This window comes from Klebsiella sp. ZJOU C1 (assembly GCF_035620215.1).
Classification (GTDB): domain Bacteria; phylum Pseudomonadota; class Gammaproteobacteria; order Enterobacterales; family Enterobacteriaceae; genus Klebsiella; species Klebsiella variicola.
Genome location: NZ_CP141644.1, coordinates 5,420,895 through 5,478,565 on the forward strand (window position 1 = coordinate 5,420,895; position 57,671 = coordinate 5,478,565).

Annotated in this window: 48 protein-coding genes, 1 tRNA gene and 3 rRNA genes (2 of these 52 cut by a window edge); 22 read left to right on the forward strand and 30 right to left on the reverse strand. The window is 54.4% G+C overall.

Features of this window, described 5'->3' with window-relative positions; translation table 11 throughout:
- The 18 genes from pstA to asnC all read right to left on the reverse strand — a co-directional run.
- On the reverse strand, positions 1-339 hold the start of the coding sequence (gene pstA, locus SPE70_RS26025; protein WP_008806730.1) for a phosphate ABC transporter permease PstA. It extends 552 nt beyond the left edge of the window; the window shows 339 of its 891 coding nt (coding positions 1-339); the start codon lies at positions 337-339; its stop codon lies off the left edge, out of view.
- Positions 339-1,298, reverse strand: a complete 960-nt coding sequence (gene pstC / locus SPE70_RS26030; protein WP_004145004.1) for a phosphate ABC transporter permease PstC — start codon at positions 1,296-1,298, stop codon at positions 339-341. The genes pstA and pstC overlap by 1 nt, the downstream gene beginning before the upstream one ends.
- A 128-nt stretch (positions 1,299-1,426) precedes the next feature.
- Positions 1,427-2,467 carry a phosphate ABC transporter substrate-binding protein PstS gene (gene pstS, locus SPE70_RS26035; RefSeq protein ID WP_012543307.1) on the reverse strand — a complete coding sequence of 347 codons (1,041 nt, stop codon included), beginning with the start codon at positions 2,465-2,467 and terminating at the stop codon, positions 1,427-1,429.
- A 337-nt stretch (positions 2,468-2,804) separates the two neighbouring features.
- The gene (gene glmS / locus SPE70_RS26040; protein ID WP_008806727.1) at positions 2,805-4,634 is read right to left on the reverse strand and encodes a glutamine--fructose-6-phosphate transaminase (isomerizing); all 1,830 of its coding nucleotides are present in this window, start codon (positions 4,632-4,634) and stop codon (positions 2,805-2,807) included.
- Positions 4,635-4,817: 183 nt separating this feature from the next.
- The gene (gene glmU, locus SPE70_RS26045) at positions 4,818-6,188 is read right to left on the reverse strand and encodes a bifunctional UDP-N-acetylglucosamine diphosphorylase/glucosamine-1-phosphate N-acetyltransferase GlmU (protein WP_016162025.1); all 1,371 of its coding nucleotides are present in this window, start codon (positions 6,186-6,188) and stop codon (positions 4,818-4,820) included.
- A 693-nt stretch (positions 6,189-6,881) separates the two neighbouring features.
- On the reverse strand, positions 6,882-7,301 hold the full coding sequence (locus tag SPE70_RS26050) for a F0F1 ATP synthase subunit epsilon (protein WP_008806724.1): 420 nt from the start codon (positions 7,299-7,301) through the stop codon (positions 6,882-6,884).
- Positions 7,302-7,321: 20 nt separating this feature from the next.
- Positions 7,322-8,704, reverse strand: coding sequence for a F0F1 ATP synthase subunit beta (gene atpD, locus SPE70_RS26055; protein WP_008806723.1), 1,383 nt, complete (start codon positions 8,702-8,704; stop codon positions 7,322-7,324).
- A 26-nt stretch (positions 8,705-8,730) separates the two neighbouring features.
- The gene (atpG, locus tag SPE70_RS26060; protein WP_008806722.1) at positions 8,731-9,594 is read right to left on the reverse strand and encodes a F0F1 ATP synthase subunit gamma; all 864 of its coding nucleotides are present in this window, start codon (positions 9,592-9,594) and stop codon (positions 8,731-8,733) included.
- A gap of 50 nt (positions 9,595-9,644) precedes the next feature.
- On the reverse strand, positions 9,645-11,186 hold the full coding sequence (gene atpA / locus SPE70_RS26065) for a F0F1 ATP synthase subunit alpha (RefSeq protein ID WP_012543303.1): 1,542 nt from the start codon (positions 11,184-11,186) through the stop codon (positions 9,645-9,647).
- Positions 11,187-11,198: 12 nt separating this feature from the next.
- Positions 11,199-11,732, reverse strand: a complete 534-nt coding sequence (gene atpH / locus SPE70_RS26070) for a F0F1 ATP synthase subunit delta (protein ID WP_004202307.1) — start codon at positions 11,730-11,732, stop codon at positions 11,199-11,201.
- 14 nt (positions 11,733-11,746) lie between these two features.
- A complete protein-coding gene (atpF, locus tag SPE70_RS26075; protein WP_004107293.1) occupies positions 11,747-12,217 on the reverse strand; it encodes a F0F1 ATP synthase subunit B in 471 nt (156 codons plus the stop codon).
- A gap of 50 nt (positions 12,218-12,267) precedes the next feature.
- Entirely contained in the window at positions 12,268-12,507 is a 240-nt protein-coding gene (gene atpE / locus SPE70_RS26080) for a F0F1 ATP synthase subunit C (RefSeq protein WP_000429386.1), read from the reverse strand.
- A gap of 48 nt (positions 12,508-12,555) precedes the next feature.
- Positions 12,556-13,371: a F0F1 ATP synthase subunit A gene (gene atpB / locus SPE70_RS26085; protein WP_012969241.1), complete on the reverse strand. Its 816-nt coding sequence runs from the start codon at positions 13,369-13,371 to the stop codon at positions 12,556-12,558.
- 8 nt (positions 13,372-13,379) lie between these two features.
- Complete coding sequence (gene atpI, locus SPE70_RS26090; RefSeq protein WP_008806719.1) at positions 13,380-13,760, reverse strand: F0F1 ATP synthase subunit I; 381 nt, start codon at positions 13,758-13,760, stop codon at positions 13,380-13,382.
- A gap of 616 nt (positions 13,761-14,376) precedes the next feature.
- Positions 14,377-15,000, reverse strand: coding sequence for a 16S rRNA (guanine(527)-N(7))-methyltransferase RsmG (gene rsmG / locus SPE70_RS26095; RefSeq protein WP_008806718.1), 624 nt, complete (start codon positions 14,998-15,000; stop codon positions 14,377-14,379).
- Positions 15,001-15,116: 116 nt separating this feature from the next.
- Complete coding sequence (mnmG, locus tag SPE70_RS26100; RefSeq protein ID WP_008806717.1) at positions 15,117-17,006, reverse strand: tRNA uridine-5-carboxymethylaminomethyl(34) synthesis enzyme MnmG; 1,890 nt, start codon at positions 17,004-17,006, stop codon at positions 15,117-15,119.
- A 381-nt stretch (positions 17,007-17,387) separates the two neighbouring features.
- Complete coding sequence (gene mioC, locus SPE70_RS26105) at positions 17,388-17,828, reverse strand: FMN-binding protein MioC (RefSeq protein ID WP_008806716.1); 441 nt, start codon at positions 17,826-17,828, stop codon at positions 17,388-17,390.
- A gap of 98 nt (positions 17,829-17,926) precedes the next feature.
- Complete coding sequence (asnC, locus tag SPE70_RS26110; RefSeq protein ID WP_002882510.1) at positions 17,927-18,385, reverse strand: transcriptional regulator AsnC; 459 nt, start codon at positions 18,383-18,385, stop codon at positions 17,927-17,929.
- 151 nt (positions 18,386-18,536) lie between these two features.
- Here asnC and asnA point away from each other — a divergent pair, with 151 nt between their 5' ends.
- The gene (gene asnA, locus SPE70_RS26115) at positions 18,537-19,529 is read left to right on the forward strand and encodes an aspartate--ammonia ligase (RefSeq protein ID WP_008806715.1); all 993 of its coding nucleotides are present in this window, start codon (positions 18,537-18,539) and stop codon (positions 19,527-19,529) included.
- A gap of 4 nt (positions 19,530-19,533) precedes the next feature.
- On the opposite strand, the gene viaA is transcribed toward asnA, so the two are convergent.
- Positions 19,534-20,982, reverse strand: coding sequence for an ATPase RavA stimulator ViaA (gene viaA / locus SPE70_RS26120; protein ID WP_008806714.1), 1,449 nt, complete (start codon positions 20,980-20,982; stop codon positions 19,534-19,536).
- A complete protein-coding gene (gene ravA / locus SPE70_RS26125; RefSeq protein ID WP_016162028.1) occupies positions 20,979-22,478 on the reverse strand; it encodes an ATPase RavA in 1,500 nt (499 codons plus the stop codon). Before ravA ends, viaA begins: the two co-directional genes overlap by 4 nt.
- 217 nt (positions 22,479-22,695) lie before the next feature.
- On the opposite strand from ravA, the gene kup reads away from it, so the two are divergent.
- From kup to rbsR, 7 genes are all read left to right on the forward strand, one after another.
- Positions 22,696-24,564 carry a low affinity potassium transporter Kup gene (gene kup, locus SPE70_RS26130; RefSeq protein WP_008806712.1) on the forward strand — a complete coding sequence of 623 codons (1,869 nt, stop codon included), beginning with the start codon at positions 22,696-22,698 and terminating at the stop codon, positions 24,562-24,564.
- Between the two features lie 184 nt (positions 24,565-24,748).
- Positions 24,749-25,168 (forward strand): D-ribose pyranase, encoded by a 420-nt coding sequence (gene rbsD / locus SPE70_RS26135; protein WP_002882527.1) that lies wholly within the window; start codon positions 24,749-24,751, stop codon positions 25,166-25,168.
- A 10-nt stretch (positions 25,169-25,178) separates the two neighbouring features.
- Positions 25,179-26,684: a ribose ABC transporter ATP-binding protein RbsA gene (rbsA, locus tag SPE70_RS26140; protein WP_012543297.1), complete on the forward strand. Its 1,506-nt coding sequence runs from the start codon at positions 25,179-25,181 to the stop codon at positions 26,682-26,684.
- 5 nt (positions 26,685-26,689) lie between these two features.
- Positions 26,690-27,655, forward strand: coding sequence for a ribose ABC transporter permease (gene rbsC, locus SPE70_RS26145; protein ID WP_008806709.1), 966 nt, complete (start codon positions 26,690-26,692; stop codon positions 27,653-27,655).
- Between the two features lie 27 nt (positions 27,656-27,682).
- On the forward strand, positions 27,683-28,573 hold the full coding sequence (gene rbsB, locus SPE70_RS26150; protein ID WP_012969238.1) for a ribose ABC transporter substrate-binding protein RbsB: 891 nt from the start codon (positions 27,683-27,685) through the stop codon (positions 28,571-28,573).
- 100 nt (positions 28,574-28,673) lie between these two features.
- A complete protein-coding gene (gene rbsK, locus SPE70_RS26155; RefSeq protein ID WP_023340863.1) occupies positions 28,674-29,606 on the forward strand; it encodes a ribokinase in 933 nt (310 codons plus the stop codon).
- Between the two features lie 3 nt (positions 29,607-29,609).
- The gene (gene rbsR, locus SPE70_RS26160) at positions 29,610-30,602 is read left to right on the forward strand and encodes a ribose operon transcriptional repressor RbsR (protein WP_012543295.1); all 993 of its coding nucleotides are present in this window, start codon (positions 29,610-29,612) and stop codon (positions 30,600-30,602) included.
- Here the strand turns inward: rbsR and mdtD are convergent.
- Both mdtD and SPE70_RS26170 read right to left on the reverse strand, forming a co-directional pair.
- Positions 30,599-31,996 carry a multidrug transporter subunit MdtD gene (gene mdtD, locus SPE70_RS26165; RefSeq protein WP_008806705.1) on the reverse strand — a complete coding sequence of 466 codons (1,398 nt, stop codon included), beginning with the start codon at positions 31,994-31,996 and terminating at the stop codon, positions 30,599-30,601. The two genes, rbsR and mdtD, sit on opposite strands and share 4 nt — an antisense overlap.
- 12 nt (positions 31,997-32,008) lie before the next feature.
- Positions 32,009-32,710, reverse strand: a complete 702-nt coding sequence (locus tag SPE70_RS26170) for a FadR/GntR family transcriptional regulator (RefSeq protein WP_023340864.1) — start codon at positions 32,708-32,710, stop codon at positions 32,009-32,011.
- A 477-nt stretch (positions 32,711-33,187) separates the two neighbouring features.
- Here SPE70_RS26170 and SPE70_RS26175 point away from each other — a divergent pair.
- From SPE70_RS26175 to rrf, 4 genes are all read left to right on the forward strand, one after another.
- Positions 33,188-34,727, forward strand: a 16S ribosomal RNA gene (locus SPE70_RS26175).
- 85 nt (positions 34,728-34,812) lie between these two features.
- Positions 34,813-34,888, forward strand: a tRNA-Glu gene (locus tag SPE70_RS26180).
- 178 nt (positions 34,889-35,066) lie between these two features.
- A 23S ribosomal RNA gene (locus tag SPE70_RS26185) occupies positions 35,067-37,970 on the forward strand.
- Positions 37,971-38,066: 96 nt separating this feature from the next.
- Positions 38,067-38,182: ribosomal RNA gene (gene rrf / locus SPE70_RS26190) — 5S ribosomal RNA — on the forward strand.
- Together the 16S, 23S and 5S rRNA genes with 1 tRNA gene alongside form the textbook arrangement of a ribosomal RNA operon.
- Before the next feature lie 267 nt (positions 38,183-38,449).
- Here the strand turns inward: rrf and mobB are convergent.
- Both mobB and mobA read right to left on the reverse strand, forming a co-directional pair.
- The gene (gene mobB / locus SPE70_RS26195; protein ID WP_008807921.1) at positions 38,450-38,956 is read right to left on the reverse strand and encodes a molybdopterin-guanine dinucleotide biosynthesis protein MobB; all 507 of its coding nucleotides are present in this window, start codon (positions 38,954-38,956) and stop codon (positions 38,450-38,452) included.
- Positions 38,953-39,534, reverse strand: coding sequence for a molybdenum cofactor guanylyltransferase MobA (gene mobA / locus SPE70_RS26200; protein WP_016162032.1), 582 nt, complete (start codon positions 39,532-39,534; stop codon positions 38,953-38,955). The genes mobB and mobA overlap by 4 nt, the downstream gene beginning before the upstream one ends.
- A 71-nt stretch (positions 39,535-39,605) precedes the next feature.
- Here mobA and SPE70_RS26205 point away from each other — a divergent pair, with 71 nt between their 5' ends.
- From SPE70_RS26205 to dsbA, 3 genes are all read left to right on the forward strand, one after another.
- Positions 39,606-39,875 carry a YihD family protein gene (locus tag SPE70_RS26205; protein ID WP_064170662.1) on the forward strand — a complete coding sequence of 90 codons (270 nt, stop codon included), beginning with the start codon at positions 39,606-39,608 and terminating at the stop codon, positions 39,873-39,875.
- 75 nt (positions 39,876-39,950) lie between these two features.
- Positions 39,951-40,937 carry a serine/threonine protein kinase gene (locus SPE70_RS26210; protein ID WP_032733986.1) on the forward strand — a complete coding sequence of 329 codons (987 nt, stop codon included), beginning with the start codon at positions 39,951-39,953 and terminating at the stop codon, positions 40,935-40,937.
- 27 nt (positions 40,938-40,964) lie between these two features.
- The gene (dsbA, locus tag SPE70_RS26215; protein ID WP_008807917.1) at positions 40,965-41,588 is read left to right on the forward strand and encodes a thiol:disulfide interchange protein DsbA; all 624 of its coding nucleotides are present in this window, start codon (positions 40,965-40,967) and stop codon (positions 41,586-41,588) included.
- A gap of 49 nt (positions 41,589-41,637) precedes the next feature.
- Here the strand turns inward: dsbA and SPE70_RS26220 are convergent, their stop codons facing one another.
- Positions 41,638-42,537, reverse strand: a complete 900-nt coding sequence (locus SPE70_RS26220; protein WP_008807916.1) for an acyltransferase — start codon at positions 42,535-42,537, stop codon at positions 41,638-41,640.
- A 396-nt stretch (positions 42,538-42,933) separates the two neighbouring features.
- Here SPE70_RS26220 and polA point away from each other — a divergent pair, with 396 nt between their 5' ends.
- On the forward strand, positions 42,934-45,726 hold the full coding sequence (gene polA, locus SPE70_RS26225; protein ID WP_032756506.1) for a DNA polymerase I: 2,793 nt from the start codon (positions 42,934-42,936) through the stop codon (positions 45,724-45,726).
- 347 nt (positions 45,727-46,073) lie between these two features.
- Here the strand turns inward: polA and yihA are convergent, their stop codons facing one another.
- Complete coding sequence (gene yihA, locus SPE70_RS26230) at positions 46,074-46,706, reverse strand: ribosome biogenesis GTP-binding protein YihA/YsxC (protein ID WP_008807914.1); 633 nt, start codon at positions 46,704-46,706, stop codon at positions 46,074-46,076.
- A gap of 584 nt (positions 46,707-47,290) precedes the next feature.
- Here yihA and yihI point away from each other — a divergent pair.
- Both yihI and hemN read left to right on the forward strand, forming a co-directional pair.
- Positions 47,291-47,797, forward strand: a complete 507-nt coding sequence (yihI, locus tag SPE70_RS26235; RefSeq protein ID WP_008807913.1) for a Der GTPase-activating protein YihI — start codon at positions 47,291-47,293, stop codon at positions 47,795-47,797.
- A gap of 188 nt (positions 47,798-47,985) precedes the next feature.
- Positions 47,986-49,359, forward strand: coding sequence for an oxygen-independent coproporphyrinogen III oxidase (gene hemN, locus SPE70_RS26240; protein ID WP_012969236.1), 1,374 nt, complete (start codon positions 47,986-47,988; stop codon positions 49,357-49,359).
- Between the two features lie 39 nt (positions 49,360-49,398).
- Here the strand turns inward: hemN and SPE70_RS26245 are convergent, their stop codons facing one another.
- The 4 genes from SPE70_RS26245 to glnA form a co-directional block, all read right to left on the reverse strand.
- Entirely contained in the window at positions 49,399-49,509 is a 111-nt protein-coding gene (locus SPE70_RS26245; protein WP_004152951.1) for a YshB family small membrane protein, read from the reverse strand.
- Positions 49,510-49,619: 110 nt separating this feature from the next.
- A complete protein-coding gene (gene glnG / locus SPE70_RS26250; RefSeq protein WP_008807911.1) occupies positions 49,620-51,029 on the reverse strand; it encodes a nitrogen regulation protein NR(I) in 1,410 nt (469 codons plus the stop codon).
- Positions 51,030-51,037: 8 nt separating this feature from the next.
- Complete coding sequence (glnL, locus tag SPE70_RS26255; protein ID WP_008807910.1) at positions 51,038-52,087, reverse strand: nitrogen regulation protein NR(II); 1,050 nt, start codon at positions 52,085-52,087, stop codon at positions 51,038-51,040.
- Positions 52,088-52,275: 188 nt separating this feature from the next.
- The gene (gene glnA / locus SPE70_RS26260; protein ID WP_004203622.1) at positions 52,276-53,685 is read right to left on the reverse strand and encodes a glutamate--ammonia ligase; all 1,410 of its coding nucleotides are present in this window, start codon (positions 53,683-53,685) and stop codon (positions 52,276-52,278) included.
- Between the two features lie 378 nt (positions 53,686-54,063).
- On the opposite strand from glnA, the gene typA reads away from it, so the two are divergent.
- The 4 genes from typA to dtd all read left to right on the forward strand — a co-directional run.
- Complete coding sequence (typA, locus tag SPE70_RS26265) at positions 54,064-55,887, forward strand: ribosome-dependent GTPase TypA (protein ID WP_008807909.1); 1,824 nt, start codon at positions 54,064-54,066, stop codon at positions 55,885-55,887.
- Between the two features lie 134 nt (positions 55,888-56,021).
- On the forward strand, positions 56,022-56,621 hold the full coding sequence (gene yihX / locus SPE70_RS26270; protein WP_136047524.1) for a glucose-1-phosphatase: 600 nt from the start codon (positions 56,022-56,024) through the stop codon (positions 56,619-56,621).
- Positions 56,615-57,475, forward strand: a complete 861-nt coding sequence (locus tag SPE70_RS26275) for a virulence factor BrkB family protein (protein ID WP_008807907.1) — start codon at positions 56,615-56,617, stop codon at positions 57,473-57,475. The genes yihX and SPE70_RS26275 overlap by 7 nt, the downstream gene beginning before the upstream one ends.
- Positions 57,472-57,671, forward strand: the 5' portion of a protein-coding gene (gene dtd / locus SPE70_RS26280; RefSeq protein WP_012543288.1) for a D-aminoacyl-tRNA deacylase. It continues 238 nt past the right edge of the window; 200 of the gene's 438 nt are visible here — the first part of the coding sequence; it begins with the start codon at positions 57,472-57,474; its stop codon lies off the right edge, out of view. The genes SPE70_RS26275 and dtd overlap by 4 nt, the downstream gene beginning before the upstream one ends.

Below are 57,671 nucleotides of genomic sequence, written 5' to 3' on the forward strand. Positions count from 1 at the left end.
GCGGCCATACTCCGCCAGATAAATTCCGGCGAGGATGCCCAGCGGCGTACCAAAGACGGTTGCCCACAGGATCAGCAGGCCGCTGCCGGCGAGGGCGTTAGCCAGGCCACCGCCCGCCGTATTCGGCGGCGGCGTCATTTCGGTGAAGAGCGCCAGACTCATGCCATCGAAACCGCGGGTTATCGTCGCCATCAGGATCCAGATAAGCCAGAACAAACCAAACGCCATGGTCGCCATCGACAGCGCCAGAGCGATACGGTTCTTCATACGGCGTTTGGCCTGCATCTTGCGACGGGACTCCGCCAGCTCGGTAGAGGTTTGCAATTCAATGGTCGCCATTAGCGTGCCCCCTCATTCTTCGCGAGGCGCATAATCATGAACTTAGACGCGGCCAGAACGATAAAGGTGATAACGAACAGGATCAGGCCCAGCTCCATCAGCGCCGCCACGTGCAGGCCGGTTTCCGCTTCGGCGAACTCATTAGCCAGCGCGGAGGTAATACTATTCCCTGGCATATACAACGAGATGCTGTCGAGCTGGTAGGTGTTGCCGATGATAAAAGTGACCGCCATGGTTTCACCCAGCGCGCGGCCCAGACCGAGCATCACCCCGCCGATCACCCCATTCTTGGTGAACGGTAAGACAATGCGCCAGATCACCTCCCAGGTGGTGCAGCCGATGCCATAGGCCGACTCTTTCATCATCACCGGCGTCTGTTCGAAAACATCACGCATGACCGCGGCGATATAAGGGATGATCATGATGGCCAGAATGACGCCAGCGGCGAGAATACCGATACCAAACGCCGGGCCGGCAAACAGCGCGCCGACGAACGGGATGGTCGACAGAACGTTACCGACCGGCTCCTGGAAGTAAGTCGCAAACAGCGGGGCGAAAATAAACAGGCCCCACATGCCGTACACGATACTCGGGATTGCCGCCAGCAGCTCAATCGCAATGCCCAGCGGACGCTTGAGCCAGGCGGGGGACAGTTCGGTCAGAAACAGCGCGATGCCAAAGCTCACCGGGACGGCGATCAGCAGCGCGATAAAGGAGGTCACCAGGGTTCCGTAAATCGGTACCAGCGCGCCGAAGATTTCGTTGGGCGCATCCCACTCTTTGGTCCACAAAAAAGCAAAGCCAAACTTTTGAATGCTCGGCCAGGAAGAGATGATCAGGGAAACGATGATGCCGCCCAGCATCAATAGCACAATCAGCGCAGCCAGTTTTACCAGCGCACTGAAAATCATGTCACCCTTTTTCCCCGGAGGGGTAAATGCAGGCTTGGTTGCAGCCATAGATTACTCTTTACGTATTAAAACTTGTTCGAATAAATGCCCGGTGGCGTTCGCTTCCGGGCCTACAGTCTGAACCGTAGGGCGGGCAGCGCCTGAACGCCCCCGCCATCTTCGTCAAAAATCTACTGTTAGTACAGCGCTTTACCGCTGCTGTCTTTGACGTTGGTTTTCCATGCCGCGCGAACCTGCTCTACCACGCTTTCCGGCAGCGTCGCGTAATCCAGCGCATTCGCTTCTTTCCCGCCGTTTTTATACGCCCAGTCGAAGAACTTCAGCACTTCAGCGGTCTGTTCCGGCTTGTTGGTCGCCTTATGCACCAGGATGAAGGTGGTTGAGGTGATCGGCCATGCATTTTCGCCTTTCTGGTTGGTCAGGTCCTGAGCGAAAGACTTGCTCCAGTCAACGCCTTTTGCGGCGTTAGCGAAGTTGTCTTCAGTCGGGCTAACCGGCTTGCCGTCGGCAGAGACCAGCTTGGTATACGCGAGGTTGTTTTGCTTGGCGTAAGCGTATTCAACGTAACCAATCGAGCCCGGCAGACGCTGAACAAAGGCGGCGATACCGTCGTTGCCTTTACCGCCCAGGCCGGTTGGCCAGTTAACGGTAGAGCCGGCGCCGATTTTCGATTTCCACTCTTCATTCACTTTGGACAGGTAGCTGGTGAAGACGAAGGAGGTACCGGAACCATCGGCGCGGCGGACCACGGCGATGTTCTGCGACGGCAGCTTCAGGCCCGGGTTGAGTTTAGCGATCGCTGCGTCATCCCATTTTTTAATTTTACCCAGGTAGATATCACCGAGGGTTTTGCCATCCAGCACCAGTTCGCCGGATTTCACGCCAGGCAGGTTAACCGCCAGTACCACGCCGCCAATCACGGTCGGGAACTGGAACAGACCTTCCTGGGTCAGTTTGTCATCAGCCAGCGGAGCATCAGAAGCACCGAAATCAACGGTGTTGGCAATAATCTGCTTAACTCCACCAGAGGAACCAATACCCTGGTAGTTCACTTTATTGCCGGTTTCTTTCTGATAGGTGTCAGCCCATTTGGCATACACCGGCGCAGGGAAAGTTGCGCCTGCGCCAGTCAGGCTTGCTGCTGCGAAGGCAGAGAAAGCGCTCATCGATAAGGTCGCGGCGACAACTGTTGCGACGGTGGTACGCATAACGTTCATAATGTCTCCTGCTGGGATTCGTAAATCATTGTTTCGAGGCTATGGTGAGCAAAATAGGTCAAAGAGGTGACAGTAAAATGTACGAATTATGACAGTTTTATGACAGGCCGAAAGAAGGGATTTTACAGCAAATAATAAATATATAACTCAGATAGTTATCTGTAATCATGACCGTGCAATGACAGAATAATTTTCTTTTTATGACAGCGAAATCGGACCGCAAAACGTTCGTTTGTCACCTACCGCCAGCCAAAATATTTCGCGCAAGTTCGGTAATAAACAGCAGGTGAAAATAAAAAGGGCCGCCGCCGGCAGCCCTTTGCAAGTAATGATGGTTTTACTCAACCGTTACCGATTTCGCCAGGTTACGCGGCTGGTCAACGTCAGTGCCTTTGATCAGCGCGACGTGATAAGCCAACAGCTGCAGCGGTACCGTATAGAAGATAGGGGCGATCGTCTCTTCGACATGCGGCATCTCGATGATGTGCATGTTGTCGCTACCGTTGAAGCCGGCTTCACCGTCGGCGAAGACATACAGCTCACCGCCGCGGGCACGAACCTCTTCGATGTTGGATTTCAGTTTTTCCAGCAACTCGTTGTTCGGCGCCACCACAATCACCGGCATTTCCGCATCAATCAGCGCCAGCGGGCCGTGCTTAAGCTCGCCCGCCGCATAGGCTTCCGCGTGAATGTAGGAGATCTCTTTCAGCTTCAGCGCCCCTTCCATGGCGATCGGGTACTGATCGCCGCGGCCAAGGAACAGCGCATGGTGCTTATCAGAGAAACGCTCCGCCAGCTGCTCAATACGCTTGTCCTGGGAGAGCATCTGCTCGATACGGTTCGGCAGGGCCTGAAGGCCGTGCACGATATCATGCTCGATAGACGCATCCTGACCTTTCAGTCGCGCCAGCTTCGCCACCAGCATCAACAGCACGGTTAGCTGAGTGGTAAAGGCTTTGGTCGAGGCCACGCCGATTTCCGTTCCGGCTTTGGTCATCAGCGCCAGATCGGACTCACGCACCAGTGACGAGCCCGGTACGTTGCAGATAGCCAGCGAGCCGAGATAGCCCAGCTCTTTCGACAGACGCAGCGCCGCCAGGGTATCGGCGGTTTCACCCGACTGGGAGAGGGTGATCATCAGGCTATTGCGACGCACCGCGGACTTGCGATAGCGGAATTCCGAGGCGATTTCTACATCGCATGGGACGCCGGCTAATGCTTCGAACCAGTAACGGGAGACCATCCCGGAGTTATAGGAAGTCCCGCAGGCAACAATCTGAATATGTTCAACCTGAGCCAGCATTTCATTGGCGTTCGGCCCCAGCTCGCTGAGATCCACTTCGCCATGGCTGATGCGCCCGGTCAGGGTGTTCTTAATCGCGTTCGGCTGCTCGAAAATCTCTTTCTGCATATAGTGGCGGTAGATACCTTTATCGCCAGCGTCATACTGCAGATTGGATTCGATCTCCTGGCGTTTCACTTCCGCGCCAGATTTATCGAAAATCACCACCGAGCGGCGAGTGACTTCGGCAATATCGCCCTCTTCGAGGAAGATAAAGCGGCGGGTCACTGGCAGCAATGCCAGCTGGTCGGAAGCGATAAAGTTTTCGCCCATTCCCAGGCCAATCACCAGCGGGCTACCGGAGCGAGCCGCCAGCAGGGTTCCCGGGTCACGGGTATCCATGATCACCGTACCGTAGGCGCCGCGCAGCTGCGGAATAGCGCGCAGCACGGCTTCACGCAAGGTACCACCTTGTTCCAGCTCCCAGTGCACCAGATGGGCGATAACTTCGGTATCGGTCTCGGTGACGAAGACATAACCACGAGACTGCAGCAGGGCACGCAGCGGCTCATGGTTCTCAATGATCCCGTTATGGACCACCACAATGTGTTCAGAAACATGCGGATGCGCATTGCTCTCGGACGGTTCGCCGTGCGTCGCCCAGCGAGTATGGGCGATCCCGGTACCACCATGTAACGGCTGCTCTTCTACCGCCTGAGCCAGCATCTGAACTTTACCCAGGCGACGCACGCGGGTCATATGACCTTCGCTGTCGACCACCGCCAGACCGGCAGAGTCATACCCACGGTATTCCAGACGACGTAAACCTTCGAGAAGGATTTCAGCAATATCACGCTGCGCGACTGCGCCAACAATTCCACACATAGTTAAATTTCCTGATAATGGCGATATGCCATGCGTTGTCGCTGACCTGTATTTGCCCGTTTTCCGGGCGCCCCGAGCCTTGTAGAGAGTGGGGTTATTGTTATGGTACTGCCTGCGGACGGGGGTCTATATTGACCCTCTCATCCTGGTTCGCCGGGCATATTTCCCCGGCGATAATCCAAATTATTTCTTCTTCACCGGACGCTGCCAGCCCTGCTTGTGGACCTGCGGTACGCGGCTCAACACCAGTTCGTTATCGGCGATATTGCGCGTGACGGTGGTCCCGGCGGCGATAGTGACGCCGTTGCCTACCGTGACGGGCGCCACCAGCTGGGTATCCGAGCCGACAAAGACATCATCGCCAATAATCGTTTTGTGTTTATTCGCGCCATCGTAGTTGCAGGTGATGGTGCCGGCGCCGATATTGACGTTATCACCGATCTCCGCATCGCCCAGATAGGTCAGATGACCTGCCTTGGAGCCTTTCCCGAGACGCGCTTTTTTCATTTCCACGAAGTTGCCAACGTGGGCGCCTTCCAGCAGTTCGGCACCCGGGCGCAGACGGGCAAATGGGCCGATGGTGCAGGCAGCCTGCAGCTGGGCATCTTCCACCACGCTATAGGGGCTGATTTCGCAGTCATCGCCGATGGTGCTGTTTTTAATCACGCAGCCGGCGCCGATTTTCACACGATCGCCCAGCACTACATTGCCTTCCAGAATAACGTTAGTATCGATCTCCACATCGCGCCCGTGCTGCAGCGTACCGCGCAGATCGAAACGCGCCGGATCGCGCAGCATCACGCCCGCCAGCAGTAATTTTTCTGCCTGCTCAGCCTGGTAGACGCGCTCCAGGCGCGCAAGCTGCAGGCGATTGTTGACGCCTTCGACTTCGCTCAGGCGCTGCGGATGCACCGCGACGATCTCGCGCCCTTCCTGATACGCCATGGCGATGATATCGGTGATGTAGTATTCGCCCTGAGCGTTGTTATTGGTGAGCTTCGCCAGCCAGCGCTTGAGGTCTGCTCCGCCGGCGATCAGGATCCCGGTGTTGATTTCCTGGATCTGGCGCTGGGCCTCGCTGGCATCTTTGTGCTCAACGATGCCCGTCACCTGGTCATTTTCACGGGTAATGCGGCCGTAGCCCGTTGGGTCATCCAGCTTCACCGTCAGCAGACCAATGCCACCCAGTGGTTTCGCGGCGCGCAGGCGCTGTAGCGTCTCAACCGAGATCAGCGGCACGTCGCCATAGAGCATCAGAATGTCTTCATCATCATTGAAGAAGGGTGCCGCCTGCTGCATAGCGTGTCCGGTTCCGAGCTGCTCAGCCTGCAGCACCCAGTTCAGGTTGTCTTCATGGAGGGTCTGACGCAGCAGATCGCCACCGTGACCGTACACCAGATGCACCGCACATGCGCCTAAATCGTTAGCGGCATCAATGACATGCTGCACCATTGGCTTCCCGGCCAGGGTATGCAGCACCTTAGGAAGATCGGAATACATGCGGGTCCCTTTGCCTGCGGCAAGGATAACCACGCTCATCGCACTATTTGACATACTCATCCTGACGGTAGTTAGAACGGAAAGTAAAAGCCTTTCACGTTGAAATTTCTACATATTTTTCATCATAAAACGAGACGTGGAGAAAACGCCCAAGCCCGCGGTTATACACCATTTTATGACGCTATTTTTAACCACTGCAAATCAGTTTAACGCTGAAAAAGGGGGGTGGGGAGGGTAATCATTGACTATCTCACTGCTTTTGCTGTTTTTTCGCCACCTGAATAAAGCGGCAGAGCGCGGCCCTATTGGCGGAGATCAACAGGAGATGAGCCGACTGAGTGTAAATCAGCCGCAGGCAGGGAAGAGCTGAAGTGATTGGTGGCATCAATAAAATACAAAAGGCCACCGTCAGGTGACCTTCATTTACCGGTTGCACATCGCCAGTGTTGTCGTTTTGATGGGCGATACGTCGTGCAAGCCGGGGAATAGCGCGTGGCTTAGAAGCTCAGTACGCTGAATTTGGCGATGATTTTATGGAACAGTTTCATGATGATTTCCTGACGCAGGTGCAGTTTGATAACGCTCTTTATGTGACATACATCACAAAAATAGAGTCTACGCCTCATCATTTAACTAATCAATAACAATTAAGGGTGGATCCTGTTTTCACTTTATCCGCTCGCCAGCCGCTGGCCATAAAAAAAGCCAGCCTGGAAACCAGACTGGCTTTTTACGTTCAAGCCGGTGTTACATCGCTTTTTTGGTCAACTCGATAACGCGCAGTTTAGCGATCGCTTTGGCCAGTTCCGCAGACGCCTGAGCGTAATCCACATCGCCATGGGAGCTCTTAATGTGCTCTTCGGCTTTGCGTTTCGCTTCCAGCGCTCGCGCTTCGTCGAGGTCCTGACCGCGAATTGCGGTATCCGCCAGAACGGTCACGCTGCCAGGCTGCACTTCAAGAATGCCGCCAGACAGATAGATAAACTCTTCATGACCGTGCTGTTTAACGATGCGAATCATACCAGGCTTAATGGCGGTGAGCAGCGGCGCGTGTCCCGGGTAAATACCCAGTTCACCTTCGCTACCCGTTACCTGGATTTTTTCGACCAGACCAGAGAACATTTGTAACTCTGCGCTGACGACGTCCAGGTGGTAAGTCATTGCCATATCACCCTCCGATTAAGGCGTTAAAGTTTTTTGGCTTTTTCCACGGCTTCGTCGATGGAACCGACCATGTAGAACGCCTGCTCTGGCAGGTGATCGTATTCGCCTTCCATGATGCCTTTAAAGCCACGGATCGTGTCTTTCAGCGCCACGTATTTGCCCGGAGAACCGGTAAAGACTTCTGCTACGAAGAACGGCTGGGACAGGAAGCGCTGGATCTTACGTGCGCGAGCTACCACCAGTTTGTCTTCTTCAGACAGTTCGTCCATACCGAGGATGGCGATGATATCTTTCAGTTCCTGATAACGCTGCAGGATGGACTGAACGCCACGCGCGGTGTCGTAGTGTTCCTGACCAACAACCAGCGGATCCAGCTGACGGCTGGTGGAGTCCAGCGGGTCAACGGCCGGGTAAATACCCAGGGAAGCGATCTGACGGCTCAGTACTACGGTTGCATCTAAGTGAGCAAAGGTAGTGGCTGGGGATGGGTCAGTTAAGTCATCCGCCGGTACGTATACCGCCTGTACGGAGGTGATAGAACCGGTTTTGGTGGAGGTGATACGTTCCTGCAGAACGCCCATCTCTTCCGCCAGAGTCGGCTGATAACCTACCGCTGAAGGCATACGACCCAGCAGTGCGGATACTTCAGTACCGGCCAGGGTGTAACGATAGATGTTATCGACGAACAGCAGAACGTCACGACCTTCGTCACGGAATTTCTCAGCCATGGTCAGGCCGGTCAGCGCAACGCGCAGACGGTTTCCCGGCGGCTCGTTCATCTGGCCGTACACCAGGGATACTTTATCGATAACGTTGGAGTCGGTCATTTCGTGGTAGAAGTCGTTACCCTCACGAGTACGCTCACCGACGCCCGCAAACACAGAGTAACCGGAGTGCTCGATCGCGATGTTACGGATCAGCTCCATCATGTTTACGGTTTTACCTACACCCGCACCACCGAACAGACCAACTTTACCGCCCTTCGCGAACGGACACATCAGGTCGATAACTTTGATACCGGTTTCCAGCAGTTCCTGAGAGCTGGACAGCTCTTCATAGGAAGGTGCTGCGCGGTGGATAGCCCAACGCTCTTCTTCACCGATGTCGCCTTTCATGTCGACCGGCTGACCCAGTACGTTCATGATACGACCCAGTGTTGCTTTACCTACCGGGACTTCGATTGGGTGCTCGAGGTCTTTTACTTCCAGACCGCGGCGAAGACCATCGGAAGACCCCATGGCGATGGTACGAACGATACCGCCGCCGAGCTGCTGCTGAACTTCCAGCACCAGAACTTCTTTACCATTCTGCACCTCAAGAGCTTCGTACACGCGCGGTACGGCATCCTGAGGGAATTCGACGTCAACTACGGCGCCGATTACCTGGACAATTTTTCCAGTAGCCATCTTGAATCCTCTACGAATTAACCTGGTTATACCGCGGATGCACCACCGACGATCTCGGTGAGTTCCTGAGTAATGCTGGCCTGTCGAGCTTTGTTGTATACCAACTGCAGCTCTTTAATCAGGCTGCCGCCATTGTCGGTCGCGGCTTTCATCGCCACCATACGTGCGGCCTGCTCGCTGGCCAGGTTTTCTACCACGCCCTGATAGACCTGAGATTCGACATAACGACGCAGGAGGGTATCCAGCAGCGCTTTCGGATCAGGTTCGTACAGGTAATCCCAGGATTTACGTTTCAGATCAGCGTCTTCTGATGCCGGTAACGGCAGCAGCTGAGTGATCGTCGGAACCTGAGACATGGTGTTAATAAATTTGTTGCTGACAACGTACAGCTTGTCCAGACGGCCTTCATCATAGGCCTGCAACATCACTTTTACCGGGCCGATCAGTTCGGACAGGGAGGGGTTATCCCCCATACCGGTCACCTGTGCAACCACGTTACCGCCAACGGCGTTAAAGAAAGAGACGCCCTTAGAGCCGATCATTGCGAGGTCGCACTGAACGCCTTTATCGGACCATGCTTTCATTTCCGCCAGCAGTTTCTTGAACAGGTTAATGTTCAAGCCGCCGCACAGACCACGGTCGGTCGACACCACCAGGTAGCCCACGCGCTTAACGTCGCGTTCTTCCAGGTAAGGGTGCTTATATTCCAGATTACCGTTCGCAAGGTGACCAATCACTTTGCGCATAGTATCTGCGTAAGGACGGCTGGCCGCCATACGCTCCTGCGATTTACGCATTTTGGAAGCGGCGACCATCTCCATCGCTTTAGTGATCTTTTGCGTGTTCTGGACGCTTGCGATCTTACTACGTATCTCTTTTGCGCCGGCCATGAGCTTCTCCTCAATGCCTTGCGGCCTGCCCTAAGACAGACCGCCAGACGTTACCAGGACTGGGTTGCTTTGAAGGAATCGAGGATGCCTTTCAGCTTGCCTTCGATTTCGTCGTTATAGCCACCGGACTGGTTAATCTCTTGCATCAGCGGAGCGTGATCACGGTCGACGTAAGCCAGCAGAGCGGCTTCGAAGCTACCGATTTTCGCCAGTTCTACATCAGCCAGGTAACCACGTTCTGCTGCGAACAGAACCAGAGACTGCTGCGCGACGGACATCGGCGCATACTGTTTCTGTTTCAGCAGCTCGGTCACTTTCTGACCGTGGTCCAGCTGTTTGCGGGTTGCATCGTCAAGGTCGGATGCAAACTGGGAGAACGCTGCCAGTTCACGATACTGCGCCAGTGCGGTACGGATACCACCGGACAGTTTCTTCATGATCTTGGTCTGCGCTGCACCACCAACACGGGATACGGAGATACCCGGGTTAACCGCAGGACGAATACCGGCGTTAAACAGGTTGGTTTCCAGGAAGATCTGACCATCGGTAATGGAGATTACGTTGGTCGGAACGAATGCGGAAACGTCACCCGCCTGCGTTTCGATAATCGGCAGTGCGGTCAGAGAACCGGTTTTCCCTTTCACTTCACCTTTGGTGAAAGCTTCAACGTATTCGGCGTTAACACGCGCAGCACGCTCCAGCAGACGAGAGTGGAGGTAGAATACGTCGCCCGGGAAGGCTTCACGTCCTGGCGGACGACGGAGCAGCAGGGAGATCTGACGATAAGCAACAGCCTGTTTAGACAGGTCATCGTAAATGATCAGCGCATCTTCACCGCGGTCGCGGAAGTATTCGCCCATTGCGCAACCCGCGTATGGCGCCAGGTATTGCAGTGCAGCAGATTCGGATGCAGTCGCTACCACCACAATGGTGTTAGCCAGCGCGCCGTGCTCTTCCAGTTTACGCACCACGTTAGAGATGGTGGACGCTTTCTGGCCGATAGCAACATAGACGCACTTGATACCGGAATCACGCTGGTTGATGATGGCATCGATAGCCAGCGCAGTTTTACCGGTCTGACGGTCGCCGATGATCAGTTCACGCTGACCACGACCGATTGGGATCATGGCGTCAACGGATTTATAACCGGTCTGTACCGGCTGATCGACGGACTGACGTTCGATGACGCCCGGTGCGATCGCTTCTACGGCGGAGAAACCGTCGTTTTCCAGCGGACCTTTACCATCAATTGGCGCGCCCAGGGTGTTAACCACACGGCCCAGCAGGCCACGGCCAACCGGAACTTCCAGGATACGGCCAGTACATTTAACCTTCATGCCTTCGGCGAGGTCAGCATACGGACCCATCACCACGGCACCAACGGAGTCACGCTCCAGGTTCAATGCGATAGCGTAACGGTTACCCGGCAGGGAGATCATCTCACCCTGCATACATTCGGCAAGGCCGTGGATGCGGATAACACCGTCACTTACAGAAACAATAGTACCTTCGTTATGAGCTTCGCTCACAACATTGAACTGAGCAATGCGCTGCTTGATCAGTTCGCTGATTTCGGTGGAATTCAGTTGCATGCTCCAGTCCCCTTAAGACTGCAAGACGTCTGCAAGGCGATCAAGACGGCCGCGTACGCTGCCATCAATGACCATATCACCCGCACGGATGATAATACCTGCCATAACAGACTTATCGATTTTGCAATTCAGCTTAACTTTGCGTGACAGACGTTTTTCCATCGCGCTGACGATCCTGGCAAGCTGTTCATCACTCAGTTGGTTGGCAGATATTACTTCTACCTCTGCGATGGCCTCACTGGCCGCGCGCAGGTGAATGAATTGCTCAAGAACGTCCGGGAGCACCTTCAGACGATTGTTTTCCGCCATTACCTTAATCAGGTTCTGGCCGTTTTCGTCGAGTTGCTCACCGCAGATAGCGATAAACGCTTCTGAGAGCGTTTCCGGCGCCAAAGCACCGGAGAGAAGCTCTGCCATTTGGTCGTTTTTGGTCACTTCGGCGGCAAACGCCAGCATATCCTGCCAGCGTTCAACACTGTTGTGTTCGACGGCAAAGTCAAAAGCTGCTTTGGCGTAGGGGCGAGCTACCGTTACAAATTCAGACATCAGCCCCTCCCTCCTTACAGTTCAGCGACAAGTTTATCCACGATGTCGCTGTTAGCAGCTTCATCCACGGAACGTTCGATGATCTTCTCGGCGCCAGCAACAGCCAGGATAGCGACCTGCTTACGCAGCTCCTCACGTGCACGTTTACGCTCAGCATCAATTTCAGCCTGCGCTTGTGCAACGATTTTGGTGCGTTCCTGTTCTGCTTCAGCTTTAGCTTCGTCCAGAATCTGAGAGCGACGCTTGTTCGCCTGCTCAATGATTACCTGGGCTTCCGCTTTCGCTTTTTTCAGCTGGTCGGTCGCGTTGGCCTGTGCAAGGTCCAAATCTTTCTTAGCGCGTTCTGCAGAAGCTAAACCGTCAGAAATCTCTTTCTGGCGTTTTTCGATGGCAGCCATTAAAGGCGGCCATACGTACTTCATGCAGAACCATACGAAGATAACAAACGCGATGGCCTGGCCGAGGATTGTTGCGTTCATGTTCACAGCACAATACCTCTTTAATTAACTCTGTGGCTTAGGTTTCTAACAACTTACTACGCGACGGCGAACATCACGTACAGACCCAGACCTACAGCGATCATCGGGATAGCATCCACCAGACCCATAACGATAAAGAACTGAGTACGCAGCAGAGGAATCAGATCCGGTTGACGCGCTGCGCCTTCCAGGAATTTACCTCCGAGGATGCCGATACCGATCGCAGCACCGATTGCCGCCAGACCCATCATCACAGCGGCAGCCATGTACAGCAGATCCATATTCAGGTTTTCCATGACAGTCTCCAGTTTGTTTCAGTTAAAACGTAGTAGTGTTGGTAAAAATCAATGCTCTTCAGACGCCATCGACAGATAGACAATCGTCAGAACCATGAAGATGAAGGCTTGCAGCGTAATAATCAGGATGTGGAAAATGGCCCAAGGCACATTCAGAACCCACTGTGACCACCACGGCAACAGACCAGCAATCAGAATGAAAATCAGCTCACCGGCATACATGTTGCCGAACAGTCGCAGACCGAGAGAAACCGGTTTGGACAGCAGGCTTACCCCTTCAAGGATTAAGTTGACAGGAATGAACGCCCAGTGATTGAACGGCTGCATGGTCAGTTCTTTAACGAACCCACCTACGCCTTTCATTTTGATGCTGTAGAAAATAATCAGGATGAACACGCCAAGCGCCATCGACAGGGTGATGTTCACGTCGGCAGACGGAACCACGCGCAGTGCAGGCAGGCCGAAAATGTGTTCGCCGATATAAGGAATCAGGTCGATTGGCAGCAGGTCCATCAGGTTCATCAGGAAGACCCAGACGAACACGGTCAGCGCCAGCGGCGCGATAACCTTGCTCTTACCATGGTACATGTCTTTGACGCTGCCATGGACGAAGCCGATGATCATTTCGATGAAGGTCTGGAATTTCCCTGGTACGCCGCTGGTCGCTTTCTTAGCAACGCTACGGAACATGGCCAGGAACAGCAGACCGAGAACCACCGAGAAGAACATGGAGTCAATGTTGAGCGTCCAGAAGGTGGCCGGGGGGTTGTGCGGATCCACCAGCGAGAAAGTACGCAAGTCAATCTGAAGGTTGTTCAGATGGTGACTTATGTATTCCTGCGGCGTCATATTTTCTGAAGCCATGATGCCTTTTACCCTTTGTTGTTGATTACAGCTGGCGCCAGAACTTGTACCACCAGCACCAAAACCCACGTCACGATCAGCGGCATAAATACCACTTTTAAAACAGCCAGCGCCATCGCCAGAAGGGCGAAGGTCAGCAACACCTTGAAGGCTTCACCGAAGGCGAAGGTCCAGGCCACACGGCCTTTTGCTGGTGTATGCGCCTGATGACGCCAGGCAAAAATCATAAACATCAGGTTCGGCAAAACCACCGCCAAACCGCCGCATACTGCGGAAATGCCCCAGAAGGGGTCTTTGAGGCTGAACAGCAGTCCACTTGCTATTACTGCCAGTAACTGAATAAACAGAAGCTTGCGAGCAACGTTTCGACTCAAGAGCGACACTGACATCACGTTTTTACTCCTGCTCCCTTTGAGGTATGTCGCGTGTCGTATAAAACGTCCTTTAAGACGAAGAGTCAAGCATCAAAAAGCGGACAAATTATACGGTGACGCCCCGTGATTTCAAACAATAAGTAGCAAAATAGTGAATAAATGTTTAATTATTTTCCAACGGACAACTTTCCGTGCATTTCAGCGTTCTGTGAGCAGTCATACAAAACTGCAAATAACGTGGAAACACGGCAATTAAAGCGTGCATTAGATCACATAATAAACATTTCAAGCGCCCTTTAATGAATCAAGGACATAAAACACTATTTTTCATGCTTTTGATATTCAAGATAAAAAGTGAGGACATTATCTAAAACAACCTCACATACAATAAAAACCTTTTATTGACATTTATAATAAAAATTTAACATCACTATGCTGTTTATCCGTGTCGATTTTTAGCACCCTGATATTTTCAAAGTTGACTATTTTGTCAGTGAATCACTTATGCTAAGTTAACCGCAGGAAAAGCCATAGTAAAAACATGGTTAAATGCAGCCCGATAATATCGCGGAGTGACCTTTATTTTTGTAACATCCGCGGGCGACATTTTTTCCACATTTTTTGATAAAAATTAACGCGATTTTGGTTGAATCACCACCAGGTGCCGCTCCCCTTCCAGCTGAGGAACATGCAGCTCAATCACCTCGGCAATACCATACCCTTCCGGCAGGTTTTCCATTTCGTCTTTTTGCGCTAACCCTTTGAGTGCATAGAAGTGACCGTTCGCTGCCGGCAGATGATGGCACCAGCTCACCATATCATTGAGCGATGCGAAGGCGCGGCTTATCACACCGTCAAACGGCGGTTCGGCCGGGAAGGCTTCCACGCGGCTCTGCACCGGGGTGACATTATCCAGCTTCAGCTCATGCTGCACCTGACGCAGGAAGCGCACGCGCTTGCCGAGACTGTCGAGCAGGGTGAAATGCGACTCCGGACGCACGATGGCCAGTGGAATGCCAGGGAGCCCCGGTCCGGTCCCGACATCGATAAAGCGCGAGCCCTGCAGATAAGGCGCCACGATGATGCTGTCGAGGATATGACGCACCAGCATCTCATTCGGATCGCGAACGGAGGTCAGGTTATAGGCTTTGTTCCACTTATCGAGCAGCCCGACGTAGGCCACCAGCTGGTTTTTCTGGTGATCGGTGAGCGAAATACCCGCTTCATCCAGCAGACGAGAAAGTTTGTTGAGCACAGTCTGTACCTTCAAAAAATAATGAGCCCGGAGGCGCTAACGCTTACCGGGCTATGAATGATAAAGGCGAACGCTGATTATGCAACAGTGAAATCAGCGCAGGCAGGCGGCCGCAATCAGGCGCTGCGGCGCAGCATCCCCTGCTTTTTCAGCCAAACCAACAAAATAGAGATCGCCGCCGGCGTGATCCCGGAAATGCGTGACGCCTGCCCTATCGACGACGGCTTATGGTCGTTCAGTTTGGCGATCACTTCGTTAGACAGCCCGGTGACCTGGCGGTAATCGAGCGTCGCCGGCAGCACGGTATTCTCATTACGCTGCTGTTTCTCGATCTCATCCTGCTGGCGAGCGATGTAACCTTCATACTTCACCTGGATCTCTACCTGCTCGGCCGCTTGTTGATCTTCCAGTCCCGGTGCGAACGGCGACAGCTGAATCAGTTGCTCGTAGGTCATTTCCGGACGACGCAGTAGATCTTCACCACTCGCTTCACGCGACAGCGGCGCCGTCAGGTGAGCATTCACTTCGGCGGCGCTCTCTGCCTGCGGATTCACCCAGGTCGATTTCAGACGCTGACGTTCACGTTCAATGCTTTCCAGCTTTTCGTTGTACCGCGCCCAGCGTTCATCGTCCACCAGACCCAGCTCACGCCCCTGTTCGGTCAGGCGCAGGTCGGCGTTATCTTCGCGCAGCATCAGACGATATTCGGCACGGGAGGTAAACATGCGGTACGGTTCTTTGGTACCCAGAGTGCACAGGTCATCCACCAGCACGCCGAGGTAAGCCTGATCGCGACGCGGCGCCCAGCCCTCTTTTTCCGCAGAGAAGCGGGCAGCGTTAAGTCCAGCCAGCAGACCCTGAGCAGCGGCTTCTTCATAACCGGTGGTACCGTTGATCTGGCCGGCGAAGAACAGACCCTGAATAAATTTGCTCTCAAGCGTTGGCTTCAGATCGCGTGGGTCGAAGAAATCGTACTCAATGGCGTAGCCGGGACGGACGATCCGGGCGTTCTCCATCCCCTGCATTGAGCGGACGATTTGCATTTGCACATCAAACGGCAGGCTGGTGGAGATACCGTTGGGATAAATTTCGTTTGAGGTCAGGCCTTCCGGTTCAAGGAAGATCTGGTGCTGATTGCGATCGGCAAAGCGCATGACTTTGTCTTCGATCGACGGACAATAGCGTGGCCCGATCCCTTCGATCACCCCAGCGTACATTGGGCTGCGATCGAGGTTATTACGGATCACGTCATGGGTTTTCTCGTTGGTGTGGGTGATATAGCAGGGCACCTGACGCGGATGCTGATCCACGGATCCCATGAACGAGAAGACCGGCATCGGGTTATCGCCGTGCTGTTGCGCCAGCACGCTGAAATCGATGGTGCGGGCGTCAATACGTGGCGGGGTACCGGTTTTCAGACGACTTACGCGCAGCGGCAGCTCACGCAGACGACGAGACAGCGGGATTGACGGCGGATCGCCGGCACGGCCGCCGCTGTAGTTGTCCAGACCAATATGAATTTTGCCATCGAGGAAGGTCCCGACGGTCAACACCACCGCTTTAGCGCGGAATTTGAGGCCCATCTGGGTGACGGCGCCCACGACGCGATCGTTTTCCACAATCAGATCTTCCACTGCCTGTTGGAAGATCATCAGGTTCGGCTGGTTCTCCAGCGCGGTGCGTACCGCCTGACGATACAGCACGCGGTCTGCCTGGGCGCGAGTGGCACGTACCGCGGGCCCTTTGCTGGCGTTTAGTATCCTAAACTGAATACCCGCCTGATCGATCGCGGTTGCCATCAATCCGCCGAGTGCGTCCACTTCTTTTACCAGGTGTCCTTTCCCAATGCCGCCAATCGCCGGGTTGCAGCTCATCTGCCCCAGTGTGTCGATATTGTGTGTCAAAAGCAGGGTTTGTTGGCCCATTCGCGCTGCGGCCATCGCCGCCTCAGTGCCTGCATGACCCCCGCCAATGATAATGACGTCAAAAGGATCCTGATAAAACATGGTGATCTGCCTCGCATAACGCGGTTTGAAAATGGATTGAAGCCCGGGCCGTGGATTCTACTCGGCTTTGGTCTTTTGAGAAAGACTCCGGGATCCTGAGTATTAAAAAGAAGATCTTTATATAGAGATCTGTTCTATTGTGATCTCTTATTAGGATCGACTCTCTTTGTGGATAAGTCGGATCCACGATGTAAGATCAAAAGCTTAAGAAGGATCACTATCTGTGAATGATCGGTGATCCTGGTCCGTATAAGCTGGGATCAAAATGAAGGGTTATACACAGCACAAAAACCATACGACGGTTATTCTTTGGATAACTACCGGTTGATCCAAGCTTTTAAGCATGGTTATCCACAGAAGATCCGACGATCTTTACAATTCTCAGAGCAAATTTTTCCAGGATCCCAGCCAGATTTCCGCTGGATCCTCCGGAATTTCATGTTCCAGTACGTTAATTTTCAGCGTTTCGCCGATCTGTTTTGCGCCGCTGGCCTTCAATGCTGCTTCTAATTTATCGATCGCCCCGCAGAAGGTGTCGTATTCGCGGCTGCCGATCCCGATGGCGCCAAAGCGCACGGCGGAAAGATCGGCCTTCTGCTCCAGCAATGCGTCATAGAAGGGAACCAGGTTGTCGGGAATGTCGCCGGCGCCATGCGTTGAAGAGATAACTAACCAGATCCCTTCCGCCTGCAGATCGTCAACCAGCGGACCGTGCTGGATTTCAGTGCTGTAGCCGGCTTCTTCCAGCTTTTCCGCCAGATGCTCTGCTACATATTCCGCACTGCCCAGGGTGCTGCCGCTGATAAGTGTAATGTCTGCCATGATCGCCGATCGCCCGCTCAACTGTTCAGAGTGGCGTATTGTACGCTGTGAGCGAGCTGGGATCTACCTGTGGAAAAATGTGGGATTAAAAAAAGCGATCAGGGCTTGATGGTACGCATGATCGGGTTCTGCAGCACGATCAGCGTCTCGGTGGACTGAATTTCATCAATTGTTTGGATCTTGTTGATAAGTACCTGCTGCAGGGCATCGATGGATTTACACATCACCTTAATAAAGATGCTGTAGTGGCCGGTGGTGTAATAAGCCTCGGTGACCTCCTCCAGGCTTTCCAGGCGAGCAAGGGCGGAAGGGTAGTCCTTGGCGCTCTTGAGAATAATGCCGATAAAGCAGCCGACATCATAGCCCAGCTGCTTGGGGCTGACGTCAATGCGCGCACCGGTAATGATACCCGCCTGTTTCATCTTTTCGACGCGCACATGAATGGTGCCCGGGCTGACGCTGAACTGTTTAGCCAGTTCGGCATAGGCGGTACGGGCGTTGGCCATCAGCGCATCGAGAATGCCGCGGTCCAGATTGTCGATCTGATAATTTTCCATATCTTTTTCTTATGAAGTTTGAGGGTTCTTGCTATTTTAGCGTCATATTTTGATGAATTAAAAGTCGATGCGGCTTTTTATTGATTGATTATTGTATTGCGGCCCTGTTTTGTTGCTTAATCAATGGCAACAGGACGCAGGAGTTATAAAAATGAAAACCGCATATATCGCAAAACAACGCCAGATCAGTTTCGTTAAATCCCACTTTTCCCGTCAGCTGGAAGAGAAGCTTGGCCTGATTGAAGTCCAGGCGCCAATCTTAAGCCGCGTGGGCGATGGGACGCAGGATAACTTGTCCGGCTGCGAGAAAGCGGTTCAGGTAAAAGTGAAAACACTGCCCGACGCCCAGTTCGAAGTGGTTCATTCGCTGGCGAAGTGGAAGCGTCAAACCCTGGGACAACACGACTTCAGCGCGGGCGAAGGGCTGTACACGCACATGAAGGCCCTTCGCCCCGATGAAGACCGTCTGACGCCTATCCATTCCGTTTATGTTGACCAGTGGGACTGGGAGCGCGTGATGGGCGATGAAGAGCGTCACGTCGGCACTCTGAAGGCAACCGTCGAGGCGATCTACGCCGGGATCAAAGCTACCGAGCTGGCGGTCAGCCAGGAATTTGGCCTGAAGCCTTTTCTGCCGGAACAGATCCATTTTGTTCACAGCCAGGAGCTGCTGAGCCGCTATCCCGATCTTGATGCCAAAGGCCGTGAGCGAGCCATTGCCAAAGAGTTGGGGGCCGTTTTCTTAATTGGTATCGGCGGCAAACTGTCTGACGGTAAGCGCCACGACGTGCGTGCGCCGGATTATGATGACTGGAGCACAGAGATTTCTGAAGGCTTTGCCGGTCTGAACGGCGATATCCTGGTTTGGAACCCGGTGCTGGAAGATGCTTTCGAGATCTCCTCAATGGGGATCCGCGTTGACGCCGAAGCGCTGAAGCGCCAGCTGGCCGTGACCGGCGATGAAGATCGCCTACAGCTTGAATGGCACCAGGCGCTGCTGCGCGGCGAGATGCCGCAGACTATCGGCGGCGGCATTGGCCAGTCTCGTCTGACGATGCTGCTGCTGCAGCTTGACCATATCGGCCAGGTACAGTGCGGCGTATGGCCGGCCCAGGTTCGCGAAAGCGTTTCCGCGCTGCTGTAATGAATTAGCGCCGCCAGCGTCGCAGCAGGCGGCTACGCAGCCCGGTATCAAAGCGCCAGATATGATCGAAGATGCGCATGATGCCGGGTTTGCCGTGTACCGACATCGCCACCGCGTGAAAACGGTGCTGGTGCTTACGCTGTAACTCCCCCACCTGAGCAATCACCTCATCCGGCAACCGCTGGGCGATAAAGTCAGAGATCACGACGGCATCCGCATCCACCCACTGCGGGTTTTGCAGACGTTCAATGATGGCGCGAAAACAGCTGGCCAGATCGGTACCGCCGCGAAAGCGCTGGCTTAAAAAGCGGATCGCCTGCTCCAGCCCGCGCTCGCTGGTCAGTTCGTAATGCACCACTTCGCTGGAGAACAGCATAATAAAGCAGCGACGGTTATCAGCCAGCGCGACGCGCATGAGGGCCAGACAAAAGGCCTTAGCGCACTGCTCGTTAAAACCGCCCATCGACCCTGATGTATCGACGCAGACAATGAACGGCCCGCGCGGTTGCTCATCAAAATCCTGCCGCGTTACCGGGCGTTCGGTGATTTTCTCACGCCAGGCGTCGCCATGCAGCCGGTAGGTGAGCAGCTGCTTCTCCACCAGCTTGCGATAAAATTCAAACTCCAGCTCCGTGATGCCGAGCGTCGCCAGCTCCGGCGGCAGCAGCCGCAGAATGTCGTCACTCTGCTGGAGGCCGTCGACTTGCTCCGGTACTGTCGCCGGCTCGCGCACCAGGCTGCGAAAGGTTTCCATCGGGGCGTCTTTCTTCGGCACCGATTTCGCTTCCCGTGAACGTCCAAGCTGTTCCGCCAGCTGCAGCAGTTCCGGCTGCTGGTTGAGAAAATCGCCATAGCGCACGATCAGCTGATAGTCGCCGCGTTTGAGTTCGCCAGCGCTCATATCCCACAGACGCCCGGCGGCAGTGTCATTTTCCGCCAGTACCGGATCGAGCTGACCGCTGAGCGTCATTCGTTCCTGGACCTCACTGAGTAACTGATCGCGTTCTTCATCCAGCAACTGCTGGTTAAGGCTGGTGGCTTGCACCACCAGGCTCAGGCGCCAGCGCTGTAAAAACAGCGTATGCAACGCCGGGGTAAAGGTGGCATTGTCATCCACCAGCTTCTGCGCCTGAGCGGCAAAAGGAGACTGTAGCTGGTGCAGTTTGCCGAGGATCTGCGGGAGCTGGACGATAAACTGCGAGGTAGAGAGTAGCTGAGCCTGCTGATAGGTTTGCACTTCGGCGTCCAGATCCGGCGGGACGTTAACTTCTTTCAAACGGGCGCGAACGGCTTCACGCCAGCGTGGAATATCCGCCGCGATGATGTTTTTCAGGCGGGGGAATTTCTCAAAGAACACCGCCAGCTGAGGAGAGGCCAGCAGCGCCAGCAGCATCTCCTCGATCATTCCCTCTTCGCTGACTGCCAGCATGACATTCAGCATATCGAGCGTCATGGCTGCTTCGCCTGTTTAATCTGCGCGCCGACGTCCTGCAGGCTGGCTTCGATTCTTCCCAGCCACTCGACCGGGATAAACAGACACTTTTGCTGCTCGCTGAAGCGGTTGTGTTGCTGGTGCCACTCATCATCGAGCGCCTCCAGCTGTTGGCGAATTTCTGCCGGCATGTTCTCCTGCGATGCGCTACCGGGCAGCGCGAGGCGTGAGCCCTGCAGGCTGACGTCGCGGACGACCAGGTGCTGGCTGGTGTCGACATCCATATTGAGCAGTTGGGCAAAGCCGATCCCGTTGAGCTTACCGCGGATCTCACCGCCCTTTTCCAGCCAGTTGGCTAACGCCTCGCGTTCAAAAGTAATGTGGATCACTTCCATATCGTGAAGTTTGAGCGGCTGCTGCAGCAGCAGCGTCAGGGTGGTCCCCTGGATCTCCGCCGGCAATTCATAATGCGGTTTGCGGCTAAACATCCCGCCAAGGCGGGTGACCTTCAACGCCGTTTTGTCGCTTTGCTGCTGTTGGATCTGAATGCGTCTCTGGACAATGGCCCCCAGCCGCGTCAGCATCGCCTGCTGTTGCCAGGCGTGACAGGTCATGAGCGTTTCCAGCTGCTGCGACATCAGGTTCATGCTCTCGACGTTGTGCCACAGACAATCTTTCAGCAGGATCAGATCTATCGGCGCGATGCTGTCGCGCCCGCTGAAGAAGGCGCTGGCCTGCAGCAGGCGAATGGCCTTTTTCCAGCGGCGATCCGAGACGTACGGCGCATTTGGCAGGGCATCCAGCTGCTGGCGGAGCTGGAATATCAGCTCAAACACCGCGTCTGGCAGTTTGATATTGCCGATCTGCTGCTGCCATTGGGTAAACTCTTCGTCGCTAACCTGCAGCGCGCTGGGCACTGGATTGATGTTTTCATCCTGCTGGCTGACCAGCATTGAACGGAAATTACCTTTATCCTGCACTTTATCAAGCCACAGACGGATCAGCATTCGGTCATACAGCGCTTCCAGACTGCTGTCGGCTTCGGGGAGTTCGTTCGACGCGGCCACCAGCAGGCGCATCGGGATTTTCTCTTCGTGCGCCCCATTGCGGAAGTGACGTTCGTTAATCGCCGTCAGCAGGGTGTTGAGGATCGCCGGACCCGCTTTCCATATTTCATCGAGAAAGACGATTTCGGCTTCCGGCAGGTAGCCGGCGGTTAAACGTTCGTAACGGCCTTCATCCTTCAGTGCCTGAATGGACAGTGGCCCAAAAACTTCTTCCGGGGTGGAGAAGCGGGTCATCAGGTATTCAAAAGCGCGCGCCTGCTGGAAGGCGAATTTGAGGCGGCGGGCAATCAGGCTTTTGGCGATCCCCGGTGGGCCGAGCAAAAAAACGCTCTCGCCGCTGAGCGCCGCCAGCAGGCAGAGGCGTATCGCGTGGCTGCGTTCAAAGAGTCCTTTTTCGAGTGCCGCGCTGAGCCGGGAAATTCTTTCAGCCAGTAAATGTGTTTGAGCCATAATTGAGTTGCGTGCTTTGTCATGTATCGTTATTGGGTCGAGTATAGATGTTAGAGCAGGGGCGGTAATAGCCTGAAGAATCGATTTATTTTTTTTGAGCCAGGTTAATATGGTGTCTGTTAGGGGTACGATTTCGCAAATAATCGTGCATACTGTGCGCTTTTTGTGGGCCAAGGGACTAGGCACACATTTGTTTTATAAACGAAAAGACTAGTCTATGAGCACTGATAATAAACAATCGTTGCCGGCATTAACGTTGGCGGCCATCGGCGTGGTGTACGGCGATATCGGTACCAGTCCACTGTATACCTTGCGCGAATGCCTGTCAGGTCAGTTTGGCTTTGGCGTTGAACGCGACGCCGTGTTTGGCTTTTTGTCGCTGATTTTCTGGCTGTTGATCTTTACCGTATCGATTAAATACATCACGTTCGTGATGCGGGCGGATAACGCCGGGGAAGGCGGGATCTTAACGCTGATGTCGCTGGCCGGACGTAATACCTCGGCCCGAATGACCTCCGTACTGGTGATCCTCGGCCTGATCGGCGGTAGCTTCTTCTATGGCGAAGTGGTGATTACGCCGGCGATTTCCGTTATGTCGGCGATAGAGGGGTTAGAAATTATCGCCCCGCAGCTTGATACCTGGATTGTCCCTATTTCCATTATCGTGCTGACTCTGCTGTTTGTGATCCAGAAGCACGGGACCGGCATGGTCGGTAAGCTGTTTGCGCCGATTATGCTGATCTGGTTCCTGTTGCTGGCGGTGCTGGGCGCGCGAAGCATTTACGCTAACCCGGAAGTTCTTCAGGCGCTAAACCCCTACTGGGCGGTGCATTTCTTCCTGCAGTACAAAACGGTTTCCTTTATTGCGCTCGGCGCGGTGGTGCTGTCGATTACCGGGGTGGAAGCGCTGTACGCCGATATGGGTCACTTCGGCAAACTGCCGATCCGCGTGGCCTGGTTCTCCGTCGTGCTGCCCTCGCTGGTGCTGAACTATTTTGGCCAGGGCGCGCTGCTGCTGAAGCACCCGGAAGCGATTAAAAACCCGTTCTTCCTGCTGGCGCCGGAGTGGGCGCTGATCCCGATGCTGATTATCGCCACGCTGGCGACGGTTATCGCCTCGCAGGCGGTGATCTCCGGGGTCTTCTCCCTGACCCGTCAGGCAGTGCGTCTGGGCTATCTGTCGCCGATGCGCATTATCCACACCTCGGAAATGGAGTCCGGACAGATTTACATCCCGTTCATTAACTGGCTGCTGTACGTTTCTGTGGTCATCGTTATTGTCAGCTTTGAGCATTCGTCTAATCTGGCGGCGGCGTATGGTATCGCGGTCACGGGCACCATGGTGCTGACCTCCATTCTGTCGGCAACGGTGGCGCGCAAAAACTGGCACTGGAATAAGCTGTTTGTCGGCCTGATGCTGGTGGCCTTTCTGTGTATCGATATTCCGCTGTTTTCGGCGAACCTCGATAAGATTGTCTCCGGCGGTTGGCTGCCGTTGTCCCTGGGGCTGGTGATGTTCACGGTGATGACCACCTGGAAGAGCGAACGTTTCCGCCTGCTGCGCCGAATGCACGAGCATGGCAATTCGCTGGAAGCGATGATCTCTTCGCTGGAGAAGTCACCGCCGGTGCGTGTGCCGGGTACCGCGGTGTATATGTCCCGCGCCCTGAACGTGATCCCGTTTGCCCTGCTGCATAACCTGAAGCACAACAAGGTGCTGCATGAGCGAGTAATCCTTCTGACTCTGCGCACCGAAGACGCGCCTTACGTGCATAACGTTCGCCGGGTGCAGATTGAGCAGCTGTCGCCGTCGTTCTGGCGGGTGGTGGCCAGCTACGGTTGGCGGGAAACGCCGAACGTTGAAGAGGTGTTCCATCGCTGTGGCCTGGAAGGACTCAGTTGCCGAATGATGGAGACCTCGTTCTTCATGTCGCATGAGTCGCTGATTATCGGCAAACGACCGTGGTATCTGCGCCTGCGCGGCAAGCTTTATCTGCTGCTGCAGCGTAACGCCCTGCGGGCGCCGGATCAGTTTGAAATCCCGCCAAACCGGGTTATCGAGCTCGGTACCCAGGTCGAAATCTGATGTCAAAAAAGCCCTTCCATTGCGAAGGGCTTTTTGTTTCTCACTCCGGCTGTCATCTCCTGTCGCTGTCTTGCGAAACGTTTCGATGGCGATCACATTTCTCTCTTCTGGTGATGGTTTTCTGCTCACACATTGATAATAATTATTTTAGCGAAACGTTTCGCTAGTGGAGCAAAAGAGAAAAATGAAAAAAGGCACCGTACTTAACGCTGATATTTCCGCGGTCATTTCCCGCCTGGGCCACACCGATACGCTGGTGGTCTGCGATGCCGGATTACCGGTTCCCCGCAGCAGCACGCGCATTGATATGGCGCTGACTCAGGGCGTACCTTCCTTTATGCAGGTGCTGGAAGTGGTGACGACGGAAATGCAGGTTGAAGCGGCTGTTATCGCGGAAGAGATTAAAACCCATAATCCGCAGCTCCACGCGACGTTGCTCACTCACCTCGAGCAGCTGCAGCAGCACCAGGGAAATACCATTGAAATTCGTTACACCAGCCATGAGCAGTTCAAAAAACAAACCGCAGACAGTCAGGCGGTAATTCGCAGCGGGGAGTGTTCCCCGTTTGCGAATATCATTCTCTGTGCCGGCGTCACGTTCTGAGGTCGCCGCCATGGAAGCCTTATTGCAACTAAAAGGGATCGATAAAGCGTTCCCTGGCGTCAAGGCGCTCTCCGGCGCGGCGCTGAATGTCTATGCCGGTCGGGTGATGGCGCTGGTAGGGGAAAATGGCGCCGGCAAGTCCACCATGATGAAGGTGCTGACCGGGATCTACACCCGTGATGCCGGCTCTTTGCTGTGGTTAGGCAAAGAGACGACCTTTAACGGCCCCAAATCCTCCCAGGAAGCCGGGATCGGTATCATCCACCAGGAACTGAACCTGATCCCGCAATTGACGATTGCCGAGAACATCTTCCTTGGTCGCGAATTTGTTAACCGTTTTGGCAAAATCGACTGGAAGCAGATGTATGCCGAAGCCGACAAGCTGCTGGCAAAGCTGAATCTCCGCTTTAACAGCCAGAAGCTGGTGGGCGATCTGTCGATTGGCGATCAGCAAATGGTGGAGATCGCCAAAGTGCTGAGCTTTGAATCGAAAGTCATCATTATGGATGAACCGACCGATGCGCTGACCGATACCGAAACCGAATCGCTGTTCCGCGTCATCCGCGAACTGAAGTCGCAGGGGCGCGGCATCGTCTATATCTCCCACCGTATGAAAGAGATCTTCGAGATTTGCGACGACGTGACCGTCTTTCGTGACGGGCAGTTTATCGCCGAGCGCGAAGTGGCTTCGCTGGATGAGGACCGACTGATCGAGATGATGGTCGGCCGTAAGCTGGAAGATCAATATCCACATCTCGATAAGGCGCCGGGCGCGGTGCGCCTGAAGGTCGATAATCTTTGCGGCCCGGGCGTGGAAAACGTGACCTTTACCTTGCGCCAGGGGGAAATCCTGGGTGTCGCCGGGCTGATGGGCGCCGGACGGACCGAACTGATGAAAGTGCTGTACGGCGCGCTGCCGCGCAGCAGCGGCTCCGTGACGCTGGATGGCCATGAAGTGGTGACCCGCTCACCGCAGGACGGTCTGGCGAACGGCATTGTCTATATCTCCGAAGATCGTAAGCGCGATGGCCTGGTTCTCGGGATGTCGGTAAAAGAAAATATGTCCCTGACGGCGCTACGCTACTTCAGCCGGGCGGGCGGCAGCCTTAAGCATAAAGATGAACAGCAGGCGGTCAGTGATTTCATTCGGCTGTTTAACGTCAAAACGCCGTCCATGGAGCAGGCAATCGGCCTGCTTTCCGGCGGCAACCAGCAAAAGGTCGCCATTGCCCGCGGGCTGATGACCCGGCCAAAGGTGCTGATCCTTGATGAACCGACCCGCGGCGTCGACGTCGGGGCGAAGAAAGAGATCTACCAGCTCATCAATCAGTTCAAAGCCGATGGCCTGAGCATCATTCTGGTCTCCTCTGAGATGCCGGAGGTGTTGGGCATGAGCGATCGCATCATTGTGATGCATGAAGGGCATCTCGGCGGTGAATTCACACGCGAGCAGGCCACCCAGGAAGTATTGATGGCTGCCGCTGTGGGCAAGCTTAACCGTGTGAATCAGGAGTAAGAAAGATGACAACCCAGGCTGTTACTGGTCGCCGTTATTTCACGAAAGCGTGGCTGATGGAGCAAAAATCGCTGATTGCCCTGCTGGTGCTGATCGCGGTGGTATCGACCATGAGCCCCAACTTTTTTACCGTCAATAACCTGTTCAATATCCTGCAACAGACCTCCGTTAACGCCATCATGGCGGTAGGGATGACGCTGGTTATACTGACCTCGGGGATCGACCTGTCCGTCGGCTCCCTGTTGGCGCTCACCGGTGCGGTGGCAGCGTCGATTGTTGGCATTGAGGTTAATGCGCTGGTGGCGGTCGCTGCTGCCCTCGCATTGGGTGCCGCGATCGGCGCAGTCACCGGGGTGATTGTGGCGAAAGGCCGCGTGCAGGCCTTCATCGCTACCCTGGTGATGATGCTGCTGCTGCGCGGCGTGACCATGGTGTACACCAACGGCAGTCCGATCAACACCGGCTTTAGCGATAACGCCGATCTGTTTGGCTGGTTTGGCATCGGGCGTCCGCTGGGGATCCCGACGCCGGTATGGATCATGGCGATTGTCTTCCTGGCGGCCTGGTACATGCTGCACCATACTCGCCTGGGCCGTTATATTTACGCGCTGGGCGGTAATGAAGCGGCGACGCGTCTGTCCGGGATTAGCGTCAATAAAGTCAAAATTATCGTCTACGCCTTGTGCGGGATGCTGGCGTCGCTGGCCGGGATCATCGAAGTGGCGCGTCTCTCCTCCGCGCAGCCGACGGCGGGGACGGGCTATGAGCTGGACGCTATTGCGGCGGTGGTGCTCGGTGGCACCAGCCTCGCGGGCGGCAAAGGACGCATTGTCGGCACGCTGATTGGCGCGCTGATCCTTGGCTTCCTGAATAATGGTCTTAATCTTTTAGGCGTTTCTTCCTATTACCAGATGATCGTTAAAGCGGTGGTGATTTTGCTGGCGGTACTGGTAGATAACAAAAAGCAGTAACTGAGAACTCTACAGGACATCTTAACTATGAATATGAAAAAACTGGCGACCCTGGTCTCTGCTGTTGCGCTAAGTGCGACCGTCAGCGCGAACGCGATGGCCAAAGACACCATCGCTCTGGTTATCTCTACCCTGAATAACCCGTTCTTCGTGTCGCTGAAAGACGGCGCGCAAAAAGAAGCTGACAAGCTGGGCTACAACCTGGTGGTGCTGGACTCCCAGAACAACCCGGCGAAAGAGCTGGCGAACGTCCAGGATTTGACGGTGCGCGGCGCCAAGCTGCTGCTGATCAACCCCACCGACTCTGATGCCGTCGGCAACGCCGTGAAGATGGCAAACCAGGCGAAAATCCCGGTCATCACCCTTGACCGTCAGGCCACAAAAGGCGATGTCGTGAGCCACATTGCGTCTGACAACGTGCAGGGCGGAAAAATGGCTGGCGATTACATCGCGAAAAAAGTGGGTGAAAGTGCGAAAGTCATTGAGCTGCAGGGCATTGCCGGGACTTCTGCGGCGCGCGAGCGCGGCGAAGGCTTTAAACAGGCCGTGGCGGCGCACAAGTTTAACGTCCTGGCCAGCCAACCAGCCGATTTCGACCGTACCAAAGGGCTGAACGTGATGCAGAACCTGCTGACCGCGCATCCTGACGTGCAGGCGGTATTCGCGCAAAATGATGAAATGGCGCTGGGCGCCCTGCGCGCGCTGCAGACCGCAGGCAAGTCCGATGTGATGGTGGTTGGATTTGACGGCACTCCGGATGGCGAAAAAGCAGTAAACAGTGGCAAACTGGCGGCGACCGTCGCACAGTTGCCGGAGCAGATCGGCGCGAAAGGCGTTGAGACGGCTGATAAGGTACTGAAGGGCGAAAAAGTGGAAGCTAACTACCCGGTTGAGCTGAAGCTGGTCGTTAAGCAGTAAAATGCGATTCGGACTGGCAACGGTCCGAGGGACAATATAAAAAAAGAAAAGCAGGGCATGCGCCACCGGATCCCGGTGGCGCGCTTTCCCGGGAACAGAAATGATGAAAACTGCAGGCAAACTTGTCGTCCTTGGCAGTATCAATGCCGATCACATTCTTAACCTTGACGCTTTCCCGACGCCGGGCGAAACCGTCACCGGCAACCATTATCAGGTGGCTTTCGGTGGTAAAGGGGCCAACCAGGCGGTCGCCGCCGGGCGCAGCGGAGCGGATATCGCGTTTATCGCCTGCACCGGCGATGACGACATCGGTGAACGCATCCGCCGCCAGCTGGCGAGCGATAAAATCGACGTGGCGCCTGTGCGCGCAGTCGCCGGGGAAGCGACCGGCGTGGCGTTAATCTTCGTTAACGCCGAAGGTGAGAATGTCATCGGTATTCATGCCGGCGCCAATGCGGCGCTTTCCGTCTCCCAGGTTGAGGCGGAAAAGGAACGTATCGCTAGCGCACAGGCGCTGTTAATGCAGCTGGAGTCGCCGCTGGAGAGCGTGTTGGCGGCGGCGAAAATCGCCCATCACCATCAGACCACCGTGGTGCTTAATCCCGCGCCAGCGCGTGAACTGTCCGATGAACTGCTGGCGCTGGTGGATATCATTACCCCCAACGAAACCGAAGCGGAAAAGCTGACCGGTATTCGCGTTGAGAGCGACGAGGATGCGGCAAAAGCCGCCGACGTGCTGCATGCCAAAGGCATTGGTACGGTGATGATCACCCTCGGCAGCCGCGGCGTCTGGCTCAGTGCCGAAGGCGAAAGCCGTCGGATCCCGGGCTTTCGTGTGCAGGCCATTGATACTATCGCGGCCGGCGATACCTTTAACGGCGCGCTGGTAACCGCGTTGCTGGAAGGGACTTCCCTGCCGGAAGCGATCCGTTTTGCGCATGCCGCGGCGGCGATCGCCGTGACCCGCAAAGGCGCGCAGCCATCCGTGCCGTGGCGCACAGAGATTGATGAATTTTTAGCGCAACAGGGGTAATGCTTGGCTACGATGAAAGATGTGGCCCGCGTCGCGGGCGTTTCCACATCGACGGTGTCACACGTCATCAATAAGGACCGCTTTGTCAGTGAGGCGATTACCGCCAAAGTAGACGCTGCGATCAAAAGCCTCAACTACGCCCCCTCTGCGCTGGCGCGTAGCCTTAAGCTTAATCAAACCCGTACCATCGGCATGCTCATCACTGCCAGTACCAATCCGTTTTATTCGGAGCTGGTGCGGGGCGTGGAGCGCAGCTGTTTTGAGCGGGGTTATAGCCTCGTACTCTGTAATACGGAAGGTGATGAGCAGCGAATGAATCGTAATCTGGAGACGCTAATGCAAAAACGCGTCGATGGACTACTGCTGCTGTGCACGGAGACCCATCAGCCCTCTCCGGAAATTATGCAGCGCTATCCATCGGTACCGACGGTCATGATGGACTGGGCTCCCTTTGATGGCGATAGCGATCTGATTCAGGATAACTCGCTGCTTGGTGGCGATATGGCGACCCAGTATCTGATTGACCAGGGGCATTCGCGCATTGCCTGTATTGCCGGCCCGCTGGATAAAACCCCGGCGCGTCTGCGCCTTGAAGGTTACCATGCTGCGATGGCGCGCTGCGGCCTGCCGGTTGCCGACGGATACGTGGTGACCAGTGATTTTGAGTTTGGCGGCGGGTTTAGCGCGATGCAGCAGCTGCTGGCTTTGCCGCAGCGGCCGCAGGCGGTATTTGTCGGCAACGATGCCATGGCGGTTGGCGCTTATCAGGCGTTGTACCAGGCCGGTTTGCACATTCCGCAGGACATGGCGCTGGTGGGCTACGATGATATTGAGCTCGCACGCTATATGACACCGCCGTTGACCACCATTCACCAGCCAAAAGATGAGCTGGGAGAACTGGCCATCGATGTGCTGATCCATCGAATGGCCGATCCGCAGCAAAAGCAGCAACGCGTTCAGTTAACGCCGGAGCTGGTGGTTCGTGGCTCCGCTTAGCGTTTGTGCCGCTCGCTAATCAGATTACGGCCATCTTTCGCTCTTAACAGCATAAACATCAGCGCCGACACGATGGTGATCACGCCCATGGTTATAAAGGTGTAGTGAAACTGCTGTACCGTGCTGGCATTGTCAAAACCTTCATAGAAGCGCAGCACCGCAGCGCTGATGGCCACCCCGAGACTGATTGAAAGCTGCTGGGTCACCGCCAGCAGGCTGTTACCGCTGCTGGCATTGTCATCCGTCAGATCGGCCAGCGTAATGGTATTCATCGAGGTGAATTGCGTGGACATCGCCATCCCCAGCACAAACAGTGGCAGAAGAAGCATCCACAGCGGCATCTCTGGCGACTGCAGCGAGAACTGGGCAATCATGAGGCCAATAAATACCGTGATCCCCACCAGGGTCTTACGATAGCCAAACCAGCGCAGCACCTGGGTAACGGTAGATTTCGCAATAATGGAGCCGATAGCGGTAGGGGCAATCATACAGCCGGCGATAATGGCCGGATAGCCGAAGCCAACCTGCAGCATCAGCGGCATCAGAAATGGCACACAGCCGGTACCCAAACGCGTGGCAAGGTTGCCAGCAATGCCGACTGAGAAAGTATGCGTCTTAAATAAAGAGAGCGAGATAAGCGGCGCCGGATGGCGGCGCGCGTGGCGAACATAGGCCACGAGCAGTAACAGACTGACGGCAATCACGGCCAACGCCAGCCATGTCGCCACGATTTTTTCTCCAAACAGTTCAATACCGCTGGAAAACAGTACCAGGCTTAAGCCAAATAACAGAAAACCGGTTATATCGAAGCGCCTGCGCGGCGTCGTGAAATTTGGCATGAATTTGCGGGCATACAGAATGCCAATCACCCCGATGGGAATGTTTATCAGGAAAATCCAATGCCAGCTGGCCCAGGTGACAAACACCCCGCCGAGCACCGGGCCCAGTATCGGCCCCACCAGACCTGGCATGGTCACAAAGTTCAGCACCGGAAGCAGCTCGCTGCGGGGATAGGCGCGCAGCAGCGCCAGCCTCGCCACCGGCATCATCATCGCCCCGCCGATCCCCTGAATCACCCGAAAAATGACCAGTTCCATTAATGAGCTGGAGAGCGCGCAGGCGAGAGACCCCAAAGTGAACAAGCTAACAGCGATGATAAAGACCCGGCGCGTGCCGAAGCGATCGGCCAGCCAGCCGCTGACCGGGATCAGCATCGCTACCGTCAGCGTATAGCTGATAATGGCCGACTGCATCGCTAAGGGAGAACGATTAAGACTGTGGGCAATAGCCGGGAGGGCGGTGTTAAGAATGGTGGCATCCAGCGCCTGCATAAAGAAGGCCATCGCCGCGATCCACGGCAGGCCGGCCATGCTGCGCCCTTTTTTTCTGCTCATGCCAATTCCTTGTTATTGATTTACGGGGTGAGGGGCGTTCAACAACGCCTGGCAGGCGAGCAAGGCACCTGGCGCATCACTGTTGAGAATGGCATCGACAATCGCCTGGTGGAGATCCAGCTTCACTACTTCATTTTGCGTAATCGACGTGAAGTAGGTGTGGTAGACGGAATGAAATAAAGAAGCGAATGAGCAGAGGAAAGGATTACCGCTCATTTCATAGATATGTTCATGCCAGGCCATATCGACCTCTATCCAGCGATCGCGCTGAAAATGACGTTTCAAGGCAATCATCTCTTCCATTAAAGTATTGAGCTGCGCTTTTTGTTCTGCGGAGCCGTTAGCGGCAGCGAGAAAACAGGCTTGTGGCTCCAGGCTGCTGCGCATGACGAGAAAGTGGCTCACCACTTCTTCGAAGTTATCTTCTGTTAGCCACCAGGACAGGAGTTCCTTATCAAGGAAGTTCCAGCTGCTGCGCGGCATCACCCGGGTGCCAATGCGAGGGCGGGGCAGCAACATGCCTTTTGCCGTTAGCGTCTTCACCGCTTCACGGACGGCGGTACGGCTCACACCGAACTGCTCCCCCAACTCCATCTCGCCGGGAAGAATGCTTTCCGGCTGATATTCGCCAGTCAGTATTTTTTGGGCGAGCTTCTCGGCCAGTACCCAGGAGATGTTCTTTTGTGCCGCCAGTTGCTGTGCGCTTAAAGACATAAATGCCGTTCCTTTCTTTTCTTTACTCTAACAGTATGCCACCAGGCGTCCCGTTTCGTCGGTTAAAACAGCAAAACGGCGGTTTTTTGCGACATTCCTCGCCGCATTGTTGAAAAAAGAGACGGTTGAAAAGTTTTTTTGAATTTCCCCTTGTCACCTCAGAATTACTCCCTATAATGCGCCTCCACTGACACGGAACAACGGCAAGCAAGCCGCCGGGTCAGCGGGGTTCCGGTGAGAACCTCGCAGAGAAAAGCAAAAATAAATGCTTGACTCTGAAGCGGGAAAGCGTAATATGCACACCCCGCGCCGCAGCGAAAAACGAAGCGGCACTGCTCTTTAACAATTTATCAGACAATCTGTGTGGGCACTCAAAGTGACATGGATTCTTAACGTCCTCGGACGAAAAATGAATACCAAGTCTCTGAGTGAACATACGTAATTCATTACGAAGTTTAATTCACGAGCATCAAACTTAAATTGAAGAGTTTGATCATGGCTCAGATTGAACGCTGGCGGCAGGCCTAACACATGCAAGTCGAGCGGTAGCACAGAGAGCTTGCTCTCGGGTGACGAGCGGCGGACGGGTGAGTAATGTCTGGGAAACTGCCTGATGGAGGGGGATAACTACTGGAAACGGTAGCTAATACCGCATAACGTCGCAAGACCAAAGTGGGGGACCTTCGGGCCTCATGCCATCAGATGTGCCCAGATGGGATTAGCTGGTAGGTGGGGTAACGGCTCACCTAGGCGACGATCCCTAGCTGGTCTGAGAGGATGACCAGCCACACTGGAACTGAGACACGGTCCAGACTCCTACGGGAGGCAGCAGTGGGGAATATTGCACAATGGGCGCAAGCCTGATGCAGCCATGCCGCGTGTGTGAAGAAGGCCTTCGGGTTGTAAAGCACTTTCAGCGGGGAGGAAGGCGGTGAGGTTAATAACCTCATCGATTGACGTTACCCGCAGAAGAAGCACCGGCTAACTCCGTGCCAGCAGCCGCGGTAATACGGAGGGTGCAAGCGTTAATCGGAATTACTGGGCGTAAAGCGCACGCAGGCGGTCTGTCAAGTCGGATGTGAAATCCCCGGGCTCAACCTGGGAACTGCATTCGAAACTGGCAGGCTAGAGTCTTGTAGAGGGGGGTAGAATTCCAGGTGTAGCGGTGAAATGCGTAGAGATCTGGAGGAATACCGGTGGCGAAGGCGGCCCCCTGGACAAAGACTGACGCTCAGGTGCGAAAGCGTGGGGAGCAAACAGGATTAGATACCCTGGTAGTCCACGCTGTAAACGATGTCGATTTGGAGGTTGTGCCCTTGAGGCGTGGCTTCCGGAGCTAACGCGTTAAATCGACCGCCTGGGGAGTACGGCCGCAAGGTTAAAACTCAAATGAATTGACGGGGGCCCGCACAAGCGGTGGAGCATGTGGTTTAATTCGATGCAACGCGAAGAACCTTACCTGGTCTTGACATCCACAGAACTTTCCAGAGATGGATTGGTGCCTTCGGGAACTGTGAGACAGGTGCTGCATGGCTGTCGTCAGCTCGTGTTGTGAAATGTTGGGTTAAGTCCCGCAACGAGCGCAACCCTTATCCTTTGTTGCCAGCGGTCCGGCCGGGAACTCAAAGGAGACTGCCAGTGATAAACTGGAGGAAGGTGGGGATGACGTCAAGTCATCATGGCCCTTACGACCAGGGCTACACACGTGCTACAATGGCATATACAAAGAGAAGCGACCTCGCGAGAGCAAGCGGACCTCATAAAGTATGTCGTAGTCCGGATTGGAGTCTGCAACTCGACTCCATGAAGTCGGAATCGCTAGTAATCGTAGATCAGAATGCTACGGTGAATACGTTCCCGGGCCTTGTACACACCGCCCGTCACACCATGGGAGTGGGTTGCAAAAGAAGTAGGTAGCTTAACCTTCGGGAGGGCGCTTACCACTTTGTGATTCATGACTGGGGTGAAGTCGTAACAAGGTAACCGTAGGGGAACCTGCGGTTGGATCACCTCCTTACCTTAAAGAACCTGCCTTTGTAGTGCTCACACAGATTGTCTGATGAAAGTAAAGAAGCAAGGCGTCTTGCGATTGAGACTTCAGTGTCCCCTTCGTCTAGAGGCCCAGGACACCGCCCTTTCACGGCGGTAACAGGGGTTCGAATCCCCTAGGGGACGCCACTTGCTGGTTCGTGAGTGAAAGACGCGTGCCGATGTATCTCAAAACTCATCTTCGGGTGATGTTTGAGATATTTGCTCTTTAAAAATCTGGATCAAGCTGAAAATTGAAACGACACACTGTTTAAGTGTGTTCGAGTCTCTCAAATTTTCGCAATCTGAAGACATCTTCGGGTTGTGAGGTTAAGCGACTAAGCGTACACGGTGGATGCCCTGGCAGTCAGAGGCGATGAAGGACGTGCTAATCTGCGAAAAGCGTCGGTAAGGTGATATGAACCGTTATAACCGGCGATGTCCGAATGGGGAAACCCAGTGTGATTCGTCACACTATCGTTAACTGAATACATAGGTTAACGAGGCGAACCGGGGGAACTGAAACATCTAAGTACCCCGAGGAAAAGAAATCAACCGAGATTCCCCCAGTAGCGGCGAGCGAACGGGGAGCAGCCCAGAGTCTGAATCAGCTTGTGTGTTAGTGGAACGGTCTGGAAAGTCCGACGGTACAGGGTGATAGTCCCGTACACCAAAATGCACAGGTTGTGAACTCGAAGAGTAGGGCGGGACACGTGGTATCCTGTCTGAATATGGGGGGACCATCCTCCAAGGCTAAATACTCCTGACTGACCGATAGTGAACCAGTACCGTGAGGGAAAGGCGAAAAGAACCCCGGCGAGGGGAGTGAAAAAGAACCTGAAACCGTGTACGTACAAGCAGTGGGAGCACCTTCGGGTGTGACTGCGTACCTTTTGTATAATGGGTCAGCGACTTATATTCTGTAGCAAGGTTAACCGTATAGGGGAGCCGCAGGGAAACCGAGTCTTAACTGGGCGTTAAGTTGCAGGGTATAGACCCGAAACCCGGTGATCTAGCCATGGGCAGGTTGAAGGTTGGGTAACACTAACTGGAGGACCGAACCGACTAATGTTGAAAAATTAGCGGATGACTTGTGGCTGGGGGTGAAAGGCCAATCAAACCGGGAGATAGCTGGTTCTCCCCGAAAGCTATTTAGGTAGCGCCTCGTGAACTCATCTTCGGGGGTAGAGCACTGTTTCGGCTAGGGGGTCATCCCGACTTACCAACCCGATGCAAACTACGAATACCGAAGAATGTTATCACGGGAGACACACGGCGGGTGCTAACGTCCGTCGTGAAGAGGGAAACAACCCAGACCGCCAGCTAAGGTCCCAAAGTCATGGTTAAGTGGGAAACGATGTGGGAAGGCACAGACAGCCAGGATGTTGGCTTAGAAGCAGCCATCATTTAAAGAAAGCGTAATAGCTCACTGGTCGAGTCGGCCTGCGCGGAAGATGTAACGGGGCTAAACCATGCACCGAAGCTGCGGCAGCGACACTATGTGTTGTTGGGTAGGGGAGCGTTCTGTAAGCCTGCGAAGGTGGCCTGTGAGGGTTGCTGGAGGTATCAGAAGTGCGAATGCTGACATAAGTAACGATAAAGCGGGTGAAAAGCCCGCTCGCCGGAAGACCAAGGGTTCCTGTCCAACGTTAATCGGGGCAGGGTGAGTCGACCCCTAAGGCGAGGCCGAAAGGCGTAGTCGATGGGAAACAGGTTAATATTCCTGTACTTGGTGTTACTGCGAAGGGGGGACGGAGAAGGCTATGTTAGCCGGGCGACGGTTGTCCCGGTTTAAGCATGTAGGCGGAGGTTCCAGGTAAATCCGGTACCTTTTAACGCTGAGGTGTGATGACGAGGCACTACGGTGCTGAAGTAACAAATGCCCTGCTTCCAGGAAAAGCCTCTAAGCATCAGGTAACATTAAATCGTACCCCAAACCGACACAGGTGGTCAGGTAGAGAATACCAAGGCGCTTGAGAGAACTCGGGTGAAGGAACTAGGCAAAATGGTGCCGTAACTTCGGGAGAAGGCACGCTGGTGTGTAGGTGAAGTCCCTGCGGACGGAGCTGAGACCAGTCGAAGATACCAGCTGGCTGCAACTGTTTATTAAAAACACAGCACTGTGCAAACACGAAAGTGGACGTATACGGTGTGACGCCTGCCCGGTGCCGGAAGGTTAATTGATGGGGTTATCCGTAAGGAGAAGCTCTTGATCGAAGCCCCGGTAAACGGCGGCCGTAACTATAACGGTCCTAAGGTAGCGAAATTCCTTGTCGGGTAAGTTCCGACCTGCACGAATGGCGTAATGATGGCCAGGCTGTCTCCACCCGAGACTCAGTGAAATTGAACTCGCTGTGAAGATGCAGTGTACCCGCGGCAAGACGGAAAGACCCCGTGAACCTTTACTATAGCTTGACACTGAACATTGAGCCTTGATGTGTAGGATAGGTGGGAGGCTTTGAAGCGTGGACGCCAGTCTGCGTGGAGCCAACCTTGAAATACCACCCTTTAATGTTTGATGTTCTAACGTAGGCCCCTGACCGGGGTTGCGGACAGTGTCTGGTGGGTAGTTTGACTGGGGCGGTCTCCTCCCAAAGAGTAACGGAGGAGCACGAAGGTTAGCTAATCCTGGTCGGACATCAGGAGGTTAGTGCAATGGCATAAGCTAGCTTGACTGCGAGCGTGACGGCGCGAGCAGGTGCGAAAGCAGGTCATAGTGATCCGGTGGTTCTGAATGGAAGGGCCATCGCTCAACGGATAAAAGGTACTCCGGGGATAACAGGCTGATACCGCCCAAGAGTTCATATCGACGGCGGTGTTTGGCACCTCGATGTCGGCTCATCACATCCTGGGGCTGAAGTAGGTCCCAAGGGTATGGCTGTTCGCCATTTAAAGTGGTACGCGAGCTGGGTTTAGAACGTCGTGAGACAGTTCGGTCCCTATCTGCCGTGGGCGCTGGAGAATTGAGGGGGGCTGCTCCTAGTACGAGAGGACCGGAGTGGACGCATCACTGGTGTTCGGGTTGTCATGCCAATGGCACTGCCCGGTAGCTAAATGCGGAAGAGATAAGTGCTGAAAGCATCTAAGCACGAAACTTGCCCCGAGATGAGTTCTCCCTGAGACTTTAAGTCTCCTGAAGGAACGTTGAAGACGACGACGTTGATAGGCCGGGTGTGTAAGCGCAGCGATGCGTTGAGCTAACCGGTACTAATGAACCGTGAGGCTTAACCTTACAACGCCGAAGCTGTTTTGGCGGATTTGAGAGAATTTTCAGCTCTGATACAGATTACTCGATGCGTCCGCAGGACGTGTTGAAAAACAGAATTTGCCTGGCGGCGATAGCGCGGTGGTCCCACCTGACCCCATGCCGAACTCAGAAGTGAAACGCCGTAGCGCCGATGGTAGTGTGGGGTCTCCCCATGTGAGAGTAGGGAACTGCCAGGCATCAAATAAAACGAAAGGCTCAGTCGAAAGACTGGGCCTTTTGTTTTTGCGTTTTAACAAGAACCCCGTCCCGAAAGGTGCGGGGTTTTTTGCTGTGTGGGGTATATCTCCCCGGTGGCGCTGCGCTTACCGGGGCTACGGATTCGCACCCGCCCTGCACGACCTGTAGCCCGGACAAGGTGCGCAGCACCGCCTCCGGGGAGGCCCCTGTCTGCCGATGCCATTCATTAACGTCTGTGTTAAGAAGCAATCCCTACCGATAAACTGCTAATGCCTCTCTAACCAATTCGCAATAAATGTCGCGATCTGTTGAATATCATTTAAATCCAACTGCGGAAGCGAGGTCGCGATGGGCATATCGCTGGCCACGGCGATGGTATGTTCATCAATTATCAGCTCTTCTACACGATGGCCGCTGTTTTGCCGAAAAAGTAGGATCTTCGGCACGGGTTCATGTTTGAACCCCTCCACTAAAACCAGGTCCAGTTTGCTGGCATCCATTCGACTGACAAGCCACGTGAGATCTAATTCCGGCGTCTCTGGCGTCTCCGTCATCAACGCCCAGCGCTGTTCGCTGGCGACAATGGTCTGCGCAGCGCCCGCCTTACGTAATTCATAGCTATCTTTGCCGGGTTTATCGACGTCCATATCATGATGGGTATGTTTTATCAGCCCGGGACGCAGACCTCTGACACAAAGCTCAGGGATAAGACGCTTTAATAATGTTGTTTTTCCGGTACCGCTCCATGCGGCGATCGCCAGTAATGGGGTCATGATGGCTCCTGCATCTGCTGCAAATCTTCAAGCGTATTTACATTGATGAACGCTGATTTCACATCGCTGAAATTCACCGGGCGCCCACCCACTTGTCGCATAAAGACCATCACCCTGCGCTCTCCATGAGCCAGATAAGCCTCCAGTTCCGGAATGATTTGACGATGAACTAATGCAACGGCGGGATGATCCCGTTCGCCGTCATGGGCCCAAACGACCGGTGCGGCCCCTTTCTGCTGGATAAAGCGCTCCACCAAAAAGGATGGAATGAACGGCGTGTCGCAGGGGCAAAAAACAAACCATGGGCTCGCGACCTGCTGCATCACAGCAAGCATTCCGGCTAGCGGCCCCTGATAACCCTCCTGTATGTCTCGAAAGACCGGATATCCGCTGGCACGCCACTGTTCAAGATGACGATTGGCGCTAATGACTAACTCATCTACCTGCGGGGCTAATGTCTCCGCGACGTGACGCCAGAGAGGGCGACCATTTAGCGCCTGTAATCCTTTATCAATGCCGCCCATTCGCGTGGCTTTGCCGCCTGCCAGCACGACGCCGGTTATCGCCTCGCTTTGCATCTGAATATCGCCTCTTTCATTGTGGGATTGACCCTGTTAACTTGTCCCTATCAAGAGTAAGGAGCATGACCATGAAATGTAAACGTCTGAATGAAGTAATTGAACTCCTCCAGCCTGCCTGGCAGAAAGAGCCTGAACTGAATCTGATGCAATTTTTGCAGAAACTGGCGAAAGAGGCTGGCTATGATGGCGAACTGAGCGATCTTTCCGACGATATTCTGATCTATCACCTGAAGATGCGTGACTCTTCTAAAGATGCCGTCATTCCTGGTATTCATAAGGATTATGAAGAGGACTTTAAAACCGCGCTGCTGCGCGCCCGCGGGGTAATAAAAGAGTAAAAGGTTGTAAGCGCTGCCGCGTAAAGTGCAATGAGATGATATCCTGAACTATTCGTACGATTATCGGATGTCAGGATGCACGATAAGGCTTTTACTTTTCAGACGCTTCGCCCGGATACCATTATCGATGGGTTATTCGATCTGGGTATGCGGGTGGACTCCGGTCTCACCCCGCTAAACAGCTATGAGAACCGCGTTTATCAGTTCCAGGACGAAGAGCGCCATCGCTATGTGGTAAAGTTCTATCGTCCTGAGCGCTGGTCCGCAGGACAGATCCTTGAAGAACACCAGTTTGCACTTCAGCTTGTAGAAGATGAAGTGCCCGTTGCTGCGCCGCTCTTCTTTAACGACAGCACGCTTCATCAGCATCAGGGATTCTACTTTGCCGTTTTCCCAAGCCTTGGCGGTCGTCAGTTCGAAGCGGATAACCTTGATCAGATGGAATGGGTTGGCCGCTATCTGGGGCGCCTGCACCAGACGGGCCGCAAACAGCGCTTTACTGCCCGCCCGGAAATTGGCGTCCAGGAGTACCTGCTGGAACCGCGCCAGGTGTTTGAACAGGCGACGCTGATCCCCTCTGGCCTGAAGGCCGATTTCCTGAAGGCGACCGATAAACTCATTGCTGCCGTCATGGAGCAATGGCACGGCCGCGGGAACACGTTACGCCTGCACGGTGACTGCCATGCCGGTAATATCCTCTGGCGCGACGGGCCACTGTTTGTCGACTTAGACGATGCGCGAACCGGCCCGGCGATTCAGGATCTGTGGATGCTGCTCAACGGTGATAAGGCTGAACAGCGTATGCAGCTGGAGACCATTGTCGAGGCCTATGAGGAATTCAGCCCCTTTAACAGCGATGAAATCGCGCTAATTGAACCTTTACGCGCTATGCGACTGGTTTATTATCTGGCGTGGTTGCTCAGACGCTGGGACGATCCCGCTTTCCCGGTCAATTTCCCCTGGTTAACCGGGGAGGATTACTGGCGGGGGCAGACGTCGACTTTTCTTGAGCAGGTGAAGGTTCTACAGGAACCCCCTCTTCAGTTAACGCCAATGTATTAATGTGATATATCCAGGAGAGAGTAAATCATGAAAAAAGTTTGGCTGGCGCTGGCTGGTATGATTCTGGCTTTTAGTGCATCCGCTGCCCAGATCACCGATGGCAAGCAGTACATCACCCTTGATAAGCCGATTGCTGGCGAGCCGCAGGTGCTCGAGTTCTTCTCATTCTACTGCCCGCACTGCTACCAGTTTGAAGAAGTGCTGCATGTTTCTGACAATGTGCGTCAGAAACTGCCGGAAGGCACCAAAATGACCAAATACCACGTTGAGTTCCTGGGCCCTCTGGGCAAGGATCTGACGCAGGCGTGGGCGGTGGCCATCGCGCTGGGTGTTGAAGATAAAATTACTGCGCCGATGTTCGAAGCCGTGCAGAAAACCCAGACCGTGCAGAGCGTGGCTGACATTCGTAAAGTGTTTGTCGACGCTGGCGTGAAAGGGGAAGACTACGATGCCGCATGGAATAGCTTCGTGGTGAAATCTCTGGTCGCTCAGCAAGAGAAAGCGGCAGCCGATCTGCAGCTGCAGGGGGTACCGGCTATGTATGTTAATGGTAAATACCAGCTGAACCCGCAGGGGATGGACACCAGCAATATGGATGTCTTCGTTGCTCAGTATGCGGATACCGTGAAGCAACTGGTAGAGAAGAAATAAAAAAAACGCCGGTCACTGACCGGCGTTACCTTAGCTGTTCTGGCAGTGACTATCTTTCTTTGTCCCGCATGATGTCAGTCAACTGACGGTCTTTCTCTTCCCATAGCCCATTGAGCCAGCGCTGGAAGCCGCGCTTAAAGTTCTTATCGTTAACGTAATCGCCGTGCAGCTCTTCACCAATAGGAACCAGATTGATACGTACTACAATGCGCGTCAGGCGGCCGCTTAACATATCGTAAAACGGCTTTGTATTATTCTCCGGGTAGCACAGCGTGACATTCAGTAGTTTATCGAACTGCGAACCGAGCACGTTTAACGCCATGGCGATACCTGCCGCTTTAGGCGGTAGCAGGTTATCGTAAGGCGAGCGCGTCTCGTGCTTTTTGGCTTCGGTAAAACGCGAGCCTTCCACAAAATTGACGATAGTCGTCGGATGCGCGCGAAATTTTTCACATGAACGGCGGGTGGTTTCGACATCTTTACCGCGGCGTTCCGGGTGTCTAATAAGGTAACTGCGTGAATAGCGGCGCATAAAGGGCATATCCAACGCCCAGCAGGCGAGGCCGATGAAGGGTACCCACGCCAGCTGTTGTTTAAGGAAGTACTTATTCATCGGAATATGCTTGCGGAACAGCACGCACAGCACCACGATATCTGCCCAGCTATGGTGGTTACTGATCAGCAGATACCAGTTCTTTTTATTTAAGCCTTCCAGACCCTCGACGTCCCATTTAAGCCAGGGATTGAGATGCAACAGCAGCGCCAGCCCTTCGCACCAGCAATACATCATAAAATTGCAAAAAACAGATATAGAGCGCCATACCGCTGGAATGGGGACCAGCAGTTTAATCAGCCCGGCGACGATGATCGGTACAGAGCAGATAATGGTGACTAAGATGGTTAAGGCGATACTCAGCGGAAGTGTTATCGCAGCGAGTAATCTCGACATAGTTAGTTTATTCAGAAAGTTAGGCTGACAAAGAGCGCCTTTAAGCTGCGCAAGGGGCTGATTTTACCAGAAAACGCGGCAAATGACGGGTCTTACGAGAACAGAAAAAAACAAGGATCTTCTATCCACATGGAACATTGGGTCATCAAATTGATGCCAGGATCGTCGATCTGTTTTTAATTAACTGATATATAAAGAGTAATAGTATTTGTTCATTTATTTTCAGGGGCGGTAAAGCTGACGCTGTAAAACTATACACAAAGTTATCCACAAGCAAAGTTCTTATGCGATCGCGACGATCGTTGAATCTTTTCCGCGAAATGCGGGAAAAATTCAGGATTTCATGCCCGTCTGTGGCATCCTTTACCCATAATCTGATAAACAGGCACGGAAATTATGGTTCAGATCCCAGAAAACCCTCTCATCCTCGTTGACGGCTCATCCTATCTTTATCGGGCGTATCATGCGTTTCCGCCGCTGACTAACAGCGCAGGGGAGCCGACCGGGGCTATGTACGGCGTACTGAATATGCTGCGCAGTTTGATCCTGCAGTATCAACCGACTCACGCCGTCGTGGTCTTTGATGCGAAAGGGAAAACCTTCCGTGATGAATTGTTCGAACATTACAAGTCCCACCGCCCGCCGATGCCGGACGATCTGCGCGCGCAGATTGAGCCGTTGCATAAGATGGTGAAAGCGATGGGGCTGCCGCTAATGGCAGTTCCGGGTGTTGAAGCCGACGATGTGATTGGCACCCTGGCGCGGGAAGCGGAAAGGGCGGGTCGTCCGGTGCTGATCAGCACCGGTGATAAAGACATGGCTCAGCTGGTGACGCCGGGGATCACCCTAATCAATACCATGACTAACACCATCCTTGGACCGGATGAGGTGGTCTCCAAGTATGGCGTCCCGCCGGAGCTGATTATCGATTTCCTGGCACTGATGGGCGACTCTTCGGATAACATTCCTGGCGTGCCGGGCGTGGGCGAGAAGACCGCCCAGGCGCTGCTGCAAGGCCTTGGCGGCCTTGATACGCTGTATGCGGAACCGGAGAAAATTGCTGCACTGAGCTTCCGCGGCGCGAAAACGATGGCGGCGAAGCTGGAGCAGAACAAGGACGTGGCTTATCTCTCTTATCAGCTGGCGACCATTAAAACCGACGTCGAGCTGGAGCTCACGTGCGAAGAGCTGGAGGTGCAGCCTCCGGCGGCTGACGATCTGCTGGCGCTGTTCAGGCAGTATGAGTTTAAGCGCTGGACAACCGACGTCGAGGCCGGGAAATGGCTGCAAGCGAAGGGCGGCAAACCGGCCGCTAAACCTGCAGAGCCTGCGGCAGCGGCACAGGCAGAAGCAGAGGATGAACCGGCCTCCGCCCTTTCAGCAGAGCACTACGTCACTATCCTTGATGAGGCCACGCTGGTCACCTGGATCGATAAGCTGAAGCAAGCGCCGCTCTTTGCCTTTGATACGGAAACCGACAGCCTGGATAATATCTCTGCCAATATGGTCGGTCTTTCATTCGCGGTTGAGCCTGGCGTGGCCGCCTATGTCCCTGTGGCGCATGATTATCTTGATGCACCGGATCAGATCCCCCGCGAGCGCGTACTGGCGTTGCTTAAACCGCTGCTGGAGGATGAGAAGCTGCTCAAGGTCGGGCAAAATCTCAAATACGATCGCGGTATTTTGGCCAACTATGACATTGAGCTGCGCGGGATTGCATTCGATACCATGCTGGAATCCTACATTCTCGACAGCGTGGCGGGCCGCCACGATATGGACAGTCTTTCCGACCGCTGGCTGAAGCATAAAACCATTACCTTTGAAGAGATCGCTGGTAAAGGTAAGAACCAGCTCACCTTTAACCAGATTGCACTGGAGGAGGCTGGCCGCTACGCGGCGGAAGATGCCGACGTCACGCTCCAGCTGCATCTGAAGATGTGGCCGAAGCTGCAGCAGCATGAAGGTCCGCTGAATATCTTTAAGCATATCGAAATGCCGCTGGTGCCGGTGCTGTCTCGGGTTGAGCGCAATGGTGTGAAAATCGACCCTGCCGTGCTGCATGCGCATTCCCAGGAGATCGCCCAGCGTCTGGTTGAGCTGGAGCAGCGCGCACATGAGATTGCCGGGGAAGCGTTTAATCTCTCCTCCACTAAACAGCTGCAAACGATCCTGTTTGAGAAACAGGGTATCAAGCCGCTGAAGAAAACGCCGGGTGGCGCGCCATCCACGTCTGAAGAGGTCCTGGAGGAGCTGGCGCTGGATTATCCGTTGCCAAAAGTGATTCTGGAGTATCGCGGGCTGGCGAAACTGAAGTCGACCTATACCGATAAACTGCCGCTGATGATTAACCCTAAAACGGGGCGCGTGCATACCTCCTATCATCAGGCGGTCACTGCCACTGGCCGTTTGTCGTCTACCGATCCAAACCTGCAAAATATTCCAGTGCGTAACGAAGAAGGACGGCGCATTCGCCAGGCGTTTATCGCGCCGGAAGATTACGTCATTATCTCAGCGGACTACTCGCAAATCGAACTGCGTATTATGGCGCACCTGTCGCGGGATAAAGGCCTGCTGACCGCCTTCGCTGAAGGGAAAGATATTCACCGGGCGACGGCGGCTGAAGTGTTTGGCTTACCACTGGACAGCGTCAGCAGCGAACAGCGCCGCAGTGCGAAAGCCATCAACTTCGGTCTGATCTACGGCATGAGCGCCTTCGGCCTGGCCCGCCAGCTGAACATCCCGCGTAAAGAAGCACAGAAGTATATGGATCTTTATTTCGAGCGTTACCCGGGCGTCCTGGAGTATATGGAGCGCACCCGCGCTCAGGCGAAAGAGCAAGGGTATGTTGAAACGCTGGATGGCCGTCGACTCTATCTGCCGGATATTAAATCCAGCAATGGTGCCCGTCGCGCCGGCGCGGAACGTGCGGCGATCAACGCCCCGATGCAGGGGACAGCGGCAGACATTATCAAGCGGGCGATGATTGCTGTTGATGAATGGCTGCGGAAGGAGCAACCTCGCGTGCGGATGATCATGCAGGTTCACGATGAACTGGTCTTTGAAGTGCATAAAGATGAGCTCGATGCCGTGTCGAAAAAAATCCATGAACTGATGGAGAACAGCACTACGCTGGCGGTGCCGCTGCTGGTGGAAGTCGGTAGTGGCGAAAACTGGGATCAAGCGCACTAAGTATACAAAGCGCAAAGCGATTTTCTGTAAGTAAGCAACATAACTTATAGCGTTTTGTGAGGATCATTTGAATTTGCTATGTAAATAGTGAAAAAAAACTACAAAAAATGCTTTATCCGTGAGCGAAAGAAGAGTAGAGTTAATCGCGTAGGGTACAGAGGTAAGATGTTCTATCTTTCAGACCTTTTACTTCACGTAATCGGATTTGGCTGAATATTTTAGCCGCCCCGGTCATTTATGACCGGGGCGTTTTTTATTGCGCGAAAGAAAAGTTTGATGCAGTTAAAAGCGCGTAATATGAACGTCCGGATAGGGCGCTACGCGCCGTTATCCGGAAAAAGCGGGGGTTACTCGGCGTCTTCAACGGCTTCTTGCGGCGGGATTTCGTTAAACCAGCTATCCAGCTTCTGTCGTAGCTTATCCACGCCGGATTTTTTCAGCGAAGAGAAAGGTTCAACCTGAATATCGCCATTGAAGGCCAGTACCGCTTCACGCACCATATTCACTTGCGCTTTACGCGCGCCGCTGGCGAGCTTATCGGCTTTGGTCAACAGCACCAGCACCTGAATATCGCTTTCTACCGCCCACTCGATCATTTGCTGATCGAGATCTTTAAGCGGGTGGCGAATATCCATTAGCACCACCAGGCCCTTCAGGCACAGACGTTTTTCCAGGTACTCTCCCAGCGCGCGCTGCCACTTGATCTTCATCTCTTCAGGTACTTGCGCATAACCATAGCCGGGCAGGTCAACCAGGCGTTTGCCCTCGGCGACTTCGAACAGGTTAATCAGCTGCGTACGTCCAGGAGTCTTGGAGGTACGCGCCAGGCTCTTCTGGTTGGTCAGCGTATTTAGCGCGCTGGATTTTCCCGCGTTGGAGCGGCCGGCGAACGCCACTTCAATGCCGGTATCGGCAGGAAGATGGCGGATATCTGGCGCGCTAGTGACAAAGTGCGTCAGTTGATAATTCCAGTTGGTCAAGACGGTCGTCTCCGTTAAAACAGGCTATGGCAGGGATTATACCTGAACAGCAGAAAAAGGCTGTTTTTACCGCACGCCATTCCTGTAAGTAAAAACCATATGGTTTGTGAGACATTGACTATTCTTCGTATAGGACATACCTGAGAAAAATAAGACGATACAGATGTAATTAACTGAAAAAAAACAAGTTATAAAAATAGAGAAATCTGAAAATGTTTTTTTAACGGCCTGGCTGGTTGTCGATTTTTGTCAACAGGGTAAAGTAATACACAACGGCGGGGATGCTGAAAGGATTAAGACTCAGGACGAGGGGTCAGGAAGCGCCAGGAGGCGAAGACCACAGGATAGTCAGGATGACGCGCGTCTTGGAGACGTTTCAAAGGGAAAAGGAAGAAACAGGGACCGTTGGACGCTAAGGGAAAGACAGGGTAAGTCGTTAGCGAACAGGGAAAGAAGAAGCCCGTTAAGGGTGGTCAGTGAGGAAAAAGGCGACAGAGTAATCTGTCGCCTTTTTTCTTTGCTTGCTTTCTGCTAGATTCCGCCTCAATTCTATACTGAATAATACTGTCTGAAGATTACACACCATGAAAAAACCGACATCCGCCACCCGTGGCAAATCCGGCCGCAAGTCGCGTGAAGAGTTAAATCAGGAAGCTCGCGATCGCAAACGGCAGAAGAAACATCGTGGCCACGCGGCAGGCAGTCGCGCGAACGGCGGCGATGCGGCTTCAGCGGGCAAAAAACAGAGCCAGACGCAAGACCCGCGCGTCGGCAGTAAAAAACCGATCCCGCTGGGCGTGAGCGAAAGCAGCACCCCAGCCCCCAAGCAGCATAAACCAAAGAGCGAGAAACCTATGCTTTCACCGCAGGCTGAGCTGGAGTTGCTGGAGAATGATGAGCGCCTGGACGCGCTGCTGGAACGTCTGGAAGAGGGGGGCACCCTGAATGCTGAAGAGCAGAGCTGGGTGGACGCCAAACTGGATCGCATTGATGAGCTGATGCAGCAGCTCGGCCTCTCTTACGATGACGAAGATGAAGAAGAGGAAGAGCGTCAGGAAGATATGATGCGTCTGCTGAAGGGTGGAAACTAACATTTGCATCCCATCGGATTCCCGGTACTGCTTATAACCCTTCTGGTTATATGTTATCTGCTGTGGTTATTCGTTAAACTACGACGGTTGTCGCGGCGTCAGAAATGGCTGCGCAACCGGCTCATGACCCGCGGTGCGGTGGGGCCGGGACGGCGTACCCGTCGGCGGCACCATCGGAAGGAGTGAGCATGTCTGAGCAGATAATCGACTGGGATCTGGCCCTGATCCAGAAATATAACTATTCCGGGCCGCGCTATACCTCGTATCCCACCGCGCTGGAGTTTTCACCGCAATTTGGCGCGGCGGAATTCGATGCCGCTGTGGCCCGTTACCCACAGCGTCCCCTGTCGCTGTACGTGCATATCCCGTTTTGCCATAAGCTGTGTTATTTCTGCGGCTGCAATAAGATAGTCACCCGCCAGCAGCATAAGGCCGATCAATATCTCGATGTCCTTGAACAGGAGATCATCCACCGCGCGCCGCAGTTTGCCAGTCGCCAGGTTAAGCAACTGCACTGGGGTGGCGGCACGCCAACCTATCTCAATAAGGCGCAAATCAGTCGCCTGATGGATCTGTTGCGCAGCCACTTCCATTTCAGCGCGGAAGCCGAGATCTCCATTGAGGTCGATCCACGTGAGATCGAGCTGGATGTCCTCGATCATTTACGCACCGAGGGGTTCAACCGCCTGAGTATGGGCGTGCAGGACTTCAATAAAGAGGTTCAGCGCCTGGTTAACCGTGAGCAGGACGAAGCGTTCATCTTTGATTTGCTCCACCATGCGCGGGAGATTGGTTTTACCTCGACCAATATCGACCTCATCTACGGCCTGCCGAAGCAAACGCCGGAGAGCTTCGCCTTTACCCTGCAAAAGGTCGCCGAGCTCAATCCTGACCGCCTGAGCGTGTTTAACTATGCGCATCTGCCCACGCTCTTTGCCGCACAGCGCAAAATTAAAGATGCCGATCTCCCCTCCGCTGAACAGAAGCTGGAGATCCTCCAGGAGACCATCGGCTCGCTGACGGCGGCAGGCTATCAGTTTATCGGCATGGACCACTTTGCTCGCCCAGACGATGAATTAGCGGTCGCGCAACGTCATGGCATACTGCACCGCAATTTCCAGGGTTACACCACCCAGGGGGATACCGATCTGCTGGGGATGGGCGTGTCCGCGATCAGCATGATTGGCGACAGCTACGCCCAGAACCAAAAAGAGCTGAAGCTGTACTACCAGCAGGTGGCAGAGCAAGGGGACGCTCTATGGCGCGGGATCGCGTTAACCCGCGATGACTGTTTACGTCGCGACGTGATTAAGGCGTTGATCTGTAATTTCCGTCTGGATATTGGGGCCGTAGAGGCGCAGTGGGATGTGGATTTTCAGTCTTATTTTGCTGAAGACCTGAAGCTGCTGGCGCCGCTGGCGCATGACGGGCTGGTGGCTGTGGATGATAAGGCCATTCAGGTGACGGCGAAAGGCCGACTGCTGATCCGCAATATCTGCATGTGCTTTGATGCCTATCTACGGCAAAAAGCTCGGATGCAACAGTTCTCCCGGGTCATTTAATGTTTTCCCCTCTCCCGCGGCCGCAGGAGAGGGGAACCATTAGCTGAACAGCCCGACCAGCGCAGCGCACAACACGGCAGCGACTGCCGTTTGTGGCGTGTGACTGGCTGCGGCGCCGCTCGATATCATACTCACCAGTGATTCAAACATGATGCTCTCCCCTAATGCCGGGCACGATCATACTCAACTCATCGGAACAGTAAAGTACAAAATAGCAGCACTTTGCGCTGAACGGCTAATTTTCATCATGCCGTTAATCACTACTCCATTCCCAGCTCTTTTAGCTTACGCGTCAGGGTATTACGACCCCATCCCAGCAGACGCGCAGCCTCCTGCTTGTGCCCCTGGGTATGGCGCAGGGCGGTCGTCAGCAGCGTGCGCTCCATTTCGGGTTGCGCTTCTGAGAGCAGGTTTTGATGACCGGATCGCAACGCCCGATCGGCCCACTGACCCAGCAGCGTCGCCCAGCTGTCGGGCTGCATCTGCGTCGGGCTGTCCGGAACCGTGGTCTCAAACAGTTCGCTCGGCAGATCCTGCGTCAGTACCTCCTGGCCGGCGGCCATGACGGTGAGCCAGCGACAGGTGTTTTCCAGCTGACGGACGTTGCCAGGCCACGCCAGGCGTGTCAGCGCTGTCTCCGTTTCCGGATGCAACTGTTTGGCTTCAACACCGAGCTCGCGGGCGGCTATCTGCAGAAAATGGCGGGCCAGGCGTGGAATATCTTCCCGACGCTCGCGCAGCGGCGGTAAATGCACTCGGATCACGTTCAGGCGGTGGAACAAATCTTCTCGAAATTTCCCCTCCTGCACGCGCTGTTCCAGGTTCTGGTGGGTGGCGGCGATGATCCGCACATCGACCTTCACCGGCGCGTAACCGCCCACGCGATAAAACTGGCCATCCGCCAGCACGCGCAGCAGACGAGTCTGGACATCAAGCGGCATATCGCCAATTTCATCCAGGAATAGCGTGCCGCCGTCAGCCTGTTCGAAGCGTCCCTGGCGGACGGTATTGGCGCCGGTAAAGGCCCCTTTTTCATGTCCGAACAGCTCGGACTCAATCAGGTCTTTGGGTATTGCCGCCATATTCAGTGCGATAAACGGCGCTTTTGAACGTGGACTATGACGATGCAGGGCGTGAGCGACGAGCTCTTTACCGGTACCGGATTCGCCATTAATCAGCACGCTGATGGATGATCGCGACAAACGGCCAATAATGCGAAAGACATCCTGCATTGCCGGCGCTTCGCCGATGATGTCGGCAGTTGGGCTGCTTATTGGCGCATTTCGCGGCTGTTGCTGCTCCTGATAGTGGCTTATCGCCCGGTCGACCAGGGCGACGGCTTCATCAATATCAAAAGGTTTGGGCAGATAATCAAACGCGCCTTGCTGATAAGCGCTGACCGCAGCGTCCAGATCGGAATGTGCGGTCATTATGATGACCGGAAGCATTGGATGACGCTGCTTAATCTGTTTGAGCAGCGCCAGACCATCCATTCCCGGCATACGGATATCTGACAGCAGTACATCCGGGGTTTTGGTGGTGAGGGCATCTAGCACCTCATTGCCGCTTTCGAACGTTGTGCAGCTCAAGCCGGCTCCGGTGAGCGCGCGTTCAAGCACCCAGCGGATGGAGCTATCGTCATCAACGATCCAGGCTATCCCTCGTTGCATAAACACCTCTACTTCCGAATAGGCAGGTATACCGAAAATTCGGTATGACCCGGCCAGCTGGTGAATTCAATTTTGCCGGAGTGCTGATCGATAAGGCTGCGGGCGATAGATAAGCCCAGGCCGGTACCGCCTTCGCGGCCGCTGACCATCGGATAAAACAGCGTATCCTGGAGATGGGGCGGAATACCCGGGCCATTATCTTCAACGTCAATACGTGCGGCGAGGCGATAACGCACCCCGTGCAGCGTCAGCTGGAAAGCGGTGCGGGTGCGGAGAACAATTTCGCCCCCTTCCGGCCCCAGCGCCTGCAGCGCATTACGGACGATGTTCAGCAACACCTGTTCAATTTGATCCGGGTCGTGGGGCAGCTCTGGTAGGCTGGGGTCGTAATCACGGATTAACTTCACGTTGTCCGGTAACTCCATGGAGACCAGTTTCACTACCCGCTCGGCGACTTTATGGATACTTTCAGTAACGTGCATGCCCGGATGCTGTGGCCCAAGCAGGCGATCGACCAGATTTCTCAGCCGGTCAGCCTGCTCGATGATCACTTTGGTATATTCCGTTAGCGCCGGGTCGGGCAGGGCTTTGCTGAGCAGCTGTGCCGCGCCGCGCAGGCCGCCTAACGGATTTTTTATCTCATGTGCCAGGCCGCGGACCAGATCGCGGGCGGCGACCTGCTGCGCGTGCTGCAGCTGCTCCTGGCTCAGGCGGCGCTGGTTATCCATCGGCGCCATTTCCAGCAGAATAAAGCCTTCCGGCAGCCGCTGGGCGGTCAGCGACAGGATGTGCGAGCGGCCATCAATAACCAGCGTGACTTCGTTATCGGTAAACCCCTGGCCCGCCTGCAGGCTCTCCTGCATCAGCCCGATATTCAACGAAAAATAGCTCAACAGCTCAGGTAACGGGGTGCCAAACAGCTTGCGTGAACTTTGCGCCAGCAGCTGCTGCGCCGCAGGATTGGCAAAGTGCACCGCCAGGTCATCATCGACCAGTAAGATACTGTTGATAAGAGAGTTGAGGATCTGCCCAGCATCGGGCAGTGTGCCTGTTGCCATTCGACAGTCTCCTGAAAAAGAGTGCACCAATTTAGTGCAGTATAGCTTTTTATCGGTAAAAAGCTCGCGAGATCAGCGTGTTGGTGGAGAAAAAAGCCCATCCTGAGATGGGCTGAAAGTTTCCACGGCAACAAAATATCCCGGGCATCCCGCGCCACAACACGACATACCCTGGATTTACAGCAAAATTAGACGCTGTAGTACAGTTCGAACTCAACCGGATGCGGAGTCATGCGTACGCGGTCGTTCTCTTCCAGACGCAGGGCGATGTAAGCATCGATAGCGTCATTGGTGAACACGCCGCCAGCCGTCAGGAACTCGCGGTCAGCATCCAGGGCCTGCAGGGCTTCTTCCAGAGAGCCTGCAACCTGCGGGATCTCTTTCGCTTCTTCCGGCGGCAGGTCATACAGGTTTTTGTCCATTGCTTCGCCCGGATGGATTTTGTTCTTGATACCATCAAGGCCAGCCATCAGCAGCGCCGCAAAGCACAGGTACGGGTTGGCAGCCGGGTCCGGGAAGCGCACTTCGATACGACGCGCTTTCGGAGAGGTCACCACCGGAATACGGATGGAGGCAGAGCGGTTACGCGCAGAGTAAGCCAGCATAACCGGCGCTTCGTAACCCGGGACCAGACGCTTGTAGGAGTTGGTGGTCGGGTTCGCCAGGGCGTTGATAGCTTTAGCGTGTTTGATTACGCCGCCGATGTAGAACAGCGCCTGCTCAGACAGACCTGCGTATTTGTCGCCGGAGAACAGGTTAGTCCCGTTTTTCGCCAGAGACATATGGCAGTGCATGCCGGAGCCGTTATCGCCGAACATTGGTTTCGGCATAAAGGTCGCGGTTTTACCGAAGCGGTGAGCGACGTTGTGAACAACGTATTTGTAAATCTGAATTTCGTCCGCTTTTTTGGTCATGGTGTTGAAGCGGGTTGCCACTTCGTTCTGACCTGCGGTAGCCACTTCGTGGTGGTGAGCTTCAACAACCAGGCCCATCTCTTCCATGATCATACACATGGTGGAACGGATATCCTGAGAAGAGTCTACTGGCGGAACCGGGAAGTAACCCCCTTTCACGCCCGGACGGTGACCTTTGTTACCGCCTTCGTATTTGGTGGAGGAGTTCCACGCACCTTCGATGTCATCGATCGCGACATGGGAGCCGGAGATAGAGGCGCCAAAACGGATGTCGTCGAACAGGAAGAATTCTGGTTCTGGCCCGAACAGGACGGTGTCAGCGATGCCGGTGGCGCGCAGGTACTCTTCAGCGCGTTTCGCGATGGAGCGCGGGTCACGGTCATAGCCCTGCAGGGTGCCTGGCTCGAGGATATCGCAGCGGATGATCAGGGTCGGTTCTTCGTAGAACGGGTCAATGACCGCGGTGGAGGCGTCCGGCATCAGGACCATGTCAGATTCGTTGATACCTTTCCAGCCACCGATCGAGGAGCCATCAAACATTTTGCCTTCTTCGAAGAATTCGGCATTTACCTGATGAGACGGAATCGTGACGTGCTGTTCTTTACCTTTGGTATCGGTGAAGCGCAGGTCGACAAACTTCACTTCGTGCTCGTTCAGCATCGTCAAAACGTGTTCAGCGGACATACTTAAACTCTCCCGGATTGGTCATTGTCGTCGTGGTAACGAAAACTTCATACTGCTTAAAAGTGGCGTTGTTGCCTTAAAAAATATAAAGCGAAATCTGTGCCAACTTTTAAATGCCCTATAAAACGCTGTATCATGCGCACCATAGTGCAAAAGGACTGCACCATGATGGAGATAATGCACCAAAGTAGTGCCTCAGTGTGAACATTGAGCACCATTTTGGTGCAATTTTTGTTACGGTGCCCTTTTATCGCTCCGTGAAAGCGGTCACAAAGAAACTCTGCAATACTTGTTTGCGGAGGATGTTTGTGATCCTGTTCAGTCCTTCGCTTAATACGTGTACAATAACGCGCTATTTCTAATGCCTGAGGCAAAGTTGTGATCGAAAATCTGCGTAATATCGCCATCATCGCGCACGTTGACCATGGTAAAACTACCCTGGTTGACAAGCTGCTACAGCAATCCGGTACGTTCGACGCACGTACTGAAGCACAAGAACGTGTGATGGACTCCAACGATTTGGAGAAAGAGCGTGGGATTACCATCCTCGCGAAAAACACCGCAATCAAATGGAATGATTACCGTATCAACATCGTTGATACCCCAGGGCACGCCGACTTCGGAGGTGAGGTTGAGCGTGTTATGTCCATGGTTGACTCTGTGCTGCTGGTGGTCGATGCCTTTGATGGCCCGATGCCGCAAACGCGCTTCGTGACCAAAAAAGCTTTTGCCCACGGCCTGAAGCCGATCGTGGTCATCAACAAAGTTGACCGCCCGGGCGCCCGTCCGGACTGGGTTGTCGATCAGGTCTTCGACCTGTTCGTTAACCTTGATGCGACCGACGAACAGCTGGACTTCCCGATCGTTTACGCGTCCGCGCTGAACGGTATCGCGGGCCTGGACCACGAAGACATGGCTGACGACATGACCCCGCTGTACCAGGCGATTGTTGATCGCGTGCCGGCGCCGGACGTTGACCTTGACGGTCCGCTGCAGATGCAGATCTCCCAGCTGGACTACAACAACTACGTTGGCGTCATCGGTATCGGCCGCATCAAACGCGGTAAAGTGAAGCCGAACCAGCAGGTCACTATCATCGATAGCGAAGGCAAAACCCGTAACGGTAAAGTCGGTAAAGTGCTGACTCACCTGGGTCTGGAGCGTATCGAGAGTGACGTAGCCGAAGCTGGCGACATCATCGCGATCACCGGTCTGGGCGAGCTGAACATCTCCGACACCATCTGCGATCCGCAGAATGTCGAAGCGCTGCCGGCACTGTCCGTTGATGAGCCGACCGTAACCATGTTCTTCAACGTCAACACCTCGCCGTTCTGCGGTAAAGAAGGTAAGTTCGTTACCTCTCGCCAGATCCTGGACCGTCTGAACAAAGAGCTGGTGCACAACGTGGCGCTGCGCGTTGAAGAAACCGAAGACGCTGATGCGTTCCGCGTTTCCGGCCGTGGTGAACTGCACCTGTCCGTTCTGATTGAAAACATGCGTCGTGAAGGTTTCGAGATGGCGGTTTCCCGTCCGAAAGTTATCTTCCGCGAAATCGATGGCCGTAAACAAGAGCCGTTCGAAAACGTGACGCTGGACGTCGAAGAGCAGCACCAGGGTTCTGTCATGCAGGCGCTGGGCGAGCGTAAAGGCGACCTGAAAAACATGAATCCAGACGGTAAAGGCCGCGTACGTCTCGACTACGTGATCCCAAGCCGTGGTCTGATCGGCTTCCGTTCAGAGTTCATGACCATGACTTCTGGTACCGGTCTGCTGTACTCCACCTTCAGCCACTACGACGACGTTCGTCCGGGCGAAGTGGGTCAGCGTAACAACGGCGTACTGATCTCTAACGGTCAGGGTAAAGCGGTTGCGTTCGCCCTGTTCGGTCTGCAGGATCGCGGTAAGCTGTTCCTCGGCCACGGCGCTGAAGTTTACGAAGGCCAGATCATCGGTATTCACAGTCGCTCTAACGACCTGACGGTAAACTGCCTGACCGGTAAGAAACTGACCAACATGCGTGCGTCCGGTACTGACGAAGCAACGGTTCTGGTTCCGCCGATTAAGATGACCCTGGAGCAGGCTCTGGAGTTCATCGATGACGACGAACTGGTAGAAGTGACCCCTACGTCTATCCGTATCCGTAAACGTCACCTGACTGAGAACGACCGTAAACGCGCAATGCGCGGTGCAAAAGAAGAGTAATTTTTCTTCTTGTTGTTCGCTAAACCCCGCCTCTCCGGCGGGGTTTCTTTTTTTCATTCCTGCATCATACGCCAATAGTCAAATCCTGCCTTTCCCGCTAAAGTTAATTTTCCACGGCGCGGAAGGAGACAAAAATGCTCTATATCTTTGATTTAGGTAATGTGATTGTCGACATTGACTTCAACCGGGTATTGGGAGCCTGGAGTGATTTAACCCGCATCCCGCTGGCGACGCTGAAGCAGCATTTCACCATGGGAGAGGCTTTCCACCAGCATGAGCGTGGCGAGATTAGCGATGAAGACTTTGCCGCCGCCATGTGTCATGAAATGAATATGTCCCTCAGCTATGAGCAGTTTGCTCACGGCTGGCAGGCGGTATTTGTCGCGCTGCGCCCGGAGGTAATTACCATCATGCATAAACTTCGTGCCCAGGGGCATCGGGTGGTAGTGCTCTCCAATACCAATCGTCTTCACACCACATTCTGGCCCGATGAATACCCGGAAGTGCGCGCTGCCGCCGATCGCATTTATCTGTCACAGGAGATGGGATTCCGTAAGCCTGAAGCGGAAATTTATCTGCGAGTACTGGAAGAAGAGGGATTTTCCGCCGCAGATACGGTCTTTTTTGATGATAACGTCGATAATATAGCAGGGGCCAACCGGTTAGGGATCACCAGTATTCTGGTGACCGGGAAGAAGACCATCCCTGACTATTTCGCGAATCAGCTATGCTAAAAACCGTTCAGCAAAAATTACACCACCATACCCGGCCGCTGCTGGCTTGGCTTAAGCTGCTGTGGCGGCGCATTGATGAAGACCATATGACGACTCTGGCGGGGAACCTCGCCTATGTGTCATTACTTTCCCTGGTGCCGCTGATAGCCGTCGTGTTCGCGCTGTTTGCGGCCTTTCCCATGTTTTCCGAAGTCAGCGTGCAGATTCGCCATTTTATCTTCGCCAATTTTATTCCGGCGACCGGGGATGTGATTCAGGGGTATATCGAACAGTTCGTGGCTAACTCCAGCCGTATGACCGCCGTAGGCGCGTTTGGCCTGATCGTCACCTCGCTGCTGCTGATGTACTCGATCGACAGCGCGCTAAACACCATCTGGCGCAGCACGCGCAGCCGTCCCAAAGTTTACTCCTTTGCCGTTTACTGGATGATCCTGACTCTTGGCCCGTTGCTGGCAGGCGCCAGCCTGGCGATCAGTTCGTATCTGCTGTCGCTGCGCTGGGCGAGCGATCTGGACGGCGTGATTGATAATCTACTCCGCCTCTTCCCGCTGATCCTTTCATGGGCGGCATTCTGGCTGCTCTACAGTATTGTACCGACCACCCAGGTGCGTAACCGCGATGCAGTGATCGGGGCGCTGGTGGCGGCGCTGCTGTTCGAGGCAGGTAAAAAAGCGTTTGCCCTCTATATCACCACCTTTCCGTCCTATCAGTTAATTTATGGCGTGATTTCGGTGGTGCCGATTTTGTTCGTCTGGGTGTACTGGACCTGGTGTATCGTCTTGCTTGGCGCTGAAATAACTGTCACTCTCGGTGAATACCGCAAACTTAAAACAGAAGAAACAGAACAACCATGATTGCATTAATTCAACGCGTATCCCGTGCAAGCGTTACCGTGGAGGATGAAGTGACGGGCGAAATTGGTCCGGGGCTTCTGGTGCTGCTGGGCGTCGAGAAAGACGATGATGAACAAAAGGCGAATCGCCTTTGTGAACGGGTGCTGGGCTACCGCATCTTCAGCGATGCGGAAGGGAAAATGAACCTGAATGTCCA

Coding starts and splice junctions, on each gene's coding strand:
- pstC (WP_004145004.1), bottom strand. CDS start 1,298: ATGGCTGCAACCAAGCCTGCATTTACCCCTCCGGGGAAAAAGGGTGAC.
- pstS (WP_012543307.1), bottom strand. CDS start 2,467: ATGAACGTTATGCGTACCACCGTCGCAACAGTTGTCGCCGCGACCTTA.
- glmS (WP_008806727.1), bottom strand. CDS start 4,634: ATGTGTGGAATTGTTGGCGCAGTCGCGCAGCGTGATATTGCTGAAATC.
- glmU (WP_016162025.1), bottom strand. CDS start 6,188: ATGTCAAATAGTGCGATGAGCGTGGTTATCCTTGCCGCAGGCAAAGGG.
- SPE70_RS26050 (WP_008806724.1), bottom strand. CDS start 7,301: ATGGCAATGACTTACCACCTGGACGTCGTCAGCGCAGAGTTACAAATG.
- atpD (WP_008806723.1), bottom strand. CDS start 8,704: ATGGCTACTGGAAAAATTGTCCAGGTAATCGGCGCCGTAGTTGACGTC.
- atpG (WP_008806722.1), bottom strand. CDS start 9,594: ATGGCCGGCGCAAAAGAGATACGTAGTAAGATCGCAAGCGTCCAGAAC.
- atpA (WP_012543303.1), bottom strand. CDS start 11,186: ATGCAACTGAATTCCACCGAAATCAGCGAACTGATCAAGCAGCGCATT.
- atpH (WP_004202307.1), bottom strand. CDS start 11,732: ATGTCTGAATTTGTAACGGTAGCTCGCCCCTACGCCAAAGCAGCTTTT.
- atpE (WP_000429386.1), bottom strand. CDS start 12,507: ATGGAAAACCTGAATATGGATCTGCTGTACATGGCTGCCGCTGTGATG.
- atpB (WP_012969241.1), bottom strand. CDS start 13,371: ATGGCTTCAGAAAATATGACGCCGCAGGAATACATAAGTCACCATCTG.
- atpI (WP_008806719.1), bottom strand. CDS start 13,760: ATGTCAGTGTCGCTCTTGAGTCGAAACGTTGCTCGCAAGCTTCTGTTT.
- mnmG (WP_008806717.1), bottom strand. CDS start 17,006: ATGTTTTATCAGGATCCTTTTGACGTCATTATCATTGGCGGGGGTCAT.
- mioC (WP_008806716.1), bottom strand. CDS start 17,828: ATGGCAGACATTACACTTATCAGCGGCAGCACCCTGGGCAGTGCGGAA.
- asnC (WP_002882510.1), bottom strand. CDS start 18,385: ATGGAAAATTATCAGATCGACAATCTGGACCGCGGCATTCTCGATGCG.
- asnA (WP_008806715.1), top strand. CDS start 18,537: ATGAAAACCGCATATATCGCAAAACAACGCCAGATCAGTTTCGTTAAA.
- viaA (WP_008806714.1), bottom strand. CDS start 20,982: ATGACGCTCGATATGCTGAATGTCATGCTGGCAGTCAGCGAAGAGGGA.
- ravA (WP_016162028.1), bottom strand. CDS start 22,478: ATGGCTCAAACACATTTACTGGCTGAAAGAATTTCCCGGCTCAGCGCG.
- kup (WP_008806712.1), top strand. CDS start 22,696: ATGAGCACTGATAATAAACAATCGTTGCCGGCATTAACGTTGGCGGCC.
- rbsD (WP_002882527.1), top strand. CDS start 24,749: ATGAAAAAAGGCACCGTACTTAACGCTGATATTTCCGCGGTCATTTCC.
- rbsA (WP_012543297.1), top strand. CDS start 25,179: ATGGAAGCCTTATTGCAACTAAAAGGGATCGATAAAGCGTTCCCTGGC.
- rbsC (WP_008806709.1), top strand. CDS start 26,690: ATGACAACCCAGGCTGTTACTGGTCGCCGTTATTTCACGAAAGCGTGG.
- rbsB (WP_012969238.1), top strand. CDS start 27,683: ATGAATATGAAAAAACTGGCGACCCTGGTCTCTGCTGTTGCGCTAAGT.
- rbsK (WP_023340863.1), top strand. CDS start 28,674: ATGATGAAAACTGCAGGCAAACTTGTCGTCCTTGGCAGTATCAATGCC.
- mdtD (WP_008806705.1), bottom strand. CDS start 31,996: ATGAGCAGAAAAAAAGGGCGCAGCATGGCCGGCCTGCCGTGGATCGCG.
- SPE70_RS26170 (WP_023340864.1), bottom strand. CDS start 32,710: ATGTCTTTAAGCGCACAGCAACTGGCGGCACAAAAGAACATCTCCTGG.
- mobB (WP_008807921.1), bottom strand. CDS start 38,956: ATGACCCCATTACTGGCGATCGCCGCATGGAGCGGTACCGGAAAAACA.
- mobA (WP_016162032.1), bottom strand. CDS start 39,534: ATGCAAAGCGAGGCGATAACCGGCGTCGTGCTGGCAGGCGGCAAAGCC.
- SPE70_RS26205 (WP_064170662.1), top strand. CDS start 39,606: ATGAAATGTAAACGTCTGAATGAAGTAATTGAACTCCTCCAGCCTGCC.
- SPE70_RS26210 (WP_032733986.1), top strand. CDS start 39,951: ATGCACGATAAGGCTTTTACTTTTCAGACGCTTCGCCCGGATACCATT.
- dsbA (WP_008807917.1), top strand. CDS start 40,965: ATGAAAAAAGTTTGGCTGGCGCTGGCTGGTATGATTCTGGCTTTTAGT.
- SPE70_RS26220 (WP_008807916.1), bottom strand. CDS start 42,537: ATGTCGAGATTACTCGCTGCGATAACACTTCCGCTGAGTATCGCCTTA.
- polA (WP_032756506.1), top strand. CDS start 42,934: ATGGTTCAGATCCCAGAAAACCCTCTCATCCTCGTTGACGGCTCATCC.
- yihI (WP_008807913.1), top strand. CDS start 47,291: ATGAAAAAACCGACATCCGCCACCCGTGGCAAATCCGGCCGCAAGTCG.
- hemN (WP_012969236.1), top strand. CDS start 47,986: ATGTCTGAGCAGATAATCGACTGGGATCTGGCCCTGATCCAGAAATAT.
- SPE70_RS26245 (WP_004152951.1), bottom strand. CDS start 49,509: ATGTTTGAATCACTGGTGAGTATGATATCGAGCGGCGCCGCAGCCAGT.
- glnG (WP_008807911.1), bottom strand. CDS start 51,029: ATGCAACGAGGGATAGCCTGGATCGTTGATGACGATAGCTCCATCCGC.
- glnL (WP_008807910.1), bottom strand. CDS start 52,087: ATGGCAACAGGCACACTGCCCGATGCTGGGCAGATCCTCAACTCTCTT.
- glnA (WP_004203622.1), bottom strand. CDS start 53,685: ATGTCCGCTGAACACGTTTTGACGATGCTGAACGAGCACGAAGTGAAG.
- yihX (WP_136047524.1), top strand. CDS start 56,022: ATGCTCTATATCTTTGATTTAGGTAATGTGATTGTCGACATTGACTTC.
- SPE70_RS26275 (WP_008807907.1), top strand. CDS start 56,615: ATGCTAAAAACCGTTCAGCAAAAATTACACCACCATACCCGGCCGCTG.